A 56,011-nucleotide genomic window follows, 5' to 3' on the forward strand; every position below is an offset into this window, starting at 1 on the left:
CCGGCCCCGTGGGCGGTGCGGTCGGAGGCGTCGTCGGTGCCGGTGTCGGCGGCGCCGTTGGTGCGGTCGAGGGTGTGCTCGGCATTCCTCATCGTCACTACCGTCACCGCTGCCACGGCTATTACGACGGCTATCACCGCTTCCATTGCTATCGGTGAGGTCGCGTCAATTCTTCAGCCGATACCCCGTCCGAAAAATCCACCAGATCACGACGAGACAGATCACCAGGAACGCCGTCGTCATGCCGACGCTGACGGACATGCTGACGTCCGCGATCTCGTAAAAGCTCCAGCGGAAGCCGGAGATCAGATAGACGACCGGGTTGAGCATCGCCACCGTGCGCCAGGTGGGCGGCAGCATGTCGATGGAATAGAAGCTGCCGCCGAGGAAGGTCAGCGGCGTCACCACCAGCATCGGGATCATCTGCAGCTTCTCGAAGCCGTCGGCCCAGATGCCGATGATGAAGCCGAACAGGCTGAACGTCACTGCCGTCAGCACCAGGAAGGCCAGCATCCAGACCGGATGGTGGATATGCAGCGGCACGAATAATCCGGCGGTCGCCAGGATGATCAGGCCCAAAATGATCGACTTGGTCGCGGCGGCGCCGACATAGCCGAGCACGATCTCGAAATAGGAGATCGGTGCCGACAGGATCTCGTAGATCGTGCCGGTGAATTTCGGGAAGTAGATGCCGAATGAGGCGTTGGCGATGCTCTGGGTCAGCACCGAAAGCATGATCAGGCCCGGCACGATGAAGGTGCCGTAGCTGACGCCCTCGACCTGGCTGATGCGAGAACCGATCGCGGCGCCGAACACCACGAAATAGAGCGAAGTGGAGACCACAGGCGAGACGATGCTTTGCAGCAGCGTGCGCCAGGTGCGCGCCATTTCGAACAGATAGATGGCGCGGATGGCGCGGTGGTTCATGACGTCCTCACGAGATCGACGAAGATGTCCTCGAGCGACGATTGCGTCGTGTCGAGATCGTTGAAGCGGATGCCGGCGGTGCGGAGATCGCCGAGCAGGCTGGTGATGCCGGTGCGCTCGCCCTTGGTGTCGTAATCGTAGACCAGCGTCGCGCCGGCATCGCAGAGCTCCAACTCGTAATGCCCAAGGCTCTCCGGCAGCGCGTCGAGCTTGCCCTGCAGATGCAGCGTCAGCCGCTTCTTGCCGAGCTTCTGCATCAACGTCGCCTTGTCCTCGATCAGCACGATCTCGCCCTTGTTGATGACGCCGATGCGGTCGGCCATCTCCTCGGCTTCCTCGATGTAATGCGTGGTGAGGATGATGGTGACGCCGGACTGCTGGAGGGTGCGCACCACTTCCCACATGCCCTTGCGCAGCTCGACGTCGACGCCGGCAGTGGGCTCGTCCAGGAACAGGATCTGCGGCTCGTGCGACAGCGCTTTCGCGATCATCACGCGACGCTTCATGCCGCCGGAGAGCGTGATGATCTTGTTGTCCTTCTTGTCCCACAGCGAGAGGTCCTTCAGCACCTTCTCGATGTGATCAGGATTCTTGGGCTTGCCGAACAGGCCGCGGGAGAAGCTCACGGTCGCCCACACGCTCTCGAAGGCGTCGGTGTGCAATTCCTGGGGCACGAGGCCGATCAGCGAGCGCGCCTTGCGGTAGGAGGTCTGGATGTTCTCGCCGCCGACCAGAACCTTGCCTTCACTGGGATTGGCGATGCCGCAGATGATCGAGATCAGCGTGGTCTTGCCGGCACCGTTCGGGCCGAGCAGCGCAAAAATCTCGCCCCGCTTGATGTCGAGATTGATGTTCTTGAGCGCCTTGAAGCCGGACCCATAGGTCTTCGACAGGTTGGCGACGGAGATGATGGAGGACATGGATGGCCGTCAGGCTGAGGGGGCAAAGGCTGGGGAGGGAGGCTGGAACCTGCCGGGAAGGGCGGGTCAGCGGAGCCCTGAGATAAGAACGCCTTTGCCGGGCCGCAATTGGCGAGAGAAAAATGGTCTCAAAACAGGCCCTTCGGTGGCAGGTTTCGGGCAGGTGTTGCGCGATGGTCACGGGCTGTGGCTAAGATTGCCATTCACGCGGCTCTTTGTTGCGTCTGCGAGCAGGCCATGGCTACGATTCCGACCAATCGCAAAGCGTATTGTCCCCAGGGAAAAGATCGATGAGACCGAACGGCCGTCACACCGCCGGCGTCAGCCAATTGTCCGCCCTCCGTGTATGGGCGATGGGCCTGCTCCTGCTGTCAGCTGTTGCCATCAGCCCGACCACGGCCCGGGCGGCCCCGAGCCAGGCCCAGGTCGCGACCACGCATGTCTATCTGCTCCGCGGCGTGCTCAACATCTTCTCGCTCGGCCTCGACACGATCGGCGCCCGTCTCCAGGCGCAGGGCATCCCGGTGACGGTCGCCAACTTCGTCTCCTGGTCCTCGCTCGCCGATGAAGCCGCAACCGCCTACAAGGCCGGCCGGCTCAAGACCATCGTCCTGGTCGGCCATTCCTCCGGCGCGACCGCGCTGCCCGACATGATCGCGAAACTCAACCGGCTGGGCGTGCCCGTGAAGCTCGCGATCGGCCTCGATTCCGTGTTCAAGACCAAGCTCTCGACCGGCGCGGAGCGTTACATCAACATCTATATCGGCGACGGCCCCGGTGAGCCGGTCAAGCGTGCCGACGGTTTCCGCGGCAAGCTCGACAATGTCGACGTGCGCGGCACCGGCGTCGGCCATATCTCGATCGACAAGAACGAGGCGATCCAGCGCCGCGTCATCGCCGAGATCGACGCCGCCATCATGCGCTCGCGCGCGCCGGCGGCGGTCCCGGTCGCCGAACCCGGCGCACCGCGGCAGGCGCGCTCGGCGGCCGCAACGGCGCCGGCAAGGAACTGAGCCGTCGCATCCTCCCCCGCGTGATGCCGCCTAAGCGGGCGTCACGCGGACCGGCATGCTCTCCAGCCCGCGCAGGGAATTGTTGAGCCTGCGTTTCGGCTCCGCCGTGAGCTCGATGGTCTTCACGCGCCTCGCAAGCTCGCTGAAGATCAATTCGCCTTCCAGACGCGCGATCATCTGACCGACGCAGGCGTGGATGCCTGCGCCGAAGCCGACATGGCCGGTCGCGGTCCGTTCGACCTCGAAGCGATCGGCTCCGTCCCATCGGGCCGGATCGCGGTTGGCGGAGGCCATGAACAGCAGCACCTTGCGGTGTGCCGGGATCACGCCGCCGCCGATCTCGACGTCGCGCGAGGTGGTTCGAAAGAACGTCTGCACCGGCGAATCGTAGCGCAGGCCTTCCTCGAAAGCGTTGCGCGCCAACTCCGGCCTGTGGTGGAGCTTGCGGTATTCATCCGGATGGGTGGCGAGCGCGAGCAGGGTGTTGCCGATGCCGTTGACGGTGGTGTCGATCCCCGCCGTGAGGAACGGCCGCACCAGATGCGTCGCCTCGTGCTCGGTAATCTCGCCGTCGTCGGCCGCCTGGTAGATCATCATGCCGAGGCTGTCGGGCCGCAACGCATCTCGTGCGCAGCAGTCCATGATCCAGCTCTGGGCGGCGAGGCCTTCCTTGCGTGAAGCCGCTAGCATCTCGTTCTCGGGGCCAAAGCTGTCGAACACGAATGTGCTCCAGGCCAAGAGCTTCTCGCGGCCGTCTGGCCTGATGCCGATCGCGTCCGGAAACACCTTCATCGGATAGGCTTCGGCGAGGTCGGTCACGGCATCGAACGTGCCCTTGTCGATCAGCTCCGAGACCTTCTTCTCCGCCTCCTGCTGAAACGTCTCGCGCAGCTTCCTCGCAACGCCCGGAGACAGCGTGCGGCCGAGGACCCGCCGGCCCTTGTCGTGATCGGGCGGATCGATCTGGAGCGTCAGCGGCTTTGGCAGCGCAGGGTTCATCCCGTTGAGCCCGACGCCCTCGCCACTGATGAACGTCTTCCAGTCCTTCAAGGCCGGCTCGACCTCGCCATAGCCCGCCATCGCCCACACGCCGTAACGCTCCAGCGCGAACACGGGCCCGAGCGCGCGTAGCGCCGCATAGGCAGGATAGGGGTTCAACAGGAAGTCAGGCGCAAACGGGTCGACCTGACTGGAGGCGATGCCGCTCATGGTCAGCTCCGCGTCTATGGCTTGCTGAGCGGGCACTGGCCATCGCTCTCCGAGCGGAACGCGTCCTCGCCCTTGATGGTGGCGACGACCTTCAGCAGATCCCACGCCGAGGTCGATTCCTCGGGCGACTTGACCTGCAACAGGTAGAGCGGGTGGATCTTGCGTCCGTCCTTGCGGATATAGCCCTTGCCGAACAGAACATCGTCGGTCGGCATCTCCTTCATTGCGGCGACGACGGCCTTGCCATCCTTGGCGCCTCCGACCTTGTTGACCGCTTTGAGATAGTGAATGACCGAGGCATAGACGCCGGCCTGCATGTCGTTCGGATAGGCCTTCGAGGGAATCCGTTCGGCGAAGCGTTTTGCGAAGGCCCGCGTGCCGTCGTTCAGATCCCAGTAGAACGGGTTCATGATCTGCGCGCCTTGCGCAAACTTCAGGCCCAGTGCGGGAAGCCCGTTCATGCCGAGGATCAATCCGACCAGCTTGTGGTCCTTGGTCAGTCCGAACTCGGCGGCCTGCTTCATCGACGTGATGGTGTCGTCACCGGCATTGGCGAAGCCGACGACGTTCGCGCCCGACGCCTGGGCCTGTAGCAGGAAAGAGGCGTAATCGGCCGTTCCCAAGGGATGCCTTACGCTGCCGAGCACCTCGCCACCGGCCGCTTTCACGGCCTCCGCAGCCTGCTTTTCCAGATCATGACCGAAGGCGTAGTCGGCGGTGATGAAGAACCATTTCTTGCCGCCCTGCTGGACGATCGCCTTGCCGAGACCGCGGCCGTAAGAATAGGTGTCGTAGGTCCAGTGCACGGTGTTCGGCGTGCATTTCTCGCCGGTCAGCAGCACTGTTCCGGCGCCCGATCCGACGAAGACCTTGTTCTTCTCGGCGCTCATGCCGGCCACCGCAAGCGCGATCGACGAGTTCGGGAGATCGAAGATCGCATCGACGCTGTCGTTCTCGTACCAGCGCCGCGCGATGCCGATCCCGATGTCGGTCTTGTTCTGGTGGTCGGCCGCGACGACCTCGACCGGCTTGCCGGCGGCCTTTCCGCCAAAATCCTCGACGGCCATTTTGGCGGCAACGACCGAGCCGATGCCCTGGTAGCTCGCGAACGGACCCGACTGGTCGTTCAGGATGCCGATCTTCACGACGTCCTGGGCCAACGCCGGCGCCGTGGCGAGCGTTGCGGCCAAAATGCACAATTTGTGCAGGAATTTGCTGTTCATTGTGTCCCTCCCATAGGCGGTCTTGGTGCCGCTGAATAATAGTTATATTTTATAGCTATTTTTGAGAGTGTCAATTCGGCCGTCCCTGGGATTGAGAATCATGAGCCCGAAGCCTCTAAGCGGAGCCAAATCCGCTCCGCAAAAGTCCGCTCAGCAGACGGAGAAATCGCTGGACCTGCGCGCGCTCCAGCGCACCCCCGGCTTCATGCTGCGCCTGGCGCAGCTGAGATTCTTCGAGGGCTTCTACGAGGAGTTCGCCGCCTTGGGTCTGACGCCCGCGACCTATGCGATCTTCGCCGTCATTCGCGACAATCCGGGCGTTCCGCCGAGCAGCCTCGCCGGCCTGCTGCGGCTGCGGCTGCCGAACCTGATCAAGATCCTGAACGAGCTGGAATCATCCGGCTTCATCAAGCGCAACCGCTCGAAGTCCGATCGCCGCGCCGTCGAGCTCATGCTGACGCCGAAGGGCGCAAAGCTCATTGCGGAGGGTGCAAGGCTGACGGAGCCCTATAATCGGAAGATGCTGGCGCCGCTCAGCGAGGCCGAGCAGCGCACGCTGCTCGAATTGTTGAACCGGATGCTGCCATTTTAGCCGTTCGCGCGCGAGGACTGGGGCCAATCGTCGCAAAGTCCGGTCGCGCCGCCAGGCGTGCGGTGAGAGTTCGCACTCGGAGGAGATAGCCGGTTCCGTGCCCCAAATTCCACCCAATCGGCCGTCACTAAGCCGGCGGGGGAGGTGATCGCCTCCCGTCGTGGGACTGCTGGATTGATGATTGATTTGAGGCGACTAGTCGCGCTGGCAGCCGTTGCGCTGCTCGCCCTGAGCCCCGGCATGGCCGCCGCCTCACCTGCCAAGTCCAAGGCCACCGCGGCCGCACCCGCCGCGCCGCCGCCTCCGCCGTTCGAGCCGTCGCCGCCGCCGAACGTCTATCTGTTCCGCGGCGCCATGGGCCCGATCTTCTCGACCGGCATGGACCGGCTCGGCGAGAAGCTGACACAGGCCGGCTTTTCCGCCGATGTCTACGAATTCACCCTCTGCCGGTTCATCGGCAACCGCGTCATCGCCAGCTACAAGGAGAAGGCGGCGCCGATCGTGCTGATCGGGCACTCCATGGGTGGTCTGTGCTCGATCGTCATCTCCGAGATGGCGGCAAAGGAGAGCATCCCGATCAGCCTCGTCATCGCCATCGATCCCGCGCATGCGACCGGTGACGTGCCGCTCAATGTCGAGCGCTTCATCAACATCTTCCTGTCCGATAGCGTGCTCGGCGGCGGCGACGTCGTCGCGGTCCCCGGCTTTCGCGGTCATTATGCGAGCTACGATCTGAAGGAAAACAGCCGCGTCTCGCACATCAACATCGAGAAATCCGACGACATCCATCGCCAGATCGTCGAGATGGTGACCCAGCTGCCGCGCATTCCGCCGCAGACCCAGGCCGGTGCCGTGCCGCTGCGTTATCTGGTGCCTGCGGATACGCTGGTCGAATTGTGGGATAGTGGCGTGCGGGTGCCGGTGCGGCGCGGCGACACCATGGAGAGCATCGCCGCCGCCAATCGCGTGCCGCTGTGGACTCTCGCGCAGAGCAACTCGCTTGCAGAGAACGCGCAGCTCACGCCCGGACAGACCATCATCGTGCCGCGCCATCTGGCACCGCCGGAGCCGGCCGCCGCGATGGCGACGCCGGCTCCTCCGGCGGGGCGGAGGTAGTTAATTCACACCCGTCATGCCCGGGACAAGCCCGGCCATGACGTCGAGGGGCGATCACACATTCGAGCCGTTGATCGCGTCGATCACGGCATCCGTCACTTCCTTTGTCGTCGCCTTGCCGCCGACATCCGGCGTCAGCACGCCCGCCGCGCAGACGCGCTCGACCGCCGCCATCAGCCTTGAAGCGGCGTCCTTCTCGCCGAGATGCTCGAGCATCTGCGCGCCGGTCCAGAAGGTCGCGACCGGATTGGCGATGCCCTTTCCGGTGATGTCGAAGGCCGAGCCGTGGATCGGCTCGAACATCGAGGGGAAACGGCGCTGCGGATCGATGTTGCCGGTCGGCGCCACGCCGAGGCTGCCGGCCAGCGCGCCGGCGAGGTCGGACAGGATGTCGGCATGGAGATTGGTCGCGACGATGGTGTCGAGGCTTTTCGGATGCAGCGTCATGCGCACCGTCATGGCATCGACCAGCATCTTGTCCCAGGTCACGTCGGGGAATTCGGTCGCGACCTCGGCCGCGATCTCGTCCCACATCACCATGCCGTGGCGCTGCGCGTTCGACTTGGTCACGACGGTCAGGAATTTGCGCGGGCGCGACTGTGCGAGCTGGAACGCATAGCGCATGATGCGGGTGACGCCGACGCGGGTGAAGATCGCGACCTCGGTGCCGACCTCTTCCGGCAGGCCCTTGTGGGCGCGGCCGCCCATGCCGGCATATTCGCCCTCCGAGTTCTCGCGCACGATCACCCAGTCGAGATCGCCGACACCGACATTGCGCAGCGGCGAGGCGACGCCGGGCAAGATCTTGGTCGGCCGCACATTGGCATATTGGTCAAAGCCCTGGCAGATCGGCAGGCGCAGGCCCCACAGCGTGATGTGGTCGGGCACATCAGGCGCGCCGACCGCACCGAAATAGATCGCGTCGAACTTCTTCAACTCGGTGAGGCCGTCGGCCGGCATCATCACGCCGTGCTTCTTGTAATAGTCCGAACCCCAGTCGAACGTCCTGACGCTGAAGGCGAGGTCGCCGCTGCGTTTTGCCAGCGCCTCCAGCACGCGGATCCCGGCCGAGATCACCTCGGGGCCGATGCCGTCGGCGGGAATGGCTGCGATCGAATGAGTGCGCATGAGAATGCTCCGTGTGAGAGATCGCGCCGGCATATCTGGCTGTCTGCGTCGCCAGCGAATCTAGACGGGAGTGCAGGGCGGATTCAATTGGCGCTGGTTTATACAAAAAAATGATATAATCCTCGCGAGGCGAGAGGATTTGCGGAATGGAATTGCATCAGCTCCGGTGCTTCGTGGCGGCGGCCGAGCAGCTGCATTTCGGCCGGGCGGCGCAGCAGCTCCAGATGCTGCCTTCCGCGCTTGGCCGCCAGATCAGGCTGCTGGAGGAGGATCTGGGCACGCGGCTGTTCGCGCGGACGACGCGTGCAGTGTCGCTCACCGAGGACGGCGCGACGCTGCTGCGCGATGCCCGCGTCATCCTCGCCAAGGTCGAGGCGGTCGAGAGCAATCTGCGCAACCGCTCCCGGGCGGGGACTGCGCGGCGGCTCCGGATCGGCGCCATCGACAGCGCAGCCGCCGGGTTGCTGCCGCCGCTCTTGCGCGACTTCCGCGCCAAGCATCCTGACATCGCGGTGCAGCTGCTCGAGGACAAGACCATCCGGTTGCTGCCGAAGATCCTGACCGGCGCGCTCGATCTCGCCTTCGTTCGCCGGCCCGATCGTGCGGACAAGCGCCTCGAATTCCGCGATCTGCTTCAGGAGACCGCGATCGTGGCGTTCCCGCAGCGGCACGCGCTGGCCGCGCGCAAGTCGATTAAGCTGGCCGACATCGCCGACGAGGCGATGCTGGTGCCGGACCGCCGCTCCCGGCCGCACAGCCATGACCTCACGATCAAGCTGTTCGAGCAGGCAGGCCTGACGCCGCGCATCGTGCAGGTCGCCGACGAGAAACAGACCATCATCAACCTGGTGGCCACGAAGCTCGGAGTTGCGATCGTGCCGCGCTGGACGGCGCGCATGGCGGTCACGGGCGTGCGCTTCGTGCCGCTGCGGCCAAGGCAGAGCGGGCCGGTCGGCCGGCTGCCGCTCGCCGCCGCGTGGCTGCGCGGCTCGCGCGATCCGGCCCGCGATGCCATGCTGGCGGTGCTCGAGGCGCGCCTGCGCAGCTATGCGCGGGAGGCGTGAGGGGCTATGACGGAAGCTCGGACCTTAGGTGAGTGCGATGACTGAACAGAGAGCTTCGAGCGAGTTGCGGGTCGCCATCGCCGGGCTGGGCTCGATCGGCACGAAGATCGCGACCGCGCTCGATCAGGGCATTGAGGGACTGGCGCTGTCGGCCGCGGCTGTGCGCGATCCCGCCAAGCATCAGGTCTTCATCGGCGGTCTGCGTCATCCGCCGAAGATCCTTCCGATCGATCAGCTCGGCGAGGTCGCCGACATCGTGGTCGAGTGCGCACCGAGCAGCCAGTTGCGCGCGATCGTCGAGCCCGCCGTGAAGCGCGGCAAGGCGGTGGTCGTCGTGAGCGTCGGTGGCCTGCTCGACAATTTCGATCTCGTCGATCTCGCCCGCGCCAATGGCGGCCGCATCATCGTGCCGACCGGCGCGTTGATCGGGCTCGACGCCGTCAACGCCGCCGCAATCGGCACCATTCATTCCGTGAAGATGGTGACGCGCAAGCCGATCGACGGGCTGAAGGGCGCGCCCTTCATCGTGCAGAACAAGATCGACATCGACAATCTGCGCGAGCCGCTCAAGCTGTTCGAGGGCAGCGCACGCGAAGCGGCGAAGGGCTTTCCGGCGAACGTCAATGTCGCCGTTGCGCTGTCGCTGGCGGGAATAGGGCCCGATCGTACCGAGATCCAGGTTTGGGCCGACCCGACCGTGACGCGCAACGTTCACCGCATCGAGGTCGAGGCGGATTCGGCGCGGTTCTCGATGGGCATCGAGAACATCCCATCCGAAAATCCAAAGACCGGCCTGATCACCGCGCTGTCGGTGATCGCGCTGCTGAAGAAGCAGCGCGCCACGCTGTGTGTGGGGACGTGATCCTTTACGCGCCCGTGACGCGCCAGATCACGTTGCCGACGTCGTCCGCCATCAGCAGTGATTTCTTGTCGGGGCCGATCACGACACCGACCGGGCGGCCGTAGGATTCCTTCTCGTCCGGGGACAGGAAGCCCGACAGGATGTCGCGACCGGGGCCGGACGGCTTGCCGTTCTCGAACGGGATGAACACCAGCTTGTAGCCGGACAGCGTGCTGCGATTCCACGAGCCGTGCTGGCCGATGACCATGCCGTCGGGGAAGCCCGGCAGCGTGCCTGCGGGCATCCAGCACAGGCCGAGCGAGGCGGTGTGGCCGCCGAGCGCGTAGTCCGGTTGAAGCGCCTTGGCGACCATCGCAGGATCCTGCGGCACGCGGTCGTCCACCGTCTTGCCCCAATAGCAATAGGGCCAGCCGTAGAAGCCGCCGTCGCGCACCGACGTCAAATAATCCGGCGGCGTCTCGTCGCCGAGCCCGTCGCGCTCGTTGACGACGGTCCAGAGCACACCCGTATTCGGCTCCCACGCAAGCCCGACCGGGTTACGCAGGCCCGCGCCGAAAATGCGGTGCGTGCCGGCAACGAGGTCGAGCTCGTAGACCGCGGCGCGGCCTTCCTCGACCTCCATGCCCATCTCGGCGATGTTGCTGAGCGAGCCGACGCCGGCATAGAGCTTCTTGCCGTCGGGGCTTGCCAGCAGGCTGCGGGTCCAGTGTCCGCTTGGCTTGAACGTCGTGAGCCGCTTGCCCGGCGCGGTGATGCGGTCGGCACCCCCGACATAGGGAAACGCCATCACGCCGTCGGTATTGCCGACATAGAAGGTGTCGCCGACCAGCGCCATGCCGAACGGCTGGCTGAGATTTTCCATGAAGGCGCCGCGTTGCTCGGCGACGCCGTCGCCGTCCGTGTCACGCAGCAGCGTGATGCGGTCGGCGGACACGCCGAGCGCCGCGGCGCGCCGCATCGTTGCCTGCATCGCGTAATGAAACACGCTGCGCGGTGCGCCCGCGATCTGCGTCGCCTCCGCAATCAGCACGTCGCCATTGGGCAGCACCTCGATCCAGCGCGGATGGTCGAGCCCGGTCGCGAACGCGTTGACCTTGAGCCCGGGAGCGACCGTCGGCTTCTGGCCCTCGCTCCAGCCGCGCGCGGTCGGCATCTTCAAGGTCGGGATCGCGCCTTGCGGCTTGGCTTCGGGAATGGCGGGCTTCTCTCCCCAGGCCGGCGCAGGCACGGTGCCCGACAGCTTCCGCCATTGCAGTGCGACGCCGCCGAGGAGCGCAACGAACTGCGCAAAGATGCTGGAGAAGGTCATGAGAGGGCCCCTGTTTGCGCGCGCATCCAACTGGCTGACGGGGCAGACGTCAACCTGTGCGGGGCGCCGGCCGGGCCTATTCCCGCGGAATGGCAGCCGATCGATTTTGCATGGGACGAACGCTGGCGGGGCTTGCCCGGAGATCAGCGATGGATCTGCCGCTCCAGTCGCCGTGCCGCACGAAAATCGTCGAGGTGATGGATGTTCGGCACCAGCGCGGCCTCCTTGGACAGCAGATGATAGACCCGCGCCACCGTGCGCTGCTTCTGCTTCGGTCGCCCGCGCGGCAGCGCCCGCGCCTTGCGGACAGCGGCGATCGCATGCTCGCAAAAATAATCGTAGGCGTCCGACATGGCTCGATGCTCGCGCAGGTGGCAGCTGTCGAGGGATAACGGGCTTGGGGAGGGGCGGTTCCTTGGTGCGTCCAAGCACGCGCTCGGTGCCCCGGACGCAGCCCAGCGCGTCTTCGCGGTGCGATGCAGAGCCGGGGCCCATCTCACCGCCATGTAGTACGTCGCTATCTGGGTCCCGGCTCTGCGCAGCAACGCCAAGGGCGTTGCAGCGCGTCCGGGACACGAGAGTGAGGCGAGCTGCTAAGCCCTCACCGCGGCGACAGGAACGGGATGATCATCGGCACGCGCCGGCAATAGGCGCCGTAGGCGTCTTCGCCAAGCTCCTTGGAGAGGAACACCTCTTCCATCCGGCCCTTCTGCCACATGCCGAGCGAGATCAGGATCGCGCCGAGGATCGCGGTGACGGTGCCGACTGCGATGCCGGTGGCGAGCATGCCCGCGATCAGGCCGGTGTAGATCGGATGGCGCACGATGCCGTACGGCCCGGTGTCGACGACGCGGTGGTCTTCTTTGTGGGTGATGGTGTTCGACCAGAACTTTCCGAGATGCAGCCGTCCCCACCAGGTGAAGGAGATGCCGGCGAGCACGATCAGCGCCGTGATGTAGACAGCCGTGTTGCTGAACACCCAGAGCGGCTTCTCACCGAGCACTTCCGCGGTCCACGGCGTGAACAGGATGCCGCCGACCAGGATCGGGATGCGATAGCGGCCCGACTCCAGCGTCAGCACCTGCTTCTGGGTGCGGCCCTGCCAGAACGAGGCGCCGACCCAGCTGGCGAGCCAGGCGAGCCAGATCAGGGCGAGCAGTTGCGTCGGCCAGGTCGTGGTCCAGCCACCCCAGGCGACAGAGACAAGCTTGCTGAAATCGAAGGACATGAAGGTTCTTTGCGTTGGGCGGCGGCTTCAGCTCGCGCGCGAGGAGAGCGCGTGATGCTTGATGGCGCCGGAGGGCTGCTGGCCGTTGCGGGCGAGCAGATGGGTGATGGTTTCGCGCAGCACGGGCTCGATCGGACGCGGCGCGTAACCGAGCTCGGTGCGCGCCTTGCCGATCGAGAGGTCGCTCGCGGCGAGCGCAATGCGCACGCCCTCGGCGGTGCCGTTGGGCGGCCGGCGCGTGACACGATCGGCGAGGTATTCGAGCATGATGCCCGAGAGCTCGGCGATCTTGCCGGGCACGACGACCGGGAACTGCCGGCGGCCGCTCATCGCCGACATCATCCGCAGGATGTTGCCGAGCGGGACGCAGTCGCCGCCGAGGATGTAGCGCTGGCCGATGCGGCCGCGCTCCATGGTCAGCACGAGGCCCATGGCCACGTCGCGGACGTCGACGAGGTTGACCAGGAAGTTGAGATGCGGCTGCACCTTCTTCTGCAGGAAGTACCACAGCATCGCCGTCGGCGGCGTCAGATTGTGGTCGGCCGCGCCGATCGGCATGGTCGGCGTGCCGATCACGAGCGGAAAGCCGCTGGCCGCCGCTTTCGCGGCATGATGCTCGGCGAGCGACTTCGACCGCGTATAGGCGCCCGGCATCGCGTCGGCCGGCTGTAGCGCCTCTTCGGCGGCTGCGCCTTTGAGGTCGGAATAGGGGAACAGGATCGATTCCGTCGAGCAGTGCAGGAAGCGCGACACGCCGCGCTTCATTGCGGCCGCGAGCACGATTTCGGTGCCGCGACAGTTGACCTCGTGAAAGTCCTGCTTGTTGGCGACCCACATGCCGGGCAGGCCGGCGAGGTGATAGACCTGATCGACCCCGGCGATCGCAGTATCGACTGCTGCGCCGTCGAGCACCGAGCCGTGGACGAATTCAACGTCCGCGTTGGCCGCGGCCGGCGCGCGGACATCGAGAACGCGCACCCGCTGCCCACGGGCGCGGAGCGCTTCGACGAGGTGATGTCCGATGAAGCCACTGCCACCGGTAACCAGTACGAGAGCCATGCAGAAGGTTGCTGTTTCGCGTCTAGAGCTATCGGGTTGAAAGGGAATTGGCCGGAAGAGGCGCCAGAATCGCGGCAAGGTCGCGACGGAAGCCCAATGCAATGAATAATTTTGCCATCACGAACATCGGTCCAAGCAAAAGATGCGAAGGAAAAGTGAACAACGAGGCTTCGCGGCCCTCAAAAACCTTGTGACCGATGGCCTGCGCGGCGAGGCCGAGCGCCACCAGCGCGGCGAAAATCGCCCACATCGTCGCGGTGCTGACTTGCGCCGCAACGGTCGTCGCAACCGAAAACAGCACGATAGAGACCGCCAGAATGCCGATCCCGAGCGCCACATCGAGCAGCAGCCAATATATCAGGACCGGCAACGCCAGGATCACCGCGAGGCTGACATCGAAACCGAACAGCGGAAGCCTGACCAGCGTCAGCGGCATCACGGCGCCGGTGAACAACAGGAGAATACCGACCACATGCATCGCCGTGTTCCGGGGGTCGCGATGGTACTCGACATAAACGGCAAGTTGGCGCTGAAAATAGCCACCCATTTCGGTCTCATGCAGCACGGGGTCGGGGAAGGGCGAACAGAGGCTATAGCACTGGACCGGGCGGTGCACAAACCGGCGCTTTTGTCGCGTGAAACCGCATTTGTGCGCCCCGAACAGGCTACAAAACGATCGGGACTTCAAAGGGTTCCGTCGGGTGCGAAGTTGCGTTTGCTCAGCGCTTCTTGGCGGGCTTTTTCGCCGCAGGCGCAGACGCCGCAGCCGGATGCGCAGGCGCCTCCTCGGGCACCTTGGCATAGGTCAGGATTTGCAACTGGCCGTTGACGGCCGAGGTCGGCTTGGTCCGGTCGAGAAACTGCTCCTCGCCGAGCCCGATCGGATGCAGCCGCTTGGTCGAGATCTTGAACGTGTTCACCAGCACGTCGCGGATCGCGTCGGCGCGGCGCTGGCTCAGGATCGCGTTGGCCTCGCGCGTCTTCGAGTTGGATTCGACGTGGCCGACGATCAGGAACGTGTAGGGCAGCAGCGAGGAATGAACCAGCGCGTCCGCGATGCGGCCGACGGTCTGGTAGGAGGCCGGCTGGATGATCGGCGTGTCGGCATCGAACTGGATCTGCGCGTTGAAGGCGGGTAGCTTGGCGAGGTCAGGCGCGATCGGCGGCCGGTTCACCGGACCCGGATCGTTCTTGATCCTGGCCTTGGCGCGCTCCATCACCTGCTGCTTCAGCGCGGGAAGGTCGACCTCGGCGGCTTCTTCGAAATGGTTGAGCTTGCCGACGATGTCGTCGCGGGTCGGCGCCGCCGTCTGGGCGACGGCAGTGCCCGCGAGCAAAGCGAGGCCGAGCGCGACCGCAGTTCCGGCAATGAAAAGCCTGCTCGCGCGCATCAGCGGTACCCCGCGTCGTCGACGGCTTTCAGGCAGTTGTTGCTGATGCCCTTGGGCGTCGAAACCAGGCAGGGGATCGACTTGCTGGTCTCCTTGGTCGAGCCGCCGCAGACCTTGACGATCTCGCGCTGGCAGGCGTTCGCCACCGTGACGCGCGCGGCGACGCGCTTCTGGATGGCGTCGAACGCGCCGAGATAGTCGCTCGCGCATTGCTGGGACAGCACGTCGCGGTTGCGCGACAGGCACTCCTTCAGGCGGGTCGAATCCGGGTTGACGCCGCGGCAATTGGCGACGATTTCCGCACCGCAGCTCTTGGCCAGGAGCCCGATCGAATCGCCAAAGCTCATGGTCTCCGCCGCGCTAAGCGACGGCATCCCCAATGCCAGCAAGATCAGTGCGATGCCCCGGACCATGGTTGCATCTGATACGGGGAAGTTCGGGCTGGTCAAGGGCTGTTCGGACGAGAACTGTCGAAGGCCCGGCGAGTGCGGCGAACAGTCCTCACTCGTCGGCGTCGTCGCGGGGCGGCCATTCGATCAGGGCGACCGTGTGTTTCCTGAGGTCGTCGGCGAACTCAGGGTCGACCTTGAGCTCGTCCAATGTTCTGGGCGGAGGAAGCTGCCGGCCGTCCGCGATCAGCTCCTGCGCATAGAAGGCGAGTGCCTCGGGTGCACTCTCCAGGGCCTCCTCGACATCGTCGCCGCCGGAGATGCAGCCGGGCAGGTCGGGAAACCACAGGCTGACAGCGTCGGGATCGGTGTCTTCGATGATGGCAACATACTGAGCCATATCGGGCGCTCACGCCCGCTGCACAAAGCTGTCCACGACCTTCTTCTCGCCGGCCTTGTCGAAGGCGATGGTGAGCTTGTTGCCGTCGATCTTGGTGACGCGTCCGTAGCCGAATTTCTGGTGGAAGACGCGGTCGGACAGCGAGAATTCGGAAGTTGTGCCGGTGGATTTGGCGACCAGCTCGCCCTCGATCGTCAGGGGACCGCGGCGGCGCGAGGAGAAGCTGCCGAAGTCGGGGCCTGATGACGAGGAGGATGAGAACGTCGCAGCCTCTTCCTCGAAGCCGCCGCTTCCAACGCTGCCGCCACCGCCGCCATTGCGGCCGCCGCCCCGGTTGCGGTTGGCCTGCGCGCGCTGCCAGCCCGGCGTCGAATAGGTGGAGCCGAATGCCTCCATGTCGTCGAAGCGTGAGGCGCCGTAGCCGCCGGTGCCGCCCCAGGCCGAGCCGCCCTTGGATTCGGTGATCTCGACATTGGCCGCCGGCAGTTCGTCGAGGAAGCGCGACGGGATCGTGGTCGACCAGGTGCCGTGGATCCGGCGGTTGGTGGCGAAATAGATCATGGCGCGGCGGCGGGCGCGGGTCAGGCCGACATGGCCGAGCCGGCGCTCCTCCTCGAGGCCGGCGCGGCCCTGTTCGTCCAGCGTGCGCTGGCTCGGGAACAGGCCTTCCTCCCAGCCCGGCAGGAACACGTTGTCGAATTCGAGCCCCTTGGCCGAATGCAGCGTCATCAGCGACACCGCGTCCTCATCGGCGCCGCTGTCGCGGTCCATCACCAGCGAGATGTGCTCGAGGAACCCTTGCAGGTTCTCGAACTCCTCCATCGAGCGCACCAGCTCTTTCAAATTCTCCAGCCGGCCTGCGGCGTCCGCCGAACGGTCCTTCTGCCACATCTCGGTATAGCCGCTCTCGTCGAGCACGATCTGGGCGAGATCGGTGTGCGCGGTGACCTCGCGCTGGGCGCGCCAGCGGTCGAACTGGGCGACGACCTCGCGAAGCGAGCCGCGCGCCTTCGGCTTCAGCTCGTCGGTCTCGACCACGGCGCGGGCCGCCTCGAACAAGGGAATGCGGCGCTTGCGAGCGTGGTCGTGCAGCATCTGCACGGTGGCGTCGCCAAGCCCGCGCTTCGGCACATTGACGATGCGCTCGAAGGCGAGATCGTCGGCCGGCGAATTGATGACGCGCAAGTACGCCAGCGCATCGCGGATTTCGGCGCGCTCGTAGAAGCGCGGGCCGCCGATGACGCGATAGGGCAGGCCGAGCGTGACGAAGCGGTCTTCGAACTCGCGCATCTGGTAGGAGGCGCGCACCAGGATCGCGATCTCGTTGAGCTTCTCGCCCTTGCGCTGGATCTGCTCGATCTCCTCGCCGATGCCGCGGGCTTCCTCTTCGGAATCCCACGAGCCCGTGACCGTGACCTTCTCGCCGTCCTGGTCCTCGGTGCGCAGCGTCTTGCCGAGCCGGCCTTCATTGTGCGCGATCAGATGCGATGCGGCGGCGAGGATGTGGCCGGTCGAGCGATAGTTGCGTTCCAGGCGAATGACCTTGGCGCGGGGGAAATCGTGGTCGAAGCGCAGGATGTTGTCGACCTCGGCACCGCGCCAGCCATAGATCGACTGGTCGTCGTCGCCGACGCAGCAGATGTTCTTGGTGGGGGGCGTCTGCTCCCTCGCCCCGCTTGCGGGGAGAGGGTCGGGGTGAGGGGGAGTCTCCACGAGCGCGGTGCTCGGAGAGTCCCCCTCACCCGCCGCGCTTTGCGCGTCGGCCTCTCCCCGCAAGCGGGGAGAGGCGAAGGACGGGGACGACGGCGCCTGCGACAGCAGCCGTAGCCACAAATACTGCGCGACGTTCGTATCCTGGTACTCGTCGACCAGGATGAATTTGAAACGCTGCTGGTACTGCCTGAGAATATCCGGATGCTCGCGGAAGATGCGGATATCTTCCAAAAGCAGATCGCCGAAATCGGCTGCGTTCAAAATCTTCAGCCGCTCCTGATAGCTCGCATAGAGCTTGCCGCCCTTGCCGTTGCCGAAGACGGCGGCTTCGCCTGACGGCACCTGCGACGGCATCAGGCCGCGGTTCTTCCAGCCGTCGATCAGGCCGGCGAGCATGCGTGCTGGCCAGCGCTTGTCGTCGATGTTCTCGGCCTGCAGCAGCTGCTTCAGCAGCCGCACCTGGTCGTCGGTGTCGAGCACGGTGAAGTTGGACTTGAGCTGCGCCAGCTCGGCATGGGTGCGCAGGATGCGGCCGCCGATGGAGTGGAAGGTGCCGAGCCACGGCATGCCCTCGACGGCATGGCCGAGCATCTGGCCGAGCCGGTGCTTCATCTCGCGCGCCGCCTTGTTGGTGAAGGTCACCGACAGGATCTCGGCGGGGCGGGCGCGGCCCTGGCTCAGGATGTGGGCGATACGCGTCGTCAGCACGCGCGTCTTGCCGGTCCCGGCGCCGGCCAGCACCAGGACCGGGCCGTCCAGCGTCTCCACGGCCTCGCGCTGCTCCGGATTGAGCCCGGACAGATATTTCGGGCCCACCGAGGCGCGCGCACGCGCGGCAATGCCGCCGGCTGCGGGTTGGTGGTCGGGGACGTTCTGGGACGTGATCTTGCTCGGCTCGGTCATGCGAATCATTGGCCCCACGATGGCACCGCGGGGTGGCGGAAGGGAGCCTTCTAACAGGGATGGTGCCTATATGGGGCGGCGGAATGAGGTTTTCCACGTGCGCGGCAGGCCAATTTGTTCCTGCGGGCCTTTCGAATTTCCACCCTGCGCGGATCGGAACCATCGTTCCCGCCTCGAGATTGTCTGGGCAGGTGGCGCGGCCAGCCGCGCCAAACGCAGACAGACATCAAGACGAGGGTTTGACCATGCTTGGCTGGGTTGTGACGTTTCTGGTTATCGCATTGATCGCCGGCATCCTGGGCTTCGGCGGCATCGCCGGCGCCTCGATCGAGATCGCCAAGATCATCTTCTTCATCGCGGTCGTTCTGTTCCTGGTCTCGGCCGTGGTCGGCCTGGCCCGCGGCCGCAACAGGGTCTAGTGCGCCGGATCACGCGCTACCGCTTCGAGGGCATCGCCACGTTGCGGCCGATGCCCTCGGGGCGCGAGACCGCGCTGTGGGCCTTTGTGACCGCAGCGATGCGCTCGCTTATATCCGGCGGAAAAGGCGCAACCTTGCGCGAGTTCATGTCCATGTGAAGCGACATGTTCTCGGAAGTCGCCGACAGCCAGCCTTCGCTTGCGTGCCGCATCTCCTCGAACGTGTGCAGCCGCTTGTCGTCGGCCTCCAGCAGCCAGACCAAGATCCGCACGGGATCGCCGAGGTGGATTTCGCGCAAGTAACGCACGTGGCATTCGGCGGTGAAGGTCGAGCCGTGGCGTTCCTTCATGTAAGTCGGCCCGATGCCGAGCTCGGCCCAGAGCTGGTCGATCGCGCGGTCGAACATCACGTTGTAATAGGCCATGTTGAGATGGCCGTTATAATCGATCCATTGCGGCTCGATTTGCATGATCGAGGCGCGGAATGGCTGTGCTTGGGGCGCTGAGGCGGCAGTCTCCGGCATGTTTCCTTCCAGCTATGCGTCCGGTCGCTTGACTTGACCGGTTTTATGTCCTTTGCCACGGTTCTTCTGTCGGGAGGAACTCCGTGGGTACGACCATCACCAATAATCCGCCGCGGCCGGAGCCGAAAGCCCTCGCGAGCGCACTGGAGCAGCTTGCCGCACGCTTCGGCAACCGCCTCATCACCTCGCAGGCCGTGCGCGAGCAGCATGGCCATACCACCACCTGGATTCCCAACCAGCCGCCTGATGGCGTGGTAATGGCGCAGGAGACCGCCGACATCCAGGACGTGGTGCGGATCTGCGCCAAAAATCGCGTCCCCGTCATTCCTTTCGGCACCGGCACCTCGCTTGAGGGCCAGGTCAACGCGCCGGCGGGCGGTATCTCGATCGACCTGCGTGACATGAATAAGGTGCTCGCGGTCCACGCCGAGGACCTCGACTGCGTGATCCAGCCCGGCGTCACCCGCAAGGCGCTCAACGAGCATCTACGCGACCAGGGCCTGTTCTTCCCGATCGATCCCGGCGCGGATGCCTCGCTCGGCGGCATGGCCTCGACCCGCGCCTCCGGCACCAATGCAGTGCGCTACGGCACCATCCGCGAGAGCGTGCTGGCGCTGAAGGTGGTGCGCGGCGACGGCGAGATCATCACCACGGGTACGCGCGCCAAGAAGTCATCCGCCGGCTACGACCTCACCCATCTGTTCGTCGGCGCTGAAGGCACGCTCGGCATCATCTCGGAATTGACCATCCGCCTGCGCGGCATCCCCGAGACGATCGCGGCCGGTGCGGTGTCGTTCGAGAGCGTGCACGGGGCCTGTCAGGCCGTGATCCTGGCGATCCAGACCGGTATTCCCGTGGCGCGCATCGAGCTGCTCAATGCCGCGCAGGTGCAAGCCTGTAACGCTTATTCGAAGCTGACGCTGCCGGAGACGCCGCTGCTCCTGATGGAATTCCACGGCAGCGAGATCGAGGTTGCCGAGCAGTCCAAGGCGTTCGGTGAGATTGCGAGGGATTGCGGCGGCGGCGAATTCTCCTGGACCACGAAGCCGGAGGATCGCACGAAGCTGTGGCAGGCGCGGCACGACGCCTATTGGTCGGTGAAGGCGCTGCGGCCCGGCGACAGCATCGGCGTGGTCGCAACCGACGTCTGCGTGCCGATCTCGCGGCTTGCCGATTGCGTCAGCGAAACCGAAGAGGATCTCAAGCGCCTCAATCTGTTGTCGCCGATCGTCGGCCATGTCGGCGACGGCAATTTCCATTGCTCGCTGGTCTGCGACACCAACGACGGGGCGGAGATGGCGCGCGGCGAGGAGTTCATGCATCGCCTGGTCGAGCGCGCGCAGGCCATGGACGGCACTTGCACCGGCGAGCACGGCATCGGCCAGGGCAAGCAGAAATACCTTAAGGCGGAACTCGGCCCCGAGGCGCTCGATGCGATGCGGGCACTGAAGAAGGCACTCGATCCGCTCAACATCTTCAACCCCGGCAAGATCGTGCCGGAGGCGTAGGCCTTCGGCACAACAAGGCCGCCGCAGAGCCGATGCCGTCCACCGGTCGGGGGCGGGAACTTTCGGCAATCCTGTCGGTTCCAATTCCCGCCAAGTTCCGATGCCTCAATGGCGCGGCTCTTGCGGGAGGATGCGATGGTGCGACCGGTCATTGGAATTGCCGCGATGGCGCTTGCCTGCATGCTGGCGGGTGCGGCTCTGGCCAAGGGCGGCCATGGGGGCGGACATGGCGGTGGCCATGGAGGCGGGCACGGCGGTGGTCATCACGGCGGCGGACATTTCCGTGGCCACGGCGGTGGACATGGGCATGCCGGCGGGCATCATCGCGGCATGCGGTTCACGTCCGGGGTCCGACGCGGCGGGCCCAACTTCGGTCAGATCCGCAATGCGGCGATCCGCCCCGCGAGCTTCCGCAATGCCCTGAACACCAGCGCATTCCGGAACGGCCGACTGATCAGCAATCCGGCAGCGCGTACACAGATCGTGGCAGCAGCCGCATTGGCCGGCTGGAGCGGCGCAAGCAGCGGATGGTGGCAGCATGCGGGCGGCGGCTATGGCTGGGTCGGGCCGCTGTTCTGGCCGTTCGCCTATAACGACCTTTACGACTACACGATCTGGGGCGACGGGCTCGGCTTCTGGGGGTACGGCTATCCGGACATCTATGCAGGCATTTTCGGCCCCTATGGCTATGATCGCCTGTCGGCCTATCTGCCGCAGCAACCGCAGGGACGACGACGGGCGCGTAGCGCACCGCTCGATCAGCTCTGCGGCAGTGACCGCCGTGCCATCGCCGGACTACCGATCGATCAGATCGCATCCGCGGTGCAGCCGACAGATGCGCAGGGCGCCGCTCTCGATGCGCTCGGCAATGCCTCAGTCGACGCGGCAGCGCTGATCCGCACATCCTGTCCGACGCAGGCCGCAGCGACGGCGCCCGGCCGGCTCGCAGCGATGCAGCAGCGCATCGAGGCGATGCAGAAGGCTGTCGAGCTGGTCCAGCCCGCGCTCGACCAATTCTATGGCTCGTTGAACGACGAGCAGAAGGCGCGCTTCAATGCGCTGGCCGAGGATCAGCGTCGTGCGACGGCACCGAACAATGCGAGGGAAGCGTCGGTGCAGTCTTGCAATGTGACCGCCGCGTTCGATTGGCCCGGTGCTGCGATCGATGAGAGGCTTCGTCCGAGCGACACCCAGCGTGCGGCGCTCCAGGTGCTCCAGGATACCAGCGCCAAGGTCAGCGCATCGCTCAAGGCGGGCTGCGAGCCCAATGATGTGATGACACCGCCGGCACGCATGGCCACAATCCGCAAACGGCTCGATGCGATGCTGGACGGGATCAAGTCGGTGCGCGCGGCGCTCGATGATTTCTACGCCACGCTCAACGACGAGCAGAAGGCGCAGTTCGAGGCGATCGGGCCGCGCCGCACGTCCTGAATAGTGCAAGCCAATAAAGGCCACGGGTGGGGCAATGAAGTGGTTTGCAAGGCGGCAGCCGGCCGACATCTGGGATGAGCCGATCCAGGGACCGATCGGCGATATCGACGCGGCGGAGCGCATTCGTAACATCTGCGAGGCTGCGAGAGCGGGCGCGGAGGCTGTCGGAGGCTCCGCACAGGCTGATAAGCGCGAACGTGAGCGCTTTGAACGTGCAGCCCGCGTCGCGATGGAAATTGCGATGAAGATCGCAGACGATCTGATGCGCGACGATGCGGTCCGCCGCATCGTCGACCTCTGCGTGAAGGCAAATGATATCAAGACGGCGCAGATCCTGTTTCGCGCGATCCAGGCGGGCTGGATCCGGGAGGCCGTCCAACACGACTATCCGGCGCTGGCGCAGTAGATCCGGCTCGCGCGTCGGGCGCGAGCCGGATCAATGTCTATGCCGGACAGTCTCAGTATCTGCGGTAGTCGCCGCGATAATGGTCGCCGCCGCCGCGGCCGCCCATTCCCATGCCGATCCCGATTCCGATGCCGATACCCTGCATCACGGCGCCGGGCGGCGGGCCGGGGGGCGGCGCGCGCTCGTAGACCACTTCCTCGGGCGGCGGGCGGCGCTTCGGCGGTGTCTCGACCACCTTGCGCTTGGGCGGGGTGTCGTCGACGCGCTTCTTGATCACGGGCGCGACGCTCGGAGTGACCGGCGTTGCCGGGCTCGACGGCGTCGAGCACGGGCAGGTCGGGCCCATCGCGACGGCGACCGGGGGCGCTGCGGCGGCGATGGGGACGCCGTAGTTGCGGTTCTGCACGCGGAGCAGCAGCCTGCGCGCGGTTGCCGCGAGATCGCTGTTGTCCCAGTTGGCGAGATAGGCCTCGAACGAAGCGCGGGTGTTGATCGCAGTTGCGCGTTCCCAGGCCAGCATCTGGCGTCGCCGTTCCAGCACCGTGCGCACGCGCGGCGTGCGGGTGTCCTGAGCGTAGAGCTCGATATAGGCCTGATACGCCGGCACCGTGTCGTCGGTGATGACGAGTTCATAGGCGACCATGGCCGGCTTGCCCTGCAAGTCCCTGCGCCAGTCCTCGACGCTGCGCGTGCCGCTGGCGAGCGCCATCGAGGAGGCGCCCGGCATGGCCGGCTGGCTGCCGCTGCTCTCGCCGAAGAACTTGAAGTCGGTTGTCAGCGAGGAGCTTTCCCAGGGGATCTGCCGTCCGTCGGTCGATTGCGCGACGGCGACGCGGATGCGCTTGAACACTTCCTCGATCGGTAGATTGGGCTGCTTGGCAACGGTCAGCGCTGCCGTGGTGTAGGGGCTGTCGATGCCACTGCCGTCCTCGGCCTCGGCGCCGGGCGAGGTTGAATAGGAGATGAAGGAGCCCGGCGCGCCGGCCTTGGTGTCGACGATCGCAAGCCCGTGGCCGGCGCCGCTGAGCGCCGGGAACGGATTGTTGCGGCAGGCATCGAGCATGAAGATGCGCGCTCGCGTCGGCAGCGCGCCGAGCGTGTTGAGCATGTCGTTCAGCCGCACGCCCTGGAGCGGAATATCGGCCTCGCGCTTGGGATCGAGATCGATCGGCACCAGGTAGTTCTCGCCATCGATCTGCAGGCCATGGCCGGCATAGAACACCAGCGCCACCGTGTCGGCGCCGCTGGCGCTGACCTTGCCGGCGAAATCCGAGATCGCCGCGCGCATCTCGTTTTGCGCCAGGTTGGCGGCCGTGGTGACGGTGAAGCCGGCATTGCCGAGCAGCTCCGTCATGCCCTTGGCGTCGTTGGCGGCGTTGGGCAACTCGGGCACGGTGCGATAGGCGGATTGGCCGATCACCAGCGCGAGCCGCGCTTCGGCCGCGGCCATCGTCGGTGTCATCAACTGTGCGAGCGCAAGAAAACCGGAAGCAAGAAGCAAATTGGGAAGGGCTGGACGGCGCATGATGTCACCTCCATCGGCAATACGCGCGATGATGTCACTTTTTCTAGGGGGCCGCCATGCGCCTGTCTGTGCACTGGATCACGCTCGGCGTGCGGCAAAATGGGGCAGAACGTTTGCCGGAGCTGGAAGGGCATCGTTCTGGGCACATCCATGTGAATTGCGCATTGATCCATGCTCCAATTGGATCGATGCCAAGTCTACGCGAAAGCGCCCTCGCGCAGATGAGGCCGCAGGCCGATCCGCATCGCAAATGCCGGGAATCACAGTCGTTCTGGAGCGCTCGCGGACTGACGGAACGCGCCGCGGGCGCGCTCTGCGGCGGCCGGCCGCCACGCTTGCCTGCGCCGTCGCTTTGGCCATACAGTCCACGCAACAGGCCACGGCAACGACCGCGGCGAACAAAAAATAATGTGGGAGAGACCGCACCATGACCATCGTGCCCGTGAACCGTCGCGCGTTCATCAAGTCATCGGCGGCGGTCACCGCCGGCCTCGTGCTCTCCCCCGCCATCATCGGCCGCGCCGAAGCCGCGACGCTCAAGCTGAAATGCTCCTCCTCGCTGCCGAACGATCCCAAGTTCGCCAACGGCCGCGTCTACTACGACAACCTCGTCAAGAATTTGAAGGGCAACGGGCTCGGCGAGCAAGTCGAGGTCGCGTTCTTCCCCGACAACCAGCTCGGCCAGGAGATCGACGTCATCAACTCGGTGAAGCTCGGCGTCATTGATCTCATGGTGTCAGGCTCCTCGATCTCGGCCAATCTGGTGCCGCTGGTCGGCACCTACGATCTCGGCTTTCTGTTCTCCAGCTTCCCGCAGCAGACCAAGGCGTTCGATGCCGGCGCCGCCAAGCCGATCGAGGACGCCCTGCTCAAGGGCGGCAACATCCGCATCATCGCCTGGGCCTATAATTTCGGCTCGCGCAGCGTATTGGCGAAGAAGCCGGTGAAAACGCCGGAAGATCTCGCCGGCCTCAAGATCAGGACGCTGCCGAACCCCGTCATCACGGAATGCCTGCGGCTGATGGGCGCCGCCGCGACGCCGCTGGCCTTCGGCGAAATCTATACGGCCTTGCAGGCCGGCGTGCTTGACGGCCTGGAGCACGATCCGCCGACGATCCTGGCCAGCAAGTTCTTCGAGACGGCGAAATTCTACGCCCTGACGCAGCACAATTTCTCGCCGCTTGCGATCTACTTCAGCGACATGACCTACAACCGCATGGACCCGAAGCTGCGCGAGGGCTTTCTCGATGCTGCGAAGAAGGCCGCGGCCGACACGCGTGCCCATGGGCTTGCGGTCGAGAAGGAGGCGCTGGCGGCCTTGACCGAGAAGGGCGTGACGGTTGCCGAATGCGACCGCGAGGCCTTCAAGAAGCGGGTCGCGCCGCAGACCGAGAACTTCATCAAGGCCCGGCCGGAATCCAAGGCCGTCATCGACATCATCCGCGCGACGCAAGCCTGATGGCCAGGTCTGAGATGGTGGTGACGGCCGCCGTGCCCGTTTCGGCCGGCCGCCACGGCAGCATCGCCCTGCTGCTTCAGCTCAGCGACGCGATCGCGGCCATCCTGCTCGCCGCCGATCTCGTGGTGGTCTGCGTCTCGGTGCTGCTGCGTTTCTTCTTCAACGCGCCGGTCGAATGGTCCGACGACGTCGCGCGCGGGCTGATGGTCGGTTCGGCCTTCTTCGGCGCGGCGAGCGCGCTCGCGCGCGGCGAGAATGTCGGCGTGTCGTTCTTCCGCGATCTCCTGCCGCTGCGCCTGCGCGCGCTGGTCGATGCCGCCGGCGCTCTGCTGGTGGTGCTGATCTCGGGTTACGTCGCCTATAATGCCATCAAGCTGGGCTCATTGACTGCAGGCCAGACCACCGGTTCCGGCCTGCCGCTGGAGCTGACGTTCTATCCGATGGGCGTCGGCGCGCTGTTCATGACGGTGTTCGCCATCGACCATCTCTGCGCGAGGCCGCTTCCCGATATCGTCAGGGGGATCGTTGCGATCATCGTCGTCACCGGGCTCTATCTCGCCTGGGATTATCTGTCGCCGTCCTCGGTGCCGTCGGCGGGCACCTTGATGCTGATCGGCTTTTTCGTGACGCTGTTCGGCGGATTGCCGATTGGCTTTGCGCTGGCGCTTGCCGCGCTCATCTTCATCTGGGTCGAGGGCGCGCTGCCCGGCGTCATCTTCGCCCAGCAGATGGCGCGCGGCATCGACAATTTCGTGCTGCTTGCGATCCCGTTCTTCATCCTCGTCGGCTATCTCATGGAAGCCAACGGCATGTCGGTGCGCCTGATCGAGCTGTTGCAGCGCGGGGTCGGCCGCATGCGCGGCGGACTGAACGTCGTGATGGTGGCGTCGATGGTGCTGTTCTCGGGCATCTCGGGCTCGAAGATGGCCGATGTCGCCGCGGTCGGCTCGGTGCTGATCCCGGCGGCGCGCCGCTCGAAGCAGAACCCCGGCGGCGCAGTGGCGCTGCTGGCGGCGTCCGCGGTGATGGCGGAGACCATCCCGCCCTGTATCAACCTGATCATTCTGGGCTTTGTGGCCAACTTGTCGATCGGCGGCCTGTTCGTTGCGGGGCTCTTGCCGTCGGCGCTGATGGCGCTGGTGCTGATTGCGGTGTCCATCATCTTCGGCAAGCGGCCGGACAAGGTCGAGGACGTCGAGCCGCAGATGCCGGTGTCGGGGCTGTGGAGCGGCGCGATCGCCTCGTTCGGCCTGATCTTCATGATCTTCTTCGGCTTCAAGAGCGGCTTTGCCACCGCGACCGAGATCTCGGCCTTCGCGGTGGCCTATGCGCTCGTCGTCGGCAGCGTGGTGTTCCGCGAGCTCAGCTTCAAATCGGCCGCGCACAGCTTCGTGCAGGCGGCGACGCGCGCCGGTCTCGTGCTGTTCATCGTCGCCGCCGCGCAGTCGCTCGCGTTCACGCTGACCTTGCAGCAGGTGCCGCATGCGGTCGGCGATTTCATGCTCGGTTTGTCGAAGACCTCAGGCGTCTGGCTGTTCATCCTGCTCGCGATCGCCGTGCTGATCGTGATGGGCTCGGTGCTGGAGGGCGCCGCCGCGCTGATCATCTTCGGGCCGCTGCTGTTGCCGGTGGCCGTGCAGCTCGGCGTCGATCCCCTGCATTTCGGCGTCGTGCTGGTCATCGCCATGGGCATCGGTTTGTTCGCGCCGCCGCTCGGGCTCGGCCTTTACGGTGCCTGCCTGATCGGCAACGTGCCGATCGAGCAGACGGTGAAGCCGATCATGGGCTATCTCGGCCTGTTGTTCCTCTGCCTGCTCGTCATCGCCTTCGTGCCATGGCTGTCGACCGCGCTGCCGCGGGCATTCGGTTACTGAAGGAGTTTTGTCGTGAAGGTTCTGCTCGCTCACACGCCGGAGATGCGGCGCAATTACTATGGGGATCGCAGCCTGAGCGGCCTGCGCGCGGCCGCCGAGGTGATCCTGCACGAGAGCGACGAAACCCTGGACGCCGCCGGCCTCGTGCGCGCCGCGAAAGATGCCGACATCATCGTCGCCGATCGCATGACCGAAGGGCGCGGCGAGATTTTTGCGCAGCTGCCGCGTCTGCGGGCCTTCGTCCGCTGTGCCGTCGACATCCGCAACGTTGACGTCGAGGCGGCATCAAAGGCCGGCGTGCTCGTGACCCGGGCCGGCCCCGGCTTCGTGCAGGCGGTCGCGGAGCTCGCACTCGGCTTCATGGTTGATCTCTCCCGCGGCATATCCCGGGCGACGGCGGACTACCAGGCCGGGCGCAAGGTCGAAGCGCGGATGGGCCGCCAGCTCGCCGGCGGCACAATCGGCATCATCGGTTACGGCAGCATCGGCCGCTATCTCGCCGAGGTCGCAAAAGTGCTGCGCATGGAGGTGCTGGTCTCCGATCCCTTCGCAACCGTCAGCGACGCTGGGATCCGGCAGGTCGGTCTCGACGAGCTTCTCGCCGCGTCGGACTATGTCGTTTGCCTCGCGATCGCCAACGAGCAGACCGAGAATTTGATCGGGGAGGCGGCGCTGGCGCGCATGCAAAGGCATGCGGTCTTCGTCAATCTCTCGCGCGGCAATCTCGTCGACGAGGCAGCATTGGCGCGCGCGCTGCTGGAGCATCGCATCGCCGGCGCGGCGATGGACGTCGGCCGCGCGCCTGATCAGATGCCGACGCCGGAGCTGGCGAAGCTCCCCAACGTCATCGCGACGCCGCACGTCGGTGGGCTGACGCCGCAGGCGATCGAATATCAGTCGCTGGAGACGGTTCGGCAGGTGGAAGCGATCGTCAAGGGCGAGATCCCGCCGGGCGCGGTCAACGCCGAGCGATGGACGCGGCCGCCCTAGAGCCGATCCACCGCCCTAAACGTTCCGTCCTTCTGGATCACCGTCAAGAACACCTTCGGCGGCGTGTCGATCATGCGCAGGCCGACGGTGACGGCGCTGCCGCTGATGTCGAAGCGGCCGACATCGTTGATGGCGCGGAGCAGGTTTGCGCGCGTTGGCTTCGGCCCGGCCTGTTCCAGCGCCGCGGCCGCGAGGCGGCCGGAGAGATAGCCTTCCAGCGACACGAAGTCCGGTGTCAGCGTCGGATCGAACGCCTTCTGCGCCGCCTGGTAGTCGGCGACGATCTTGAGCGAGCGATCCCATGGAAACGGTACGACCTGCGAGACGATGACGCCTTCACCGTCGGGACCGAGCTCCCTGGCCAGCGCATTGGCGCCGACGAAGGAGACGTTGACGAAGGTCGGATGGAAGCCGCTGCGGTGCGCGAGCTTGATGAACTCCGCGCAGGGACCATAGGTCCCGACCATCACGATCGCCTCGGGTTCGGCGCGCCTGATCACCCGCCAGGCTGCGGTGACCGCGCGGGTGTTGCGCTCGAACGTGCCTTCGGCGGCAAGCTCGAGGCCGCGCTTGGCGAGCGCGCGCTTGACGCCGACCAGACCGTCGCGGCCGAAGGAATCGTCCTGGTAGAAGATGCCGATGCGGGTGAAGTGGCGATCCTCAGTGAGGTGCTTGATCCAGGCCTCGGCCTCCGCACCGTAGCTCGCGCGGATGTTGACGACGTTGGCAAGCTCGAGGTCGCGCAGGAATTCGGCGCCGCTGAACGGACCGATGAAGGGGATGTTCCTGGCGCTGGTGATCGGGATTGTCGCCATCGCGGTTGGCGTGCCCACCGCGCCGATCAGCGCGAACACCTTGTCGTCCTCGATCAGGTGCAGCGTCTGCGCCACCGAACGATCGGGGTCGTAGCCGTCGTCGCGGCTGATGAGCTGGAGCTTGCGGCCGTGGACCCCGCCCTTGGCGTTGATCTCGGTGAATGCTGCGACGATGCCTTGCCGCATGCGCTGTCCGAGCGCGGAGGAGCGGCCTTCCAGCGCGGCGGCCTGGCCGAACAGGATCGCATCCTCGCTGACGCCGGCCTCGTCAGCTCTCGCTGCGAGCATGGTCGCGGCGAGGAGCGCGATGGTCAGGACGAGGGATGTCGCTGATCGAAATCGAAGCATCGGGGAGGTCTTGCCGCATGGATGGGAGAAGCCTTGCGCAACATATTCCTGCGAGCCTGAATAGCTCGCTAACCGGCGGCGCGTCGGCAGCCCGTAGTACTCCGGGCAAAACCGGCAACTTGTTTCCACAATGCCGGATCATTCGGGCAGTTCATTAACTAATTCACGCGTTGCGGAATGGTCGGGTTCCGAAATTGTGCAGTTCTTAACCGCGGTCTTGTTCCGATAGCGGCGCCGGCACCTCAACCAGAGGTTCGGTTCGTCGCGGACAGGGGGACGGCGGCTTCAAGATGGGCGATCGCGATCAGAACGATCAGGATCGGGGGCGTATGACCGGATGGTGGCGTGCCGCGCCGCTGCTCGGGCTGTATCGCCCTGCGCTCGTCGCGGTCGGCGTCGGTCTTCTGTTTTCGGTCGTGGGCGCGGCCGCCGTGGCGCGGTGGGAGGATCGAGTCAACAGGATCGAGTTCGAGAACGCGGCCGAAACCGAAGCGATCGTCATGCAAAACGGCATGGGCGAATACATCTCCCGGCTCGTCGCGCTGCGCACGCTGTTCGAATCGACCAATGACGAAGTCACCCGCAGCGAGTTCGAGACCTTCAGCGCCCGCCTGTTCGAGCGCCATCCCGGCATGCTGCGCATTGCCTGGCTGCCGCGCGTCAACCGCAAGGAACGCGCCGAATACGAGACCGCGGCGATCGCGGATGGCGTGTCCGGCTATCGCATCAAGTCGCTCCAGAGCGCGGGCTTTGCGACGGCGCCGCAGACCGATGAATATTTTCCGGTGTTCTACTCGACCCAGCCGAAGACCTCGCCGGTCTACGGCATGGATTACGCCACCGTTCCGGAGCGCCGCGCGGTGCTGGAGCGGGCGCGCGACAGCGACAAGGTCGCAGCCATTCGCACCCGCCTGTTCGAGCCGAAGGAGGGGGGCCGGCTGCCGGACGTTCTCGTTGCCATTCCCGTCTACGCCAAGGGAACGTCGCGCGAGACGGTTGCGGACCGGCGCCGCAATCTCGCCGGCTTCGTGGTCGGCGTCTTCGACCTGCCGCTGTTGATCCAGGCCATTCGCGTCACCACCGGGGCAAGTCCCGCTGTCAGCATGAACGTCTATCCGCCCTTCACGGCGCAGATCGTCAGCCTGGAGCAGATGCTGCCGGATTATTCCTCGGCGGCCACGGCGCCGCAATCGATGCGGGACGTCGCGCGGGCGCTGCACTGGGCAGGCAGCCTCAAGATCGGCGATACCGACTGGCAGGTGCGGGCGGTTCCAACCGCCGGCGGTCCGCTGGAGACGACTTACGATCGCGCGGGCGCGGTGCTGATCGTCGGCTTGCTGCTGACGCTATCACTGTCGACTTATCTCATGCTCGCAAGCCGCAATTCGCGGCGGCTGTCGCTGGCGAACCGGCGGGTGCTCGAGCTCGCCCAGACCGACATCCTGACCGGACTGCCGAACCGCGCCTTCTTCCTCACCCGGCTCGACGAGATGAACAGCCAGCTGAGCGTAAGGGGCCCGCCGTTCTCGATCCTGATGCTCGACCTCGACCGCTTCAAGAACGTCAACGACTCCCTCGGTCACGGTGCCGGCGATGCGCTGCTGCGCCAGGTGGCGCAGCGGCTGAAATCCGCCGTGCGCGCCAACGACGTGCTGGCGCGGCTCGGCGGCGACGAGTTCGCCATCATCCAGGAAACCGGCGCCGATCAGCGCGCCTGCTCGACCGAGCTGGCGGCGCGGATCGCCAAGCTCTTGACCGAACCGTTCCTGCTGCCCGGTCATCGCGTCGAGATCGGCACCAGCATCGGCATCGCCATCGCGCCGGATCACGGCAGCGATCAGGAGCAGCTGCTGAAGAAGGCCGACCTTGCGCTCTACCGTTCGAAATCGGCAGGCCGCAACTGCTTCACCATCTATGACGAGGCGATGTCAGCGGAGCTGGAGGCGCGCAACACGCTGGAGGGGGATCTGCGCGATGCCATCGCGCGGTGCCAGCTGGAAGTGCATTACCAGCCGTTCGTCGACGCGCTCAGCGGCGCGCGGCGCGGCTTCGAGGCGCTGGTGCGCTGGCGGCATCCGACACGCGGATTGATTCCGCCGGACCAGTTCATTTCGCTTGCGGAGGAGACCGGGCTGATCGTGCCGCTCGGCGAATTCGTGCTGCGGCGTGCTTGCGCGGATGCGGCCGGCTGGCCGTCCGGCCTCGCGGTCGCCGTCAATTTGTCGCCGATCCAGTTCAAGGAAGCCCGGCTGTTCGACGTGATCTGCGCGGCGCTCGCCGATTCCGGCCTGCCGCCCCAACGGCTGGAGATCGAGATCACGGAATCCGTGCTGCTGGAACGCGGTGGCGAGAACCACGCCTTCATGCAGCGGCTGAAGCAGCTCGGCGTCGAGCTCGCGCTCGACGATTTCGGCACCGGCTATTCCTCGCTCAGCTATCTGACGGCGTTCCCGTTCGACAAGATCAAGATCGACAAGTCGTTCATCCGCAACCTCACCCAGCAGCCGCGCAGCTCCGCCATCATTTCCTCGATCGTGACGCTGGCGCGTGGGCTGGACATGTCGGTCACCGCCGAGGGCGTCGAGACCCGCGAGGAGTACGAGCGGCTGAAGGCGCTCGGCGTCAATTTCGCGCAAGGCTATCTGTTCGGCCGCCCGCAGCCGATCGAGCGGATCCTGTTCGACGCGCCGGCCAAACCCTCACGGCGGGACGCCGCCTGAGATCGCCCTGACGCATCTCGCCCGACGGGCATGCGCGGAATTCGCTTGACCCGGGCACCCCCGGATGGTCGGTAGGACCGTCCAGGGATGAAACACACAAATATGCGGCTTCCGTTCTTCTACGGCTGGGTCGTGGTCGCCGTGACCTTCGTCACCATGGCCATTGGCGTCAACGCGCGCACCGCCTTTTCACTGTTCTTTCCTCCCATCGTCTCCGAATTCGGCTGGGAGCGCGGCGTCACCGCGGGCGCCTTCTCCTTCGGCTTCGTGGTGTCGGGCGTGGTCAGCCCTCTGATCGGCCGCCTGATGGACCGCGCCGGCCCGCGCGCGGTGATGGAGCTCGGCGTCGTGCTGATGGGCGGTGGGCTGCTGCTTGCGCCGCTCACCAGCGCGCCCTGGCATCTCTATGTCACCATCGGCGTCATGGTCGGCGCCGGCTCGGTGTGTCTCGGCTATTCCGGCCAGTCGCTGTTCTTGCCGAACTGGTTCATCCGCAAGCGCGGCTTCGCCATCGGCATCGCTTTCGCCGGCGTCGGCATCGGCTCGGTGACGTTGCTGCCCTGGGTGCAGCACATGATCGAGCAGACCGGCTGGCGCACCGCCTGCACCGCGATGGGCCTGCTCATCCTGGTCGTGCTGGCGCCGGTCAATCTGCTGCTGCACAAGCGCCCGCAGGACATCGGCCTCGAGCCGGACGGCGATGCCGTCTCGGCCGCGGGCGCGGCCGAACCGATCTCCAACGTCGTCGATCCCGTCTGGGTCGGGACCGATTGGACGCTGAAGCGTGCCGTCGCGACCGCGCGGTTCTGGTGGATCGCGCTCGGCTATTTTTGCGGCCTGTACATCTGGTACGCCGTGCAGGTGCACCAGACCAAATTCCTGCTCGACATCGGCTTCAGTCCCGGTGTCGCGGTGTGGGCGCTCGGCATCGTCAGCCTGCTCGGCATTCCCGGCCAGATCCTGCTCGGCCATGTCTCCGACCGGATCGGGCGGGAATGGGTGTGGGCGATCAGTTGCGCGGGCTTTGTGATCTGCTTTGCGGCGCTGATGGCGTTGAAGTTCCAGCCGTCGCTATGGCTGGTCTACGTGATGGTGTTCACGCAAGGCGCGCTCGGCTACGGCCTCACCTCGATCATGGGCGCCGTGGTGTTCGAGATTTTCCAGGGCAAGCACCAGGGCAGCATCTTCGGCACGATCATGCTGGCGGCGCTGGCGGGCGGTGCGGCCGGACCGTGGGTGACCGGTTTCCTCTACGATCGCACCGGTGACTACACGCTCGCCTTCGCCATCGCGATGATCGTGAGCGCCTTGTCGGCACTCTCGATCTGGCAGGCCGCGCCGCGGAAGGTGCGGGCCGTCGCCGGCCGGCTGCACAAGCTCAAGGCTGGAACTGGCGCGGATTAGGTTCCGCACGCTTCAACATACCGTCGTCGTTTTCGCGGATCGTTAAGCATGCCGCCTCTTGGCGAGGGGGCGATGGCGCAGCAAGAACGTCTTGGACACCATCGGAGCGTTAGCGTCTGAGCGATTGCCGCATTTTCCCGCTATCGCCGGGTCAAACGATGTCCGCCTTCGATTGTCTCACTGAAATTCCGGATGTGCTGCGAGCCGCGCTCGAACGCGCCGAGGATGGCGTCGTCATCGTCGATGACGCCCATCGCATCACGCATTTCAACGCCGCCGCGGAGCGCATCTGGAAGCTGGCGCGCACCGACGTGCTCGGTCGCGATGCCGAGATTCTCACCCTCAAGGGCTTCCAGGCCGAGCAGGTGACCGATCTCCGGGACGAGATCAGTCTCGTGCGCCCTGACGGCAGCCGCATCAGGGCGGCTGTCGCGCTGTCTTCCGTGACCATCGGCGGCGCCAATCATTACATCGTGTTTGCGCGCGACGTCACCATCGAAGCCGAGCGGCGCGTCAGGATTGGACTTCTCCACGCCGTCTCCGACCAGACCAACCGGGCGGTGATCATCAGCGACACCGAGCAGAACATCGTCTACGTCAATTCCGCCTTCACGACGTTGTTCGGCTACACCGAGGCGGAGGCCGAGGGCCGCCGCGCAGGCGAGCTGATTGCCGGCCGGCACACCGATCGCAAGGCGATCGCGAAGCTCATCAAGCGCCTGATGCATGGCGGTCGCCGCGGCGAAGCCGAGGTGCTGGCCTACGACAAGGACGGCGAGGAGATCTGGGTCTGCGCCCGGATCGATGCCTTCCGCGACATGAAGGGCCGGGTCAGGCACATCTTCGCGCTACTCGAGGACATCACCGAAACCAAGCAGCTGCGCTCGTTGCAGCAGCTCATCATGGGCGCGCTCGCCGACGAGGTGCCGATCGGCGAGATCGCCGACAGGCTGTGCCGTCGCGTCGAGGAGATCGCGCCCGACGTCGTCTGTTCGCTGCTCCATGTCGATGCCGCGGGCCTGATCCATCCGCTCGGCGGCCCGAGCCTGCCCGATGATTATTCCCTCGCGCTGGACGGCGTGGCCATCGGCCCCAACGTCGGCTCCTGCGGCACCGCCGCCTTCTATGGCGAACCGGTGCTGGCGACCGATCTGGAGACCGATCCGCGCTGGCAGCCCTACAAGGCCATGCCGCTTGCGATCGGGCTGCGCGCCTGCTGGTCGACCCCGGTCAAGGCCAAGGACGGCCGGGTCATTGCGACCTTCGCCTTCTACTATCGAGAACCCCGCGCGCCGAGCAATTGGCACCGGCGTATCGTCGAGGCCTGCGTCAATCTCGGCGCCTTCGCGATCGAGCGCAAGGAAGCACGCGCCGAGATCGCGCGGCTCGCCTATCACGACATCCTCACCGGCCTGCCGAACCGCGCGCAGCTGCGGAACCTGATCACCACGGCGATCGATGCCTGCCCGACCGGCAGCCACGTCGCACTCGCTTTCCTCGACGTCGATCATTTCAAGGACGTCAATGACACGCTCGGTCATGCCGCCGGCGACGAACTCCTGATCCAGCTCGCCCAGCGCCTGCGCGAGCAGATCGGCCCGGAGGACATGCTGGGACGGCTCGGCGGCGACGAGTTCGTCATCCTGCTGCCGCAACGCAACGCCGAGAGCGCCGCGCGCGTCGCGGCCGACATCACGGAGGCGCTGGCTGCACCCTTGAAGCTTGGATCGAAGCTGATGCCGATGTCGGCCAGCATCGGCATCAGCCTCTATCCCGACCATGCTACCGACATCGACACCCTGATGCAGCAGGCCGATGCCGCCATGTACATGGCCAAGCAGGCGGGCCGCTCGACCTATCGTATCTTCAGCGCCGAGATGAACGGGCTCACCGAGCAGCGGCTGGCGCTGATCGCGGCGCTCCGCCGTGCCATCGCCGAAGGCGCGCTGACTCTCAGCTACCAGCCGCAGATCCGCAGCTGCGACGGCGCCATCCACGGCGTCGAGGCGCTGTCGCGCTGGCGCGATGCCGTGCTCGGCGACGTCTCGCCGGCAAAATTTATCCCGCTCGCCGAGGAGTGCGGCCTGATCGAGCAGATCGGCCTGTGGTCGGTGCGCGAGGCCTGCCGGCAGATGGCGAGCTGGCGCCGCGCCGGGCTCAACATCCCTTGCGTGTCGGTCAACCTGTCGCCGATCAATTTCCGCAACGTCACGCTGGCGGCGCGGCTCAAGGACATCCTCGCCGAATACGATCTGCCGCCGGACGCCTTGATGCTGGAGATCACCGAAGGCGCATTCATGCAGGATGGCGTCGCCGCGCTCGAGACCATGAACGCGATCCGCGAGCTCGGCGTTGGGCTCTCGTTGGACGATTTCGGTACCGGCTATTCCAGCCTCAGCCGTCTCGCGCATCTGCCGATCCGCGAATTGAAGATCGACCGCAGTTTTATGCGCGACATCGAGCGTGACGCCGGCGCGCTTGCGATCGCCACCGCGGTGGTGCGCGTCGGTCAGGGCCTCGGCATGACCGTCGTCGCCGAGGGCGTCGAGACCGAAGGCCAGCGCAAGACTTTGGCCGAGCTCGGCTGCGACGTCGTGCAGGGCTTCTTCTACGCACCCGCACTTCCCCCCGTTGCCTTCGAGCGCTGGCTGATCGAGCACTGCGCCGAGCAGGCGAGGGCGATGCTGGGGCGGCTGGATGTGACGGCGGCGGAGAGCGACGCTGTGCGGAAGTCGGCCTAGTTGCCTTTGAGATATTCCCAGCCGGTAGGAGCACATCGGCGGCCGGCGGTTTGGTCCCGCGGCGTCCGCCGCATGGGCACCGCCATCTCTGAGGGGAGGCCCTAGATGTCGCAATTCTACTTCGACATCTGGGACGGTGAAGCGCTCGTCGTAGACGAGGAAGGCCTGGATCTGGCCAGCCAACGGGCCGCGGAGGTCGAGGCCGCGTTGTCTCTTGCCGACATTGCCAAGCAGCTTGGGCCGTTCGCCAGCAGTGATGGCCTGGCCATCAATGTCCGGGATGCGAGCGGTCTGGTGTTGAGAGAGATATTCGTCTGCGAAAGAGACCAGCCGGTCAATTGAGATCAGCACAAGCGGCATGCCCGCTGATGGGTCTGGCTAGAGCATCGCAAGCACGATGATTCCGTCTTCGAGTTCCCCTGAAGCGAGGCGCACCCGCGCCATATGCTCGAACTCCGTGCGATGCTTCTGGAGGTAGCTGAAGGCCTGCTTCTGCGTGTTGAATGTGGTGGCAAGCCGGCACGTCTTCCGGCTTGCGCCAAACGCAAGAAGGAAGGTGATGGTTCCGCCGTCCAGTTTGACTCTCACCCGGCCCCGCAAACAACCAAACCCGCTCAATCCGGAGATTGAGCGGGCAAAACGACCGTTTCAGTACATCCGTGAAACGGCGCCACGATATCAAGCCAGCGAGAGGTTCTCGGCGCTGACTTTACCTCGCATCTTGTCGGTCTTGGTCTCGAAGTTGACCTTTTGCCCCTCTGCGAGGCCGGCAAGGCCAGCTCTCTCAACAGCGCTGATGTGAACGAACACATCATTGCTGCCGTCGTTAGGTTGAATGAAACCGAAGCCCTTTTGGCCGTTGAACCACTTGACGGTACCTGTCGTCATCTTCTTCTCCAAAGCGCGCAAACGCGTTCCACGTGACGATCACGCGGTTATCTTCAACTTCGTCGATGTCGTCGGAAAAGGAGCCCGCGGGCGCATTCAACAAGGCACAGCGGCTAATGGAATCATCTCGATATAAGGGGCTTTCGGGATTTTGCAAGGAGCGAAGGCGGCTTGTTGTTGCGGAGCAGTTCTGGGTGTTCCCCGTCGAGGCGGTTTCGCGTGTGTCTGCCGACCTGCAAGCAAGCCGTTGTCGATTGACAGCGCTGCACGACAATGGTCACGTGGACCTCACCAAGCTGCTTCGCCGTGACAGGCAGGATCGGCTCGTCCGAAGCCGCGACGAGTGTCGCCGCTACTATCCTCAAAAATCGCAATGAAGCTCCTGCGCAATTTGGCTGCCGGCAGGACGTGTCGCATTCGCAGCCTCAGTCAGGAGGATCAATTGCACGTACTTGTCAGGGACAACAATGTTGAGCAGGCACTCCGTGTTCTCAAGAAGAAGATGCAGCGCGAGGGCGTCTTCCGGGAAATGAAACAACGGCGTTCCTATGAAAAGCCGTCAGAGAGAAAGACCCGCGAGAAATCTGAAGCGATTCGTCGCGCCCGCAAGCTTGCCCGGAAGCAGGCGATCAGGGAGGGGTTGCTGCCCGCGCCGCCGAAAAAGAAGCCCTTTGAACGCAAGCCGCCTTTGCCGGAAGTCAAAGCACGGACGGAGTAGAGAAGACCTTGGACCATGTGACGGCGATACCGGGGCCTTCTGCCTTGCATCGGGCGTCGCGGTGTTGCCGTGCTCTAGGGCCTGAAATCGATGCCGCGTAGCACGATGCCGGGCGGCGGGAAATTTCAGGGGCAGGGCTGTCGTTCAATAGCGACAGGACTTTACTCCGATGCCAGCCCCGTCCTCCGCCGCAAATCCGTGATCGCGCGCAGAAAGCTGTCCGCGGGCGTCGTCTCGGGATCGATCAGCCGGTGCAGGCGAAAGCCGTCTTCGAGCGCCAGCACGACGGAGGCCATCCAGGGCGGGTTCAGATTGTCGTTCCGTCCGTTGCTCTTCAACGTCGCCTCGACGATGTCGGCCACCAGCTTGCGCCGCGCGCGCAGGCGTTTGGCGAGCTCGGGGCGGCGCTTCTCGGCGCGCGCGACGAACAGGATCATCTCCATGTGCAGGAGCGGCGAGCGGGCGAGGGGATCCTGCCTGGTGCGGTCCATCGCTTTCAACGCCGCGATGAAATCGTCGAGATTGTCGTGCCGGGCAAGGATGTCGAGGTTGCGCCGGATCGACTGCTCGACATGGTCCTCGAGCATGGCGATGATCAGCTCGTCCTTGCTCTTGAAATTCGAATAGAACGCGCCGCGGGTGAAGCCCGCCGCCGCCGCGATCGCCTCGATGCTGGCGCCGCCGATGCCGTCCTCCTCGAACACGCGCGCGGCCGCCTCGAACAATTTGTCGCGCGTGTCGTCCCTGGTCGGCCTGGTTCTCAGCCTTGACATCGGATGAGGTTAGGTCAGAATGCAACTCGATACAACAATGTATCGAGTTGATAAATCTTGGGGATGGTTGCGCCGGGCAGTGGGGCTGCGATCGGCGTATTCGTGTCATCGGCAACCGATTTGAGGTCACCATGAACGAGCACGTGCAAGGCGCCGGCGGCGCGCCGCTGTTCAACCCGCTCTCGCCGGACTTCATCCGCGATCCCTATCCGCACTATGACCGGCTGCGCACGATCGATCCGATCCACGTGACGCCGTTCGGCCAATTCGTCACCAGCCGCCACGCCGACGTCAGCCTGGTGATGCGCGACAAGCGCTTCGGCAAGGATTTCGTCGAGCGCACGACGCGCCGCTATGGCGAGAAGATCATGGACGAGCCAGTGTTCCGCAGCATGAGCCATTGGATGCTGCAGGCCGATCCGCCGGATCACACCCGCCTGCGCGGCCTCGTCGTAAAGGCCTTCACCGCGCGCCGGGTCGAGGACATGCGGCCGCGCATCCAGGCGATCGTCGACCAGGCCATCGATGCCGTGATCGATCGCGGCCACATGGACCTGATCGAGGATTTCGCCTTCCGCCTGCCCGTCACCATCATCTGCGAGATGCTCGGCATCCCCGAGGACCATCGCGAGGTCTTCTACAAGAGCTCGCGTGACGGCGGCCGGCTACTCGACCCCGTGCCCCTCACTGCCGAGGAGATCAGGAAGGGCAACGAGGGCAACCTGATGGCGCAGATGTATTTCCAGCAGCTGTTCGAGCTGCGCCGCAAAAATCCCGGGGACGATCTCACCACCCAGCTGGTGCAGGCCGAGGAGGACGGCAACAAGCTCACAAACGAGGAGCTGACCGCCAACATCATCCTGTTGTTCGGCGCCGGCCACGAGACCACGGTGAACCTGATCGGCAACGGCCTTTTGGCGCTCCACCGCAATCCGGACCAGCTTGCGCTGCTCAAGGCGCGCCCCGAGCTGATGGAGGGCGCGATCGAGGAATTTTTGCGCTACGATTCCTCGGTGCAGATGACCGGCCGCGTCGCGCTGGAGGAGATCGAGGATCTCGGCGGCAAGAGGATCCCCAAGGGCGAGACCGTGCTGTGCCTGCTCGGCTCGGCCAACCGCGATCCCGCAGTCTATCCTGACCGGCCGGACCGGCTCGATGTCACCCGCCAGAACGTGAAACCGCTGTCGTTCGGCGGCGGCATCCATTTCTGCCTGGGTGCCCAATTGGCGCGCATCGAGGCCGAGATCGCCATTGCCACCCTGCTGCGGCGGCTGCCCGATTTGCGCATCGACGACGTCGAAAACCCGGAATGGCGGCCGACCTTCGTGCTGCGCGGCCTGAAGCGGCTGCCGGCGAGCTGGTGAGGCGGCCCGGCATTAACCTCCGCGCGCAACAGTCGCTGTGACTTCGCCACACTTCCCCCTATATAAGGGGCTGTTCCGGCACGCCTGAAGTCCACTAAGGCCAGGGTTTGGTCCGGATGCCGGTTTGGCCGAGGGGAGACCCGTGCAGACGACGCTGCTCGGATTGGCGATTGCCTTCATCATTGCGCTGCTGGCCGCGCTGATCGGGCCTTACTACGTCGACTGGAACCAGTTCAGGCCCCAGTTTGAGGCGGAGGCTGGCAAGATCATCGGCGTACCGGTGCGGGTCGCGGGCGAGCTCGACGCGCGGCTGTTGCCGGCGCCGACGCTGCGGCTGCGCCAGGTCACCTTCGGCGGCAACAACGATCTCGGTCGCCTGCGCGCCGACAAGCTCGACGTCGAGTTCAGCCTGGGCTCCTTGATGCGCGGCGAATGGCGCGCCACCGAGCTTTCGGTGGGCGGCATGGCGGTCGACCTCGGCCTCGATGCCCGGGGGCGGGTCGATTTGCCCTCCACCGCGAGCGGCACCTTCAATCTGGCCTCCCTCGCCATCGAGCGGCTGAATCTCACCGGCCGCATTGCGCTTCACGATGCCGCCAGCCGCTCGACGCTGGAGCTGAACGACATCGCCTTCTCCGGCGACGTCCGCTCGCTCGCGGGCTCGGTGCGCGGCGACGGCAGATTCACCGCCGCCGGGGTGCGCTATCCGTTCCGCGTCTCGTCGGGCCCGAGCGCCGACGGCAGCGCCACCCGTCTCCACCTCAACATCGATCCCGGCGAGCGCGCCATCCTCGCCGATCTCGAAGGCGTGCTCGCCTTCGACAACCGCCTGCCGAAATTCGACGGTGCGCTGACGCTGGCCGTGCCGGCGGTCAAGAAGGCGGGCGAGGCGGGTCCGACGCCGTGGAAGCTCACGACCAAGCTCAAGGCTGATCCGGCCGGCGCGAAGTTCGAGCAGATCGACGCGAACTTCGGCGCTGAAGACAATGCGCTGAAGCTCGGCGGCGTCGGCGACCTCAGATTCGGCGCCGCGCCGCTGCTGCGCGCGGTGCTGTCGGCGCGCCAGGTCGATGCCGACAAGCTCGCGGGCAAGGACGATGCCGAGCCGCTCCGCATCCTGCCGGCGCTGCGCGCGGGGCTGGCTGCCATTCCGCAGGCGCCGATCCCGGCGCAGATCGAGTTCAACTCCGACCAGATCATGCTCGGTGGCCGCCCGCTGCAGAACATCGCGGCCGAGCTTCAGACCGATGGACGATCCTGGACGTTCCAGCGGCTCGAGCTGCGCGCGCCCGGCATGACGCAGCTCTCGCTCAACGGCGCAGCCCCGGGCGCCGACAGTTTCAGCGGCCGTCTCAGCGTCGAATCCTCCGATCCTGACGCGCTGGTGGCCTGGCTCCAGGGCCGCAGCGAGATCAACCGCCGCAGCACGCGGCCGCTGCGTCTTGCCGGCGACGTGACGATCGCCGCCAACCATCTCGCCATCGACAGGCTGAAGGCCGACATCGAAGGCGGCACCGTCGAGGGCCGCATCGCCTTCGTGCAAACAGGCGCGAGCAAGGGCTCGCGGATCGACGCCGAGCTCAAAGCCGACCGTCTTGACCTCGATACCGCCGCAAGCTTCGTGCGCGCGCTTGCGGGGCCGCAAGGCGAATGGCCGGAAGAGGCAAAGCTCTCGCTCGATATCGGCCGCGCGATCTCCGCCGGCCAGGAGCTGCGGCCGTTCGCGGCAAAGCTCGCTTTCGGCCCCGCATCGCTGTCGCTGGAGCAGCTGCGCTTCGGCCAGGCCAGCGGCGTGACCACGGAGGCGAGCGGCAGCTTCGACCGCACCAAAGCCACCGGCAAGCTCGCGCTGAAATCCTCGGCCAATTCGCTGCGCGAGCTCACCGCGTTAGTCGAGCCGTTTGCGCCCGCGGTGCGCGCGCGTTTCGATGCCATCCCGTCATTGCCAGGCGCGACCCGCCTCAAGCTCGATCTCAGCCTCGACAAGAATGCCGAGCATGCCGATCGCAGCAATGCCCGCGCCGTGCTTGATCTCGACGCGCCGCAGCTCAAGGCGACGGCGACGCTGGCCGCGCAGATGCCGGCGGCGGCGGTCAACGGCGTCGATATCGACAAATTGCGCAACAGCGACTTCACGCTGGACTCGAAGGTATCGGCCCCGCAGGCCGGCGCGCTGCTGGTGCTGCTCGGGCTCGATCGCGTGGTGGCTGCAGGCGAGGGCGCTTCGCAATTCGAAGGCAAGCTGACCGGAGCGTGGCGGCGGCCGTTGCAATTGAATGCCAAGCTCAGCGGCGGCGGGCTGGACGCCGATGCGCAGGGCAGCGTCGAATTGTCGGAGTCGAAAGCCAGCGTGAATCTGCGCGTGCGCAAGGCCAATCTGGCGCCGCTGTTCGGGACCAGCCCGGCCGACAAATCGATGCAGGCCGTGAGCCTGTCCTCCCGCCTCACGCTCTCCGGCAACCGCCTGACCTTCGACGATCTCGACGGCAACGCGGCCGGCTCGCATTTGCGCGGCCATCTTGCGGTGACGCTCGATCAGGAAAGGAGCGTCGACGGCGAAGTCGGCCTCGATACGCTCGATCTGGCGCCCGCGCTCGCGATGGCGATCGGCGCCGCCGGGCACGAGTCCGGCGAGCCGCTGAGTGCGGGGTTGTTGGGCGGCTGGCGCGGCCGCATCGCTTTCCAGGCGCTGCGCGGGATGTTGCCCGGTGGCATCGAGCTGCGCCCGTTCGGCGGCACGCTTCGAAGCGACGGCCAGTCGCTCGCACTCGATGCGCTGAAGGGCGGCCTCAGTGGCGGCGAGATGTCGGCGAGCTTCGACGCACGCAACGGCGCGAATGGTCTTGCGCTGAACGCGCGCATCGATCTCAGCAATGTCGATGCGGCGACGCTGCGCTATCGCGATCTCGCGCTGCCGAAGGGGCGCGCCACGGTGCAGATGGCGCTGACCAGCCAGGGCCGCAGCGTCGCGGCGCTCACCGGCGCGCTCGCCGGCAACGGCGCGGTGACGCTAGACTCCGCGGAAATCGGCGGCCTCAATCCGCGCGCCTTCGAGATCGCCATCCGCGCCAGCGACGGTGGCCAGGTCGCCGACGACAACCGCCTGCGGCAGCTCGTCGAGCCCGCGCTTGCCGCCGCGCCGATCGCGGTGGCCTCGGCGCAGATCCCGTTCACGATCCGCGACGGACGCTTGCGCGTCGGCGCGACCCCGCTCGAAGCGAAGAATGCCCGCGCCATCGTCTCCGGCGGCTACGACATTCCCGCCGATCAGGCCGACATCCGCGCCAGCCTGACGCCGATCATGACCGGGCTCTCCGGCGCCCCGCCCGAAATCCAGCTGTTCGCGGCGGGCCCGCCCGACAGGCTCAATCGCACGATCGACCTTGCGCCGCTGTCGTCGTGGCTTGCGGTGCGCACGATCGACCGCGAGACGCGCCGGCTCGACGCCATCGAGCGCGGCGAGCCGCCGCCGGCGACCGCCGCGCTGCCGACGCTGGTCTCGCCCGATCCCGCGCCGGAGCAGGCGCCGGTCAATGTGCCGCTGCCGGGCCAGGATCCCCGCCGCGCACCGTCAAAGCCGAAAGCCGCGCCGCTGCCAAAGGCCCCGCAGGCCGCGCCCGCCGCGCCAAGCCCGCCGCTCGCCCAACAGCTTGCGCCGCTGCCGCCGGCCATCGACGTGAAGCCTGCACCGGGTCCGCCGCCCGCCAAGCCCAAGCCGAAGCCGCCGCTGGTCCTGACGCCGCAGAATCCGTAAGGGTGACTTTAGTGAGATGAACGCGCGGGCTCGGTGCAACCTCTCCCGCTTGCGGGGGAGGTCGGCGCGAAGCACCGGGTGGGGGCTCTCTCCACATTGGGAGTCTCTCCGTTGAGACAGCCTCTCCCCAACCCTCTCCCGCAAGCGAGAGAGGGAGCGCACCTTCCGAGCCGCCTTGTCCGCCCGTGAATCCATTCCCTCGCATTTGAATGAATTTTGCCCGGCAAAACTGATTTGCCGATTTTACCGAATTCTCGCGTTTGATCTCTAGCGTCAGTTCCCAGAGGAATCCGGTGTCCCGCCACGAGCGGCGGGGCGCCGCGCCAAAAGAACTGCCAAGAATTACTCGCCAAGAACTGGGGTTATCGAGATGAACGGGGCGAAAACGCTTCTACAGGATCTGGACGACGCGATCGCGCGCGGCACTGACGAGAGCCGGGCGAAGGCGTTGTGGCATGCGACCGACATTCTGATCACCGGCCGCTACAGCGACGACGAGATCAGCATGTTCGGCGAGGTCATCGGGCGGCTCGCCGACGAGATCGAGGTCGCCGCGCGCGCGCAGCTCTCGGAGCTGATGTCGGCATGCGATCACGCTCCGCTCAACGTCATCGAAAAGCTGGCGCTCGACGACGAGATCGAGGTCGCCGGTCCCGTGCTGCGCGACTCCACTCGTCTCGACGAGAAGATGCTGGTCGAGAGCGCCATGACCAAGGGCCAATCGCATCTACTCGCAATCGCCCAGCGCAAATCGATCGGCGAGGCCGTCACCGACGTGCTGGTCAAGCGCGGCGATCAGGAGGTCGTGACCTCGGTGGCCAGGAACGAGGGCGCGCGCTTCTCCGGTTCGGGCCTGTTGCACATGGTCCGCCGCGCCGAAGGCGATTCGATCCTCGCCGAGCAGCTCGGCCTGCGCAAGGACGTGCCGCGCCACATCTTCCAGCAGCTGATCTCGAAGGCGTCGGAAGACGTCCGCCGCCGCCTCGAGACCGAGCGGCCCGAAATGATGGCGCAGATCCAGAGCTCGGTGACCGAGGTCACTGGCGATCTTCAGTCCAAGTTCGGCCCGTCATCGCGCAGCTATTTCGTCGCCAAGCGCGTGGTGACGACGCAGTATCGCCAGGGCAACCTCAACCAGGATTCGATCTCGAACTATGCGCGCCAGCACCGCTTCGACGAGGTGCAGATCGGCCTGTCGCTGCTGTCGGCGTTGCCGGTCGACGTGATCGAGCGCGCGATGATGGACCGCAACCGCGAGATGATTCTGGTGCTGTGCAAGGCACTCGACTTCTCCTGGGACACGACCATGTCGCTGCTGTTCCTCGGCGCCAAGGATCATCTGATCACGGCGCGCGAGCTGCACGACAACGAGCGGGATTTCGGCCGGCTGAAGATCGAGACCTCGCGCAGCGTCTTGAAGTTCTACCAGTCGCGCAAGACCGCCGGCGATTCCACCGCGGGCGGCCGTCAGCCCGAGCTTCAGGTCCACTGAACAGGTGCACTGAGCATCGTCCCGGACTTCAAAGGGGAGTATTTGCAATGTTGCCTCAATTCGGCACCGCGGTTCGCAAGAAGAACCTCAACAGCGCCGTGACCGCCGATCTCGGCGCGGGAGCGCCCGACAAGGCGTCGGTGGACGCTGCCTGGCTCGTGCTGGAAGCCGCCAATGACCTCGGCGACCACGCCGCGATCGACGCCTGCCGGCGTGTCATCGACGCCGAGCTGAACGGGACGGTGGCCGGAAGCTCGGACATCGATCTCGTGCTGGGGTATTTCCGGTAAGCTGCCTCACACACCGTCATCATCTCTCTCGCTTCGCCGTGAGGCGTCGCCCCATCTTAGAGGGTGATCAACGTCTTGATCGCGCGCCGTTCGTCCATGGCGCGGTATCCCTCGGCGACATCGGACAGCGGCAGCTTGAGGTCGAACACCTTTCCCGGCTTGATCTTGCCGGCGAGGACGCGGCCGATCAGGTCAGGCAGGAAGCGCCGGACGGGGGCCGGTCCGCCCAGCATGCGCCGCTGCGCGAAGAACATCGCCTGGCCGTCGAAGGTCACGCCGTGCGGCACGCCGACATAGCCGATTGATCCGCCGGGCCGCGAACAGGCGATCGCCTGCGCCATCGATTCCTGCGTGCCGACGCACTCCAGAACGGAATCGGCGCCGACGCCATCGGTGAGGTCCTTGATGCGGGCAATTCCCGCCTCGCCGCGCTCGGCCACGATGTCGGTGGCGCCGAATTCGACCGCGAGCTGCTGCCGCGTCTTGTGTCGGCTCATGGCGATGATCCGCTCGGCGCCCATCTCCTTGGCCGCCAGCACGCCCATCAGGCCGACGGCGCCGTCGCCGACTACGATCGCGGTCGATCCCTTGCGAACGTTGGCGGCATCGGCGGCATACCAGCCGGTGCCAAGCACGTCGGAGGTCGCGAGCAGGTCGGCAATGAGATCGGGTGACGGATGCTCAGCGGTTGCGACCAGGGTGCCGTCGGCCAGCGGAACGCGCGCGTAGGGGGCTTGCGCGCCCGACATGAATTCGCGCTGGACGCAGGAGGAATGGAAGCCGAAGCGGCAATGCGGGCAGGTGTTGTCGGAGATGCAGAACGAGCCGACGACGAACTGCCCGGGTCGCACCGTCTTCACCGCGCTGCCGACCTCCACGACCACGCCGCAATATTCGTGGCCCATGTGCTGCGCACGACCGTCGATCGGCTGCAGGCCGCGATAGGGCCAGAGGTCGGACCCGCAGATGCAGGTTGCCGACAGCTTGATGATGGCGTCGGTGGGCTTGAGGATCTTGGGATCGTCGACCTCTTCGCAGCGGATGTCGCCGGGACCATACATGAGTGTTGCCAGCATGGCTGAACCTTTCGGGTTTGATCGTCAGGAGAGAAGCTCGAGCCGCAGCGGATATTTTCCGCGCGTGAGCAGGGGCTGAGCGCCGCCGTCGAGATGGCCGAGACGGATCAAGCCCTTCGAGTAGCGATAGCTGCCGTGGAAGAAGGCGAGATTGCCCCAGGGCGCGAAGTAGCAGAGATCGCCCGGCGCCTCGTCGGCGAACGGGACGCTGTCGAGCTCCGTCAGCTTGCGCGGCAGATAGGCGATCTTCTCGTTGGTCGAATAGTCCTCGATGGCGAGGTCGAGCGGCAGCAGAGCGACGAGGTCCCTCGCCGACGGGTTGTCCAGAAGGGTTGCCGTAAAACTGTGGCGGTCGAAGGCGCATCGCATCTGCATGTTCGCAGCTCCCGTCCGCCCGGCGGCGTTCGTCAGGGTGAGGCCGGCGACGAAGCCGGGCACCGCGGCGATGGCCACGAGGCCGCCGACAACGGTCCGGCGCGTGAAGCAACGTCTGGACATGATACATGCGCCTGTGGTCGGGGCCGGAGGGCACGAGAGCCGCGGCCGCCTCCGCCATTGGACATAACGCCCGGCGGGCGATCCGATTAGATGGATTAATCCGCTTGCGTTGATCGATGGGAGGCATAAATGGGAACTCTCGGCGGTGGAAGGCGATGGCCAGGCAGGATTTCAACGACCTTCTTTCCTTCCTCACGATCGCCAAGTAGCTCGGCTCACCAAAGCGGCGGCCAAGCTCGGCGTTGCCCAGTCGACACTGAGCTACACCATCAAGCGTCTCGAAGAGCAGATGGGTATCCGGCTCTTGACGCGGACCACCCGCAGCGTCGGCCTGACGGAGGCCGGCGAGCGGCTGCGGCAAGCGATGGCACCGCTTCAAGGTCATCGTCGACGCACTGCGTCATCGCGGGAAGTGACGGCGGCCGGCGATGCGGTTCGGTGCCGTCCCGTTCGTTCGAAGTCAGTACGAACCCGAGCGCTTTGATCCTGCATCGAGCCGTAGACTTGACCTCGCCGCGCTCAGCGCCGCAGACAGCTCGTCGATGTGGTAGGGCTTCGCCAGGATCTGGATGCCCGCCGCCTGCGCCTCATGGACGGAGGCTTCGGCGTAGCCGCTGGTCAGCAGAACCGGTATGTCGTTGCGACGCCGTTTGATCTCGTGTGCGAGTTCAACCCCATTCATGCCGCCGGGCATCATGATGTCCGAAAAGATCACATCGACGGAGCGACCATCGGCCAAAGCGCCGAGAGCCGCGGCAGCGCTGGCGGCGCGTGTGACTTCGTAACCGAGTTGGCCGAGCATCTCGGCGACCAGTGCGGCAACCTCGTCGTCGTCTTCGACCAGCAGGATTCGGCCCTGGTTGCTTTTCTTCGGTCGCACCCTGGTGAGGTCGATGAGGTGCCGCTCGCTCGAAGGTACATCGAACGATCGCGGCAGGTACAGTTCGATGCTGGTGCCCCGGCCGGCCTCCGATTGAATGCGGACCGTGCCCCGAGACTGCGTCGCAAATCCATGGACCTGCGCGAGCCCAAGGCCCGAGCCCTTGCCGACGTCCTTGGTCGTGAAGAAGGGCTCGAAGACCCGCGACAGGATCTCCGGAGCCATGCCGACACCTGTGTCGATCACGGACAGCCGGACATAGTCGCCGGCGATCTCCGCGTCGTTCAGCTCGGGCAGGTTTTCGCCGCGGACGAGGATCGTGCCGCCGTTCGGCATGGCGTCGCGGGCATTGACGGCCAGGTTGAGGATCACCAGCTCGAGCTCCCCGGGATCGACCTCCACCGGCCACAGCGAATCCGGAAATTCGAACTCGACATGGACGTCGCCTCTCAGGCTTCGATCGAGCAGCTCGCGCATGCCACCGATCTGTGCGGCGACGTCGACGGGTTCCGGGCGCAGCTTCTGTCGGCGCGAAAACGCCAGAAGCTGCTTGGTCAGGCTGGCCCCGCGCTGCGCCGCCTGGATCATCCCGTCCATCAAGCGGCGACGGCGGTTGGGGTCCGTCTGGCGGTCGAGCATGTCGAGGCCGCCGGAAATCACCATCAGCAGGTTGTTGAAGTCGTGAGCTACGCCGCCGGTGAGCTGGCCGATGGCTTCGATCTTCTGAGCCTGGCGAAGCGTCTCCTCGACGCGAGCGCGCTCGTTCATTTCGAGACGCAGTTGCTCGTTGGCTTCCTTCAGTTCGCGCGTCCGCTCGACCACCAGCTTCTCGAGCTCCTGCGCGGTCTGCTCGCGGGCCTCGAGCAGAGCCCGGATTTCATATTGACGCCGGCGTGCCCGGATCGCCGACTGGATGGCGCTGGTCAGCGTGATCGGCTGAACCGGCCGTTCGAGCAGCGAGACGTTACGGAGAAGCTCGACGATACTGCGTCGCCACGCGACGACCGCCGGCTGTTCTCGATGGCTGGTGAGAACGACAAAAGGGAGGTCGGACCACGGCGGTTGGCGCTCGATCCATTGTGCCAGCGGCGCCGTGTCTCTCCCGAACAATCCTTCCTCGGCCAGGAAGACCGCGCCCACGCCTTCGGTCATCGCGCTGACGAGCGCGGACAGATCGCGGCAGTTGACCGCCTCCAGGCTCGCGCCGCGAAAGAGTTCGGTCGATGCCGGCCCGTCGCGGCCGATCGGGGCGAATACGAGAACGCGGTGATCCGGGTCGAGGCTCATTCGAATGGCCCTTCCGGCAGTGCCCTGCCGGTATAATGCGGATTGCCGGAAAAGATGCCGCTGAACTCCTGCAGTGGCGGGCCGAGCCTGATCCCGCTGCTGCCAAGCCGGAATTCGCGAATGCTATGCTCGTGATTGCCGCTACGCTTCTTGACGACTGACAAGGCGCGCCGCACCGTTCCACCGAATTCGAAATAGCGCAGCATCAGCACTGCATCGCTCAAATAGCTGATGTCGAGCGGCGTATCCATGGGACCTACAAGCCCATGCTGAGCGAGGATCAGGATGGTGAGGACTCCCTGCTGTGCCAGGTAGCTCAGGAGTTCATGCATCTGCAGGATGAGAAAACGTTCATCCGGCATCGCGTTCAGGTAACCGTTCAGGCTGTCGATGACGACAAGGCGGGCGTTGTCGGCCTCGACGCTTCGGCGGAGCGTCGCCGCGAACTCACCGGGCGACAGTTCGGCCGGATCGATCTGTTGAAACCGGATTTTTCCCGAGGCGAGATGTTTCTCCAGAGGCAAGCCAAGTGTCCGTGCACGTGCTTCGACCGTTCCACGGCCTTCATCGAATGCGAAGAATACGGCGTGCTCGCCACGTTCGGCCGCCGCAATGGCATAGGTCAGTGCGACCGACGACTTGCCCGCACCGGCAGAGCCGAGCAGAAGCGCGTTGGTGCCGCGTTCGAGCCCGCCTCCCAAGAGCTGATCGAGCTCGGCGTTGCCGCTGGACATGGGCTCACCGGCGAAGGACTTGTGATGTTCGGCCGCGACGAGCCGGGGGAAGATCCGCAAGCCGCCTTCCGAAATTGTAAAATCGTGGTAACCACCGCGAAACCGGATGCCCCGCATCTTGATCACGCGAAGACGGCGCCGCTCGGCCCCATAGTCGATGGCGAGCTGTTCGAGCATCACCACGCCGTGCGCAATCGAATGCAGTTGCAGGTCGTCCTGAGAGGACGAGAGATCGTCGAGGAGAACGACAGTGCAGTTGCGGTTGGTGAAAAAGTGCTTCAGGGCCAGAACCTGACGCCTATAGCGCAGCGGGTTCTGCGCCAGCAGGCGCAGTTCGGACAGGCTGTCGAGCACCACGCGGGTGGGATCAATTCGTTCGACCTCCCTGAAGATCAAATTGGTGGTTTCGCTCAGCTCCATTTCGGCGGGATGGAAGACCGTGAGCTCGCGCTCCGGGTCGAGCGTCGTCTCCGGTGGCACCAGTTCGAAGATGTCGACCCCGTCCAGCGACCAGCCATGCCGACGCGCGACGACACTCAGCTCCCTCTTGGTTTCGGACAGGGAGATATAGAGCACGCGTTCGCCATCACGCACACCTCTCAGAAGGAATTGCAGCGCGATCGTGGTCTTGCCGGTGCCGGGCCGGCCCTCGTAAAGATACATCCGATTGGCGTCCAGGCCGCCGCCCAGGATGTCATCCAGGCCGTCGCTGCCGGTCGAAACTCTCGGCGAATCCTTAAGGTCGCTGTCTGGAGCAGCCCTCGACGAACCGGTCATTGAACCCCCTCGCGCATATCTTCCGGAAGCTGATTTTGCCCGAGCGCCCAGAGGCTGGCAGCCGGGGTTGGACCGAAGAAGAGGTCCTTCCAAGGAACTCTTCAGACAGGAACGAGTTCCCGCAAAGAGGTTTGCCCGGGCGATCGATGGCCCCGGCTTGAGCTATCGATGCAAGAAGCCAGTTGCGGGTCGGAGCGTCCAAGGGACGAGCCGCAATAGACTGTGCCGATAGCTCGGTGCTGTCGGTTCAAAACTGAACACAAGCTCCTGTGCTCGCCGCAGGTGGATTTGGTCGCATCGTGGTGGCGGTCATCGCCTTGCGCGGTAGATCACCACGTCCTCGCCGTGACGACTCGTGCGCCGCTCGAGCAGGTAATTCGATTTCTCCAGCACGCGGCGCGATGCGCCGTTTGCGGTATAGACGATGCCGATGAGAGACGGCAGCTCGAGTTGTGACAGCCCGATCTCAGTCAGCTCGGTCGCGGTCTCGCTGGCAAATCCCCGGCCCCAGAGACTGGGTGTGAACGCGTAGGCGATCTCGATCTCGTCCACGTCATCCACCAGGATGTGCCGGATGCCGGCCCGCCCGGCAAATGCGCCGTCTTTCGTGCGCAGGGTCCACAGGCCAAAACCGTATTGATCCCAGTGCGCCATGTTGACGGCGAGATATTTCTCCGTTGCCTCCGCCGAACGCACGCCGCCGATGTAACGCGACGCTTCGGGATCCAGATGGAGCGCGACGAGGTCGGCGAGGTGACTTTCGTTCAGCCTCTCCGCGGTCAGGTTGTCGGTACTGAAGCGATCCATGGAAGCAGGGTGTCGCGCGGAGCTGGTCGCGATCTGGATGTTGTTGAGGCCGATGATGCCATCGTGCCGCTGTTTTGCCCGACAGGTCAACCGGCTCGCGGCCTTTAGGTTTTTGTTCAAGCATGGTCCTTTCGGAAAACCGCCGCGCACTTTTCCGGATCATGCTTTAGACCGGGCCGTGCGAGCCGGGCGGGACCATGTAGAGCGTCATCGCGAAGATCGTGTAGATGCAGAGCAGGAGGGCACCGACGAACCAGGCGGAGCGTCCGCCATTGGTGACGAAGCTCGTCACCACGGTGGCGATCATGACCATGGTCACCGCTCCCGGCCAGAATTGAAGGTCCATGGGCTGCGGCCCGACGACGTAGCTCAGCAGCACGAGAACGGGTGCGACGAACAAGGCGATCTGGCTGGCGCTTCCGAGCGCGATGCTCACGCTCAAGTCGAGCCGGTTGCGGCGTGCCGCGGAAAACGCCACGGCCATCTCGGCCGCAGCCCCGACCAGGGCAACGACGATGAATCCGACGAATGCCGGGGTCATGCCGAGCGTTTCGGCGGCCTTCTGCACCGATGTCACGAAGATCTCGCTCACGAGTGCCACCAGCACGGTGACGATTCCCAGTGTCGGAACGGCGATCGCAATCGGCAGTATCGGGCCGCCTGCCTCGCCATGGTCGCTGCTTGCAAACAGCTCCTTGTGCGTCTTCAGCGAGAACAGCAGGCTGAGACCGTAGGCCGCAATCAGCAGGACCGCCAAGGCGGTGCTCAAGCGCTGCACCGTCGCCTCGTGGCCGGCAAAGTCGAGGTCGGCCACGGCCGAGGGTGACAACAGGGCGATCGTGGCCATCAGCAGCAGCGCGGAATGGAGCCTGCCGCCTGCCCGGTTGTATTCCTGCACGCGATGCCTCAATCCGCCCAGAAACAGCGATGCGCCCAGCATGAATAGCGAGTTGGTCACGATCGCACCCGCAATCGAGGCTTTGACCAGCATGTATTGACCGGCCTGCAACGCCGTGACCGCGATGATGAGCTCCGTGAGATTGCCAAGCGTGGCGTTCAACAGCCCGCCGACCGCATCGCCGGTCTTCTCGGCCACGGCCTCCGTCGCGTGGCTGAGCAGGCTCGCGAGCGGCACGATGGCGATCACGGCCAGCACGAACAGCAGCGTATGCGCGTCCGGCATGACATGCTCGAGCACGATCACGACAGGCACGACAGCCAGCAGCCACAGCAGCGGGCTGTGCCGGATTTCCCTGAGCAGCGCGTTCATGGTCCGTCCTACGCGGTCAGACCTCGACGCTGCCGCCGGAGTGGGGCCCGGTGTTGATCTAGCTCAACGGCTTGTGCGCCCTCGAACCGGCGCCTCAATAGCAGGGCGGATAGGGGTGATATCCACAAGCCCGGCGATAGCCATAGGCGCCATAGGCGGCAGCTCCCGCCGCTGCGGCACCGTAGTAAGCCCGCCGATGGACCCTGCGGTTGACGCCGGCAACGCTTCCCGGCGTGAGCGGGCGTCCGACGCGGGCCTCGGCGGTGTCAACGGACACGGCGAGCGCATCCACCGGCGAGGTGTGGAACGACAGGGGTGCTGCCGTGAACAGCGCGGCGGTGACGAACAGTCCGATCAGCTTGGCATGTCCAGTCATGTGCTCTCTCCCTTTGCAGGACGACGAGAAAACGTGACAGGCGGGTGAGGTGGACCATTGACCGAAATCAAGGGTCGCGGTTTCCTGGGATCGCCTGGCCCGGATGATTCCTGCACTCGCGTAAGCCATTGATTTCACAACCCCGGTCTACTGTGCATGGGGTTGTTTTCGCAATTTTAGTTTTGAGGGCTTCAGCCGGCGCCCAGCGCCACCGCGACGTTGTACGTCAGGAGGCTCGCGGCATAGGCCAGCACCAGCATGTAGGTGAAGGTCACGGCCATCCAGGTCCAGCTTCCGGTCTCGCGCCGGATCACGGCCAGCGTCGAGGCGCATTGCGGCGCGAAGATGTACCAGGCCAGCATCGACAGCGCGGTGGCGAGCGACCATTTCGTCGCGAGCACCTGGCCGATCTGCTCGGCCGCTTCCTTGCCGCCCTCGATCGCATAGACGGTGCCGAGCGCCGCGACCGCGACCTCGCGCGCCGCCATGCCCGGGATCAGCGCGACCGCGATCTGCCAGTTGAAGCCGACCGGGGCGAGCAGGGGTTCGAGCGCCTTGCCGATGATGGCGGCGAGGCTGAAGTCGATGGCGGGCTCGGTGGCGCCCGCCGGCGGCTGCGGGAACGAGGCCAGGAACCAGATCAGCACCATCATCGAGAAGATCGTGGTGCCGGCGCGCACCAGGAACATCTTGGCGCGGGTGTAGATGCCGATCGCGATCGATTTCAGCTGCGGCATCTTGTAGTCCGGCAGCTCCAGCATGAACGGCGCCGGCGCAAAGTCGCGCAGCATGAAGAACTTGATCAGGAACGAGACGGCAAGCGCGCTGATGATGCCGGCGGCGTAGAGGCCGAACATCACGAGGCCCTGCAGGTTGATGAAGCCCCAGACGTCCTTCGCAGGGATGAAAGCCGAGATGATCAGCGTGTAGACTGGAATACGCGCCGAGCAGGTCATCAGCGGCGCGATCAGGATCGTGGTCAGCCGGTCGCGCTTGTTGTCGATCACGCGCGTCGCCATGATGCCGGGAATGGCGCAGGCAAAGCTCGACAGCAGCGGTATGAAGGCGCGGCCGTGCAGGCCGGCGCCGCCCATGATGCGATCCATCAGGAACGCGGCGCGCGCCATATAGCCGAAATCTTCCAGCAGCAGGATGAACAGGAAGATGAGGATGATCTGCGGCAGGAACACAATGACGCTGCCGACGCCGGAGATCACGCCATTCTGCAGGAAGCTCTGCAACAGGCCGTCGGGCAGGGTGGCCTGCACGAGCTCCCCGAGCGCGTCGAAGCCGGACTTGAGCACGTCCATTGCTGGTTGCGCCCAGGCGAACACCGCCTGGAACATCACGAACAGGATCAGCGCGAGCACGATGAGGCCGCCGACCGGATGCAGCACGATCGCGTCGATCCGCGCGGTCCAGGTGTCGGGCCTAGCAGGCAGGCTGACGCAGTCGGCGATGATGCGGTCGGCCTCGCGCTGGGTCGCGCGTAGTTCGCCGACGCTGAGCGCGCGCCAGCTGTTCGCCGCCGCCTCGGCGGCGAGCTTTGCCGAGATCTCGTCGGTCAGCTTCAAGAGGTCGGCGGTGCCGCCCTTGCGCACCGCGATCGAGGTGACCACGGGCAGGCCGAGCTCCTTGGCGAGCCGCTCCGTGTCGACGGTAATGCCGCGGCGGGCCGCGATGTCGAACATGTTGAGCACGAGCAGCATCGGCCGTCCGGTGCGCTTGAGCTCGAGCAGCAGGCGGATGGTCAGCCGCAAATTGGTCGAATCGGCCACGCACAGCACGAGGTCGGGCACGGTCTCGCCGGACGCCTTGCCGAGCACGAAGTCGCGGGTGATCTCCTCGTCGGGGCTGCGGCCGCGCAGCGAATAGGTGCCGGGCAGGTCGACCACCGAGACCTGACGTCCCAGCGGAGTGACGAAGAAGCCTTCCTTGCGCTCGACGGTGACGCCCGGATAGTTCGCGACCTTCTGCCGGCTGCCCGTCAGGGCATTGAACAGCGAGGTCTTGCCGCTGTTCGGCGTGCCCACCAGGGCGAGATGCAGCAGGGGTAATTCCATGGAATCACTGGTCCGGGATCAGAGGTCCGGTCGCTGTCTAGGCGACGATGATAGCCATGGCTTCGCGGCGTCGGACCGCAATCGTGATGCTGTCGACCCGCACGGCGATCGGGTCGCGCCCGACCAGCCCCTCGTGCAGGACCTCGACCCGGGCGCCTTCGACGAAGCCGAGCTCGATCAGGCGGCTCTCGAGCTCGATGTCGGAGAGCGCCGAGCCCGCCTCGCGAGCGGAAAGATGCTGGATGACGCCGGTATAGCCGCGCTGGGCCAGACCCAGCGGCATGTGCGGGCGCGTGTCATTGGTGTCGGTCATGCCCTGTATTTTCAACGCAAGGCATTGAGGTCAAGCGCG

General features: G+C 65.4%; 51 protein-coding genes and 1 pseudogene (1 of these 52 running past the window's edge). 23 read left to right on the forward strand and 29 right to left on the reverse strand.

Going from position 1 to position 56,011, the window contains the following annotated elements; all coding sequences use genetic code 11:
* Positions 1-158: the final stretch of a hypothetical protein gene (locus XI04_RS15235; protein WP_028145512.1), read on the forward strand. The gene continues 169 nt to the left of window position 1, outside the view; 158 of the gene's 327 nt are visible here — the last part of the coding sequence; the start codon falls outside the window, past its left edge; its stop codon occupies positions 156-158.
* 7 nt (positions 159-165) lie between these two features.
* Here XI04_RS15235 and XI04_RS15240 read toward each other — a convergent pair whose 3' ends face one another.
* Positions 166-927 (reverse strand): ABC transporter permease, encoded by a 762-nt coding sequence (locus XI04_RS15240; protein ID WP_038947664.1) that lies wholly within the window; start codon positions 925-927, stop codon positions 166-168.
* The gene (locus tag XI04_RS15245) at positions 924-1,847 is read right to left on the reverse strand and encodes an ABC transporter ATP-binding protein (protein ID WP_028145510.1); all 924 of its coding nucleotides are present in this window, start codon (positions 1,845-1,847) and stop codon (positions 924-926) included. Before XI04_RS15245 ends, XI04_RS15240 begins: the two co-directional genes overlap by 4 nt.
* A 290-nt stretch (positions 1,848-2,137) precedes the next feature.
* On the opposite strand from XI04_RS15245, the gene XI04_RS15250 reads away from it, so the two are divergent.
* Positions 2,138-2,860 carry a hypothetical protein gene (locus tag XI04_RS15250; RefSeq protein WP_038947663.1) on the forward strand — a complete coding sequence of 241 codons (723 nt, stop codon included), beginning with the start codon at positions 2,138-2,140 and terminating at the stop codon, positions 2,858-2,860.
* A gap of 30 nt (positions 2,861-2,890) precedes the next feature.
* Here XI04_RS15250 and XI04_RS15255 read toward each other — a convergent pair whose 3' ends face one another.
* Both XI04_RS15255 and XI04_RS15260 read right to left on the reverse strand, forming a co-directional pair.
* Positions 2,891-4,069 carry a cytochrome P450 gene (locus XI04_RS15255; RefSeq protein ID WP_271609109.1) on the reverse strand — a complete coding sequence of 393 codons (1,179 nt, stop codon included), beginning with the start codon at positions 4,067-4,069 and terminating at the stop codon, positions 2,891-2,893.
* A 14-nt stretch (positions 4,070-4,083) separates the two neighbouring features.
* Positions 4,084-5,292, reverse strand: a complete 1,209-nt coding sequence (locus XI04_RS15260; RefSeq protein WP_271609108.1) for an ABC transporter substrate-binding protein — start codon at positions 5,290-5,292, stop codon at positions 4,084-4,086.
* Between the two features lie 100 nt (positions 5,293-5,392).
* Between XI04_RS15260 and XI04_RS15265 the strand changes: the two genes are divergently transcribed.
* Together XI04_RS15265 and XI04_RS15270 are read left to right on the forward strand one after the other, a co-directional pair.
* Positions 5,393-5,884 carry a MarR family winged helix-turn-helix transcriptional regulator gene (locus XI04_RS15265; protein ID WP_095426081.1) on the forward strand — a complete coding sequence of 164 codons (492 nt, stop codon included), beginning with the start codon at positions 5,393-5,395 and terminating at the stop codon, positions 5,882-5,884.
* A gap of 177 nt (positions 5,885-6,061) precedes the next feature.
* On the forward strand, positions 6,062-7,000 hold the full coding sequence (locus XI04_RS15270; protein WP_038971234.1) for a LysM peptidoglycan-binding domain-containing protein: 939 nt from the start codon (positions 6,062-6,064) through the stop codon (positions 6,998-7,000).
* 54 nt (positions 7,001-7,054) lie between these two features.
* On the opposite strand, the gene XI04_RS15275 is transcribed toward XI04_RS15270, so the two are convergent.
* On the reverse strand, positions 7,055-8,128 hold the full coding sequence (locus XI04_RS15275; RefSeq protein ID WP_028145504.1) for a tartrate dehydrogenase: 1,074 nt from the start codon (positions 8,126-8,128) through the stop codon (positions 7,055-7,057).
* Between the two features lie 146 nt (positions 8,129-8,274).
* Here XI04_RS15275 and XI04_RS15280 point away from each other — a divergent pair, with 146 nt between their 5' ends.
* Together XI04_RS15280 and XI04_RS15285 are read left to right on the forward strand one after the other, a co-directional pair.
* The gene (locus tag XI04_RS15280; protein WP_212429006.1) at positions 8,275-9,192 is read left to right on the forward strand and encodes a LysR family transcriptional regulator; all 918 of its coding nucleotides are present in this window, start codon (positions 8,275-8,277) and stop codon (positions 9,190-9,192) included.
* 37 nt (positions 9,193-9,229) lie between these two features.
* Positions 9,230-10,054, forward strand: a complete 825-nt coding sequence (locus tag XI04_RS15285) for an aspartate dehydrogenase (protein WP_038971229.1) — start codon at positions 9,230-9,232, stop codon at positions 10,052-10,054.
* A gap of 4 nt (positions 10,055-10,058) precedes the next feature.
* On the opposite strand, the gene XI04_RS15290 is transcribed toward XI04_RS15285, so the two are convergent.
* The 9 genes from XI04_RS15290 to XI04_RS15330 form a co-directional block, all read right to left on the reverse strand.
* Complete coding sequence (locus XI04_RS15290) at positions 10,059-11,363, reverse strand: PQQ-dependent sugar dehydrogenase (RefSeq protein ID WP_095426083.1); 1,305 nt, start codon at positions 11,361-11,363, stop codon at positions 10,059-10,061.
* A 143-nt stretch (positions 11,364-11,506) separates the two neighbouring features.
* Entirely contained in the window at positions 11,507-11,716 is a 210-nt protein-coding gene (locus tag XI04_RS15295; RefSeq protein WP_271609096.1) for a hypothetical protein, read from the reverse strand.
* A gap of 248 nt (positions 11,717-11,964) precedes the next feature.
* Positions 11,965-12,591, reverse strand: coding sequence for a methyltransferase family protein (locus tag XI04_RS15300; protein ID WP_271609097.1), 627 nt, complete (start codon positions 12,589-12,591; stop codon positions 11,965-11,967).
* A gap of 27 nt (positions 12,592-12,618) precedes the next feature.
* Positions 12,619-13,650 carry an NAD-dependent epimerase/dehydratase family protein gene (locus XI04_RS15305; RefSeq protein WP_095426084.1) on the reverse strand — a complete coding sequence of 344 codons (1,032 nt, stop codon included), beginning with the start codon at positions 13,648-13,650 and terminating at the stop codon, positions 12,619-12,621.
* Between the two features lie 28 nt (positions 13,651-13,678).
* Complete coding sequence (locus XI04_RS15310) at positions 13,679-14,197, reverse strand: Mpo1 family 2-hydroxy fatty acid dioxygenase (RefSeq protein ID WP_038947651.1); 519 nt, start codon at positions 14,195-14,197, stop codon at positions 13,679-13,681.
* A gap of 172 nt (positions 14,198-14,369) precedes the next feature.
* A complete protein-coding gene (locus XI04_RS15315; RefSeq protein ID WP_271609098.1) occupies positions 14,370-15,041 on the reverse strand; it encodes an OmpA family protein in 672 nt (223 codons plus the stop codon).
* Complete coding sequence (locus XI04_RS15320; protein WP_038947649.1) at positions 15,041-15,454, reverse strand: hypothetical protein; 414 nt, start codon at positions 15,452-15,454, stop codon at positions 15,041-15,043. Before XI04_RS15320 ends, XI04_RS15315 begins: the two co-directional genes overlap by 1 nt.
* A gap of 88 nt (positions 15,455-15,542) precedes the next feature.
* On the reverse strand, positions 15,543-15,830 hold the full coding sequence (locus XI04_RS15325; RefSeq protein ID WP_271609099.1) for a type II toxin-antitoxin system HicB family antitoxin: 288 nt from the start codon (positions 15,828-15,830) through the stop codon (positions 15,543-15,545).
* A 9-nt stretch (positions 15,831-15,839) separates the two neighbouring features.
* Positions 15,840-18,455 carry an ATP-dependent helicase gene (locus tag XI04_RS15330; RefSeq protein WP_271623722.1) on the reverse strand — a complete coding sequence of 872 codons (2,616 nt, stop codon included), beginning with the start codon at positions 18,453-18,455 and terminating at the stop codon, positions 15,840-15,842.
* Between the two features lie 236 nt (positions 18,456-18,691).
* Here XI04_RS15330 and XI04_RS15335 point away from each other — a divergent pair, with 236 nt between their 5' ends.
* Positions 18,692-18,865, forward strand: a complete 174-nt coding sequence (locus XI04_RS15335) for a DUF1328 domain-containing protein (protein WP_018319670.1) — start codon at positions 18,692-18,694, stop codon at positions 18,863-18,865.
* A 16-nt stretch (positions 18,866-18,881) separates the two neighbouring features.
* Here the strand turns inward: XI04_RS15335 and XI04_RS15340 are convergent, their stop codons facing one another.
* Entirely contained in the window at positions 18,882-19,388 is a 507-nt protein-coding gene (locus XI04_RS15340) for a thioesterase family protein (protein ID WP_271609101.1), read from the reverse strand.
* Positions 19,389-19,471: 83 nt separating this feature from the next.
* Here XI04_RS15340 and XI04_RS15345 point away from each other — a divergent pair, with 83 nt between their 5' ends.
* From XI04_RS15345 to XI04_RS15355, 3 genes are all read left to right on the forward strand, one after another.
* Complete coding sequence (locus XI04_RS15345) at positions 19,472-20,896, forward strand: FAD-binding oxidoreductase (protein WP_038947645.1); 1,425 nt, start codon at positions 19,472-19,474, stop codon at positions 20,894-20,896.
* A gap of 135 nt (positions 20,897-21,031) precedes the next feature.
* A complete protein-coding gene (locus XI04_RS15350) occupies positions 21,032-22,330 on the forward strand; it encodes a Spy/CpxP family protein refolding chaperone (RefSeq protein ID WP_095426086.1) in 1,299 nt (432 codons plus the stop codon).
* A gap of 34 nt (positions 22,331-22,364) precedes the next feature.
* Positions 22,365-22,736, forward strand: coding sequence for a hypothetical protein (locus XI04_RS15355; RefSeq protein WP_028145489.1), 372 nt, complete (start codon positions 22,365-22,367; stop codon positions 22,734-22,736).
* 52 nt (positions 22,737-22,788) lie between these two features.
* Here the strand turns inward: XI04_RS15355 and XI04_RS15360 are convergent, their stop codons facing one another.
* Positions 22,789-24,261 (reverse strand): caspase family protein, encoded by a 1,473-nt coding sequence (locus XI04_RS15360; protein ID WP_271609102.1) that lies wholly within the window; start codon positions 24,259-24,261, stop codon positions 22,789-22,791.
* A 427-nt stretch (positions 24,262-24,688) separates the two neighbouring features.
* Here XI04_RS15360 and XI04_RS15365 point away from each other — a divergent pair, with 427 nt between their 5' ends.
* Genes XI04_RS15365 through XI04_RS15375 form a run of 3 tightly spaced genes read left to right on the forward strand, consistent with a single transcriptional unit; the run spans position 24,689 to position 28,584 of the window.
* Positions 24,689-25,720, forward strand: coding sequence for a TRAP transporter substrate-binding protein (locus tag XI04_RS15365; RefSeq protein ID WP_028145487.1), 1,032 nt, complete (start codon positions 24,689-24,691; stop codon positions 25,718-25,720).
* Positions 25,720-27,594 carry a TRAP transporter large permease gene (locus XI04_RS15370; protein ID WP_028145486.1) on the forward strand — a complete coding sequence of 625 codons (1,875 nt, stop codon included), beginning with the start codon at positions 25,720-25,722 and terminating at the stop codon, positions 27,592-27,594. Before XI04_RS15365 ends, XI04_RS15370 begins: the two co-directional genes overlap by 1 nt.
* Positions 27,595-27,606: 12 nt before the next feature.
* Positions 27,607-28,584 (forward strand): NAD(P)-dependent oxidoreductase, encoded by a 978-nt coding sequence (locus XI04_RS15375; protein WP_271609103.1) that lies wholly within the window; start codon positions 27,607-27,609, stop codon positions 28,582-28,584.
* Here XI04_RS15375 and XI04_RS15380 read toward each other — a convergent pair.
* Positions 28,581-29,747, reverse strand: coding sequence for an ABC transporter substrate-binding protein (locus XI04_RS15380; RefSeq protein ID WP_212475206.1), 1,167 nt, complete (start codon positions 29,745-29,747; stop codon positions 28,581-28,583). The two genes, XI04_RS15375 and XI04_RS15380, sit on opposite strands and share 4 nt — an antisense overlap.
* 329 nt (positions 29,748-30,076) lie before the next feature.
* Here XI04_RS15380 and XI04_RS15385 point away from each other — a divergent pair, with 329 nt between their 5' ends.
* From XI04_RS15385 to XI04_RS15400, 4 genes are all read left to right on the forward strand, one after another.
* Entirely contained in the window at positions 30,077-32,467 is a 2,391-nt protein-coding gene (locus tag XI04_RS15385) for a bifunctional diguanylate cyclase/phosphodiesterase (RefSeq protein ID WP_249162412.1), read from the forward strand.
* 102 nt (positions 32,468-32,569) lie between these two features.
* Positions 32,570-33,871 (forward strand): MFS transporter, encoded by a 1,302-nt coding sequence (locus XI04_RS15390; protein ID WP_028145482.1) that lies wholly within the window; start codon positions 32,570-32,572, stop codon positions 33,869-33,871.
* Positions 33,872-34,029: 158 nt separating this feature from the next.
* Positions 34,030-36,612 (forward strand): EAL domain-containing protein, encoded by a 2,583-nt coding sequence (locus tag XI04_RS15395; RefSeq protein ID WP_212475208.1) that lies wholly within the window; start codon positions 34,030-34,032, stop codon positions 36,610-36,612.
* A 105-nt stretch (positions 36,613-36,717) separates the two neighbouring features.
* A complete protein-coding gene (locus XI04_RS15400; RefSeq protein ID WP_097668398.1) occupies positions 36,718-36,954 on the forward strand; it encodes a DUF6894 family protein in 237 nt (78 codons plus the stop codon).
* A 36-nt stretch (positions 36,955-36,990) separates the two neighbouring features.
* Here the strand turns inward: XI04_RS15400 and XI04_RS15405 are convergent, their stop codons facing one another.
* Both XI04_RS15405 and XI04_RS15410 read right to left on the reverse strand, forming a co-directional pair.
* On the reverse strand, positions 36,991-37,200 hold the full coding sequence (locus tag XI04_RS15405; RefSeq protein ID WP_370125890.1) for a hypothetical protein: 210 nt from the start codon (positions 37,198-37,200) through the stop codon (positions 36,991-36,993).
* A 90-nt stretch (positions 37,201-37,290) separates the two neighbouring features.
* Positions 37,291-37,500 (reverse strand): cold-shock protein, encoded by a 210-nt coding sequence (locus tag XI04_RS15410; protein ID WP_028145479.1) that lies wholly within the window; start codon positions 37,498-37,500, stop codon positions 37,291-37,293.
* A gap of 442 nt (positions 37,501-37,942) precedes the next feature.
* On the opposite strand from XI04_RS15410, the gene rpsU reads away from it, so the two are divergent.
* Positions 37,943-38,218, forward strand: coding sequence for a 30S ribosomal protein S21 (gene rpsU, locus XI04_RS15415; RefSeq protein ID WP_028145478.1), 276 nt, complete (start codon positions 37,943-37,945; stop codon positions 38,216-38,218).
* Between the two features lie 161 nt (positions 38,219-38,379).
* On the opposite strand, the gene XI04_RS15420 is transcribed toward rpsU, so the two are convergent.
* On the reverse strand, positions 38,380-38,991 hold the full coding sequence (locus XI04_RS15420) for a TetR/AcrR family transcriptional regulator (protein ID WP_038971215.1): 612 nt from the start codon (positions 38,989-38,991) through the stop codon (positions 38,380-38,382).
* Between the two features lie 131 nt (positions 38,992-39,122).
* On the opposite strand from XI04_RS15420, the gene XI04_RS15425 reads away from it, so the two are divergent.
* From XI04_RS15425 to XI04_RS15440, 4 genes are all read left to right on the forward strand, one after another.
* On the forward strand, positions 39,123-40,355 hold the full coding sequence (locus XI04_RS15425; protein ID WP_161966378.1) for a cytochrome P450: 1,233 nt from the start codon (positions 39,123-39,125) through the stop codon (positions 40,353-40,355).
* A 142-nt stretch (positions 40,356-40,497) separates the two neighbouring features.
* Positions 40,498-44,109 carry an AsmA family protein gene (locus XI04_RS15430; RefSeq protein ID WP_271611363.1) on the forward strand — a complete coding sequence of 1,204 codons (3,612 nt, stop codon included), beginning with the start codon at positions 40,498-40,500 and terminating at the stop codon, positions 44,107-44,109.
* 370 nt (positions 44,110-44,479) lie between these two features.
* Positions 44,480-45,601, forward strand: coding sequence for a DUF2336 domain-containing protein (locus XI04_RS15435; protein ID WP_028145474.1), 1,122 nt, complete (start codon positions 44,480-44,482; stop codon positions 45,599-45,601).
* 47 nt (positions 45,602-45,648) lie between these two features.
* A complete protein-coding gene (locus tag XI04_RS15440; protein WP_028145473.1) occupies positions 45,649-45,891 on the forward strand; it encodes a hypothetical protein in 243 nt (80 codons plus the stop codon).
* A gap of 56 nt (positions 45,892-45,947) precedes the next feature.
* Here XI04_RS15440 and XI04_RS15445 read toward each other — a convergent pair whose 3' ends face one another.
* Positions 45,948-46,967 carry a zinc-dependent alcohol dehydrogenase family protein gene (locus tag XI04_RS15445; protein ID WP_028145472.1) on the reverse strand — a complete coding sequence of 340 codons (1,020 nt, stop codon included), beginning with the start codon at positions 46,965-46,967 and terminating at the stop codon, positions 45,948-45,950.
* Between the two features lie 24 nt (positions 46,968-46,991).
* Positions 46,992-47,465 carry a cyclophilin-like fold protein gene (locus tag XI04_RS15450; RefSeq protein WP_271610257.1) on the reverse strand — a complete coding sequence of 158 codons (474 nt, stop codon included), beginning with the start codon at positions 47,463-47,465 and terminating at the stop codon, positions 46,992-46,994.
* A gap of 155 nt (positions 47,466-47,620) precedes the next feature.
* Here XI04_RS15450 and XI04_RS15455 point away from each other — a divergent pair.
* Positions 47,621-47,838: pseudogene (locus XI04_RS15455) on the forward strand (LysR family transcriptional regulator); the annotation flags it as partial.
* A gap of 87 nt (positions 47,839-47,925) precedes the next feature.
* On the opposite strand, the gene XI04_RS15460 reads toward XI04_RS15455, so the two are convergent.
* The 7 genes from XI04_RS15460 to XI04_RS15490 all read right to left on the reverse strand — a co-directional run bounded on the left by XI04_RS15460 (position 47,926) and on the right by XI04_RS15490 (position 55,972).
* Positions 47,926-49,632: an ATP-binding protein gene (locus XI04_RS15460; RefSeq protein ID WP_028145470.1), complete on the reverse strand. Its 1,707-nt coding sequence runs from the start codon at positions 49,630-49,632 to the stop codon at positions 47,926-47,928.
* Positions 49,629-51,143, reverse strand: a complete 1,515-nt coding sequence (locus tag XI04_RS15465) for an ATPase domain-containing protein (RefSeq protein ID WP_271610256.1) — start codon at positions 51,141-51,143, stop codon at positions 49,629-49,631. Before XI04_RS15465 ends, XI04_RS15460 begins: the two co-directional genes overlap by 4 nt.
* Positions 51,144-51,452: 309 nt before the next feature.
* Positions 51,453-51,950 (reverse strand): GNAT family N-acetyltransferase, encoded by a 498-nt coding sequence (locus tag XI04_RS15470; RefSeq protein ID WP_028145468.1) that lies wholly within the window; start codon positions 51,948-51,950, stop codon positions 51,453-51,455.
* Between the two features lie 166 nt (positions 51,951-52,116).
* Complete coding sequence (gene cax / locus XI04_RS15475) at positions 52,117-53,220, reverse strand: calcium/proton exchanger (protein WP_271610255.1); 1,104 nt, start codon at positions 53,218-53,220, stop codon at positions 52,117-52,119.
* Positions 53,221-53,314: 94 nt separating this feature from the next.
* Positions 53,315-53,596 carry a hypothetical protein gene (locus tag XI04_RS15480; protein WP_028145466.1) on the reverse strand — a complete coding sequence of 94 codons (282 nt, stop codon included), beginning with the start codon at positions 53,594-53,596 and terminating at the stop codon, positions 53,315-53,317.
* A 191-nt stretch (positions 53,597-53,787) separates the two neighbouring features.
* The gene (gene feoB, locus XI04_RS15485; RefSeq protein WP_028145465.1) at positions 53,788-55,659 is read right to left on the reverse strand and encodes a ferrous iron transporter B; all 1,872 of its coding nucleotides are present in this window, start codon (positions 55,657-55,659) and stop codon (positions 53,788-53,790) included.
* 37 nt (positions 55,660-55,696) lie between these two features.
* Entirely contained in the window at positions 55,697-55,972 is a 276-nt protein-coding gene (locus tag XI04_RS15490; RefSeq protein ID WP_018319701.1) for a FeoA family protein, read from the reverse strand.
* Positions 55,973-56,011 lie beyond the last annotated feature (39 nt).

Origin of the sequence: Bradyrhizobium sp. CCBAU 11430, from assembly GCF_028128855.1 — a bacterium.
In the GTDB taxonomy this organism is placed as follows: Bacteria; Pseudomonadota; Alphaproteobacteria; order Rhizobiales; family Xanthobacteraceae; genus Bradyrhizobium; species Bradyrhizobium ottawaense.

Bases quoted from the DNA above. Each gene is read 5' to 3' on its own strand.
- XI04_RS15240 (WP_038947664.1), bottom strand. From the start codon at position 927: ATGAACCACCGCGCCATCCGCGCCATCTATCTGTTCGAAATGGCGCGC.
- XI04_RS15245 (WP_028145510.1), bottom strand. From the start codon at position 1,847: ATGTCCTCCATCATCTCCGTCGCCAACCTGTCGAAGACCTATGGGTCC.
- XI04_RS15250 (WP_038947663.1), top strand. From the start codon at position 2,138: ATGAGACCGAACGGCCGTCACACCGCCGGCGTCAGCCAATTGTCCGCC.
- XI04_RS15255 (WP_271609109.1), bottom strand. From the start codon at position 4,069: ATGAGCGGCATCGCCTCCAGTCAGGTCGACCCGTTTGCGCCTGACTTC.
- XI04_RS15260 (WP_271609108.1), bottom strand. From the start codon at position 5,292: ATGAACAGCAAATTCCTGCACAAATTGTGCATTTTGGCCGCAACGCTC.
- XI04_RS15265 (WP_095426081.1), top strand. From the start codon at position 5,393: ATGAGCCCGAAGCCTCTAAGCGGAGCCAAATCCGCTCCGCAAAAGTCC.
- XI04_RS15270 (WP_038971234.1), top strand. From the start codon at position 6,062: ATGATTGATTTGAGGCGACTAGTCGCGCTGGCAGCCGTTGCGCTGCTC.
- XI04_RS15275 (WP_028145504.1), bottom strand. From the start codon at position 8,128: ATGCGCACTCATTCGATCGCAGCCATTCCCGCCGACGGCATCGGCCCC.
- XI04_RS15280 (WP_212429006.1), top strand. From the start codon at position 8,275: ATGGAATTGCATCAGCTCCGGTGCTTCGTGGCGGCGGCCGAGCAGCTG.
- XI04_RS15285 (WP_038971229.1), top strand. From the start codon at position 9,230: ATGACTGAACAGAGAGCTTCGAGCGAGTTGCGGGTCGCCATCGCCGGG.
- XI04_RS15290 (WP_095426083.1), bottom strand. From the start codon at position 11,363: ATGACCTTCTCCAGCATCTTTGCGCAGTTCGTTGCGCTCCTCGGCGGC.
- XI04_RS15295 (WP_271609096.1), bottom strand. From the start codon at position 11,716: ATGTCGGACGCCTACGATTATTTTTGCGAGCATGCGATCGCCGCTGTC.
- XI04_RS15300 (WP_271609097.1), bottom strand. From the start codon at position 12,591: ATGTCCTTCGATTTCAGCAAGCTTGTCTCTGTCGCCTGGGGTGGCTGG.
- XI04_RS15305 (WP_095426084.1), bottom strand. From the start codon at position 13,650: ATGGCTCTCGTACTGGTTACCGGTGGCAGTGGCTTCATCGGACATCAC.
- XI04_RS15310 (WP_038947651.1), bottom strand. From the start codon at position 14,197: ATGGGTGGCTATTTTCAGCGCCAACTTGCCGTTTATGTCGAGTACCAT.
- XI04_RS15315 (WP_271609098.1), bottom strand. From the start codon at position 15,041: ATGCGCGCGAGCAGGCTTTTCATTGCCGGAACTGCGGTCGCGCTCGGC.
- XI04_RS15320 (WP_038947649.1), bottom strand. From the start codon at position 15,454: ATGGTCCGGGGCATCGCACTGATCTTGCTGGCATTGGGGATGCCGTCG.
- XI04_RS15325 (WP_271609099.1), bottom strand. From the start codon at position 15,830: ATGGCTCAGTATGTTGCCATCATCGAAGACACCGATCCCGACGCTGTC.
- XI04_RS15330 (WP_271623722.1), bottom strand. From the start codon at position 18,455: ATGATTCGCATGACCGAGCCGAGCAAGATCACGTCCCAGAACGTCCCC.
- XI04_RS15335 (WP_018319670.1), top strand. From the start codon at position 18,692: ATGCTTGGCTGGGTTGTGACGTTTCTGGTTATCGCATTGATCGCCGGC.
- XI04_RS15340 (WP_271609101.1), bottom strand. From the start codon at position 19,388: ATGCCGGAGACTGCCGCCTCAGCGCCCCAAGCACAGCCATTCCGCGCC.
- XI04_RS15350 (WP_095426086.1), top strand. From the start codon at position 21,032: ATGGTGCGACCGGTCATTGGAATTGCCGCGATGGCGCTTGCCTGCATG.
- XI04_RS15355 (WP_028145489.1), top strand. From the start codon at position 22,365: ATGAAGTGGTTTGCAAGGCGGCAGCCGGCCGACATCTGGGATGAGCCG.
- XI04_RS15360 (WP_271609102.1), bottom strand. From the start codon at position 24,261: ATGCGCCGTCCAGCCCTTCCCAATTTGCTTCTTGCTTCCGGTTTTCTT.
- XI04_RS15365 (WP_028145487.1), top strand. From the start codon at position 24,689: ATGACCATCGTGCCCGTGAACCGTCGCGCGTTCATCAAGTCATCGGCG.
- XI04_RS15370 (WP_028145486.1), top strand. From the start codon at position 25,720: ATGGCCAGGTCTGAGATGGTGGTGACGGCCGCCGTGCCCGTTTCGGCC.
- XI04_RS15380 (WP_212475206.1), bottom strand. From the start codon at position 29,747: ATGCTTCGATTTCGATCAGCGACATCCCTCGTCCTGACCATCGCGCTC.
- XI04_RS15385 (WP_249162412.1), top strand. From the start codon at position 30,077: ATGACCGGATGGTGGCGTGCCGCGCCGCTGCTCGGGCTGTATCGCCCT.
- XI04_RS15390 (WP_028145482.1), top strand. From the start codon at position 32,570: ATGCGGCTTCCGTTCTTCTACGGCTGGGTCGTGGTCGCCGTGACCTTC.
- XI04_RS15395 (WP_212475208.1), top strand. From the start codon at position 34,030: ATGTCCGCCTTCGATTGTCTCACTGAAATTCCGGATGTGCTGCGAGCC.
- XI04_RS15400 (WP_097668398.1), top strand. From the start codon at position 36,718: ATGTCGCAATTCTACTTCGACATCTGGGACGGTGAAGCGCTCGTCGTA.
- XI04_RS15410 (WP_028145479.1), bottom strand. From the start codon at position 37,500: ATGACGACAGGTACCGTCAAGTGGTTCAACGGCCAAAAGGGCTTCGGT.
- XI04_RS15420 (WP_038971215.1), bottom strand. From the start codon at position 38,991: ATGTCAAGGCTGAGAACCAGGCCGACCAGGGACGACACGCGCGACAAA.
- XI04_RS15425 (WP_161966378.1), top strand. From the start codon at position 39,123: ATGAACGAGCACGTGCAAGGCGCCGGCGGCGCGCCGCTGTTCAACCCG.
- XI04_RS15435 (WP_028145474.1), top strand. From the start codon at position 44,480: ATGAACGGGGCGAAAACGCTTCTACAGGATCTGGACGACGCGATCGCG.
- XI04_RS15440 (WP_028145473.1), top strand. From the start codon at position 45,649: ATGTTGCCTCAATTCGGCACCGCGGTTCGCAAGAAGAACCTCAACAGC.
- XI04_RS15445 (WP_028145472.1), bottom strand. From the start codon at position 46,967: ATGCTGGCAACACTCATGTATGGTCCCGGCGACATCCGCTGCGAAGAG.
- XI04_RS15450 (WP_271610257.1), bottom strand. From the start codon at position 47,465: ATGTCCAGACGTTGCTTCACGCGCCGGACCGTTGTCGGCGGCCTCGTG.
- XI04_RS15460 (WP_028145470.1), bottom strand. From the start codon at position 49,632: ATGAGCCTCGACCCGGATCACCGCGTTCTCGTATTCGCCCCGATCGGC.
- XI04_RS15465 (WP_271610256.1), bottom strand. From the start codon at position 51,143: ATGACCGGTTCGTCGAGGGCTGCTCCAGACAGCGACCTTAAGGATTCG.
- XI04_RS15470 (WP_028145468.1), bottom strand. From the start codon at position 51,950: ATGGATCGCTTCAGTACCGACAACCTGACCGCGGAGAGGCTGAACGAA.
- cax (WP_271610255.1), bottom strand. From the start codon at position 53,220: ATGAACGCGCTGCTCAGGGAAATCCGGCACAGCCCGCTGCTGTGGCTG.
- XI04_RS15480 (WP_028145466.1), bottom strand. From the start codon at position 53,596: ATGACTGGACATGCCAAGCTGATCGGACTGTTCGTCACCGCCGCGCTG.
- feoB (WP_028145465.1), bottom strand. From the start codon at position 55,659: ATGGAATTACCCCTGCTGCATCTCGCCCTGGTGGGCACGCCGAACAGC.
- XI04_RS15490 (WP_018319701.1), bottom strand. From the start codon at position 55,972: ATGACCGACACCAATGACACGCGCCCGCACATGCCGCTGGGTCTGGCC.